Raw genomic sequence first — 57,671 nt, 5'->3', positions numbered from 1 at the left:
CTGGTACGTGCTTATCATCACACCTATGGTCTGCCAGTATTGACGACCAATTGCTCCAATAACTACGGCCCTTATCATTTTCCTGAAAAACTGATTCCGCTGATCATCACCAATGCACGTCAGGGCAAAGACCTTCCAGTGTATGGCGATGGTTTGCAGGTGCGCGACTGGCTGTATGTGACGGATCACTGCACTGCAATCCGCACCGTGCTGGAAAACGGGCGTCCGGGAGAAACGTATAACGTTGGCGGCTGGAACGAACAGACCAATATCAGCGTGGTACATACGCTATGCGATTTGCTGGATGAATTACAACCAAAAGCCAGCGGTAGCTACCGCGATCAGATCAGACATATTACTGACCGCCCGGGACATGATCGGCGCTATGCGATTGACGCCAGAAAAATCGAGCGCGAACTCGGCTGGAAACCGCAGGAAACCTTCTCCTCAGGTTTGCGAAAAACTGTCGCGTGGTATCTGGCTAACGATGCCTGGGTCAGCAATGTGCAGTCAGGCGATTATACAAAATGGATTGACTTGCAATATCAATCAAAAACAACCACATGAACATGGCAATGACAACAACACGCAAGGGTATTATTCTGGCCGGAGGCTCTGGCACACGACTATATCCGGTCACGCAGGCGATTTCCAAGCAATTGCTGCCGGTGTACGACAAACCGATGATTTACTATCCGCTGACATCGCTGATGCTGGCGGGAATACGCGACATCCTGATCATTTCGACGCCACAAGATACCCCGCGCTTTACGGAATTACTCGGCGACGGCTCACAATGGGGCATCCATCTGCGTTACGCCGTGCAACCATCGCCGGACGGTCTGGCGCAGGCCTTCCTGATTGGCCGTGAATTCGTCGGCAACTCCCCCTCTGCGCTGATATTGGGCGACAACATTTATTATGGCAACGATTTCGAAGCGCAATTGCGTCAGGCAGATGCCCGAACCGCAGGCGCCACCGTCTTTGCTTATCATGTGCATGATCCTGAGCGCTATGGTGTCGTTGATTTCAATGAGCACCGCCAGGCAATCAGCATTGAAGAAAAGCCACTGAAGCCAAAATCCAATTACGCCGTCACCGGTCTGTATTTTTATGACCAGCAAGTCTGTGATATCGCTGCCAGCATCCAACCTTCAGCACGCGGTGAGCTGGAAATCACGGATGTCAATAATGCCTACCTGAAGCAAGGTCAGCTGAATGTGGAACTGATGGGGCGCGGTATGGCATGGCTGGATACGGGCACGCATGAATCCTTGCTGGAAGCGGGGCAATTCATCGCCACTATAGAAAAACGACAGGGCCTGAAAGTAGCATGCCCGGAAGAAATCGCCTTCCGTCGTCAGTACATTAATGAAGCGCAGCTTGAGCGTCTGGCGCAACCTCTGAAAAAAAATGAGTATGGTCAATACCTGCTGCAATTACTCAATAGCAAGGCATATTAAATAATGAACGTCATTCCCAGCAGTTTGCCAGAAGTCCTGATTTTAGAACCGAAAGTATTTGGTGATGAGCGCGGCTTTTTCTTTGAAAGTTTTAACGCAAACACCTTTGCCACTCTGACCGGACTGCAAGTCAATTTTGTCCAGGATAATCACTCACTCTCGGCGCAGAATGTCCTGCGCGGCCTGCATTACCAAATCCGGCAGCCACAAGGAAAACTCGTGCGGGTTATCTCAGGTGAGGTGTTTGATGTCGCTGTCGATTTACGCCGTAGTTCACCGCATTTTGGTCAGTGGACAGGCGTTGTCCTGTCTGCAGAAAACAAGCGCCAGCTCTGGATACCACCAGGCTTTGCGCATGGGTTTGTGGTCACGAGTGACAAAGCAGAATTTCTGTACAAAACAACCGATTACTGGGCGCCAGAACATGAGCGTTGCCTGCAATGGAATGATCCGGCAATCGGCATAGAATGGCCATTGACAACGACACCAGCGCTGTCGGCCAAAGATCAGCTCGGAAAATTACTAGCAGACGCTGAGGTTTTTGCATGAAAATTCTGCTCACGGGTGTCACCGGGCAGCTTGGTCATCACTTGCAGCGGCAGCTGGGCCAGCAACACGAGATCATCGCGCCGCAAAGAACAACGCTGGATCTTGCCGACACCGACAACATCAGGGAGTTTGTCCGGGCAACACAACCGCAGCTGATCATTCATCCGGCGGCTTATACTGCCGTCGATAAAGCCGAAACTGACGCAGCACTGGCACATCAGATCAACGCGGTTGCTCCCGGTATCTTGGCAAATGAAGCGAAAAAATTGGGAATTGGCCTGATTCACTACTCCACAGATTATGTGTTTGACGGAACGCTGCGCAATACCGATGGCAGTCTGAGTGCGTATCGTGAATCTGATCGTGTCAACCCATTGAATGTCTATGGCAAGACCAAGCTGGCGGGCGAGCAGGCGATCATAGCCAGTGGCTGTGAGTACCTGATATTCCGTACCAGTTGGGTGTATTCCCTGTTCGGCAAAAATTTTCTGCTGACCATGCTACGACTCGCCAAAGAAAGAGACGCATTACGAGTTGTCAATGATCAATGGGGCGCACCGACATCCGCGGGTTGGCTCAGTGACGCAACCAGTCAGATTGTCAAACAACTGACCAGCAGCACCGATGCCGCGCATTGGTGGAAGCAACATACAGGGATTTATCACATGACAACGGCTGGTCATACCAGTTGGTGTGGTTTTACCGAGGAAATCCTGCGTCTGGCACAGGAACACGGGCTACTGGAACGCATTCCAGGCCTCACGGGCATCCCTTCCAGCGAATATCCGACACCGGCCGCACGTCCGGTCAACTCCCGTCTGGATATAGGTTTGTTGGAGCAACACTTTGGTATATCAACGCCGTCGTGGCAAACAGCCCTCGCGCGCTGCCTCTCTGAACACTGAATGTCACTGAAACATAATACGCTCTGGAACCTGGGGGGCAGCCTATTACCGCTGCTGGCAGCAGCGGCCTTCATTCCTTATTGTCTGCGACAACTGGGGAATGAAGCTTTTGGTGTACTGACACTGATCTGGGGGCTGATTGGCTATTTCAGCCTGTTTGATTTTGGTGTCGGCCGCGCACTGACGTATGGCCTGAGCAAGCTGCGTGCTGAAGGCGATCAGCAAGGTATCGGGCAAATCCTGCAATCTGGCCTGTTACTCACCGCTCTCACTGGTGCGGCTGGCACCGCTCTGATGCTGGGCCTTGCACCATTGCTGGCACATCAATGGCTGAAAATCAGTCTGCCCTGGCAAAACGACGCACAGCTGGCGTTTCAGATTGCTGCGCTGGGTGTGGTTCCCACCGCCATTACCAGCGGCCTGCGTGGAGCAATGGAAGGGCTGGAAAAATTTGCGGCATCGAATCTGAATAAAATTTTTCTCGGATTGTGCATGTTCACGCTGCCTGCCATCTCCATCTACCTGCACGGTAATAGTCTCTGGCATATCGCTCTGTATCTTGCATTGGCGCGCCTGCTGGTGGTATTGATCGGTGCGGCACAATTACGTCAGCATTTGTTCCGCAGCAGTCATACCAGCACCCGATTACTGACACCCATGCGCGGCCTGATGTCGTATGGATTCTGGCTGACAGTGTCCGGCATCATTAGTCCGCTGATGGTCTTCGGCGATCGCTTTTTTATCAGTTCCCTGCTTGGTGCCAGCCAGTTATCTGCCTATACGATTCCACAGGAAGGACTGATGCGGATGCTGATTGTTCCTGCGGCAATCTGCGGTGCATTGATGCCAATGCTGTCCGGCATGCAAGTACAACGCCAGATAGAGCAACTGTATCGTCAGCAATATAAAAAACTGATGCTGATCATGCTGGTTCTGTGTTCGGTAGCGGCCGTGGTTGCCTATCCGGGCCTGCGCTACTGGCTGTCTGCCGATTTTGCGCGGCAGGCATTACCAATTACGCTGATTTTAGTGATCGGCAGCTTTGCCAATGGCGTCGCCCAGTTACCCTACACCATGCTGCAGGCAAGAGGAAAGCCAAAACTGACGGCGCAATTCCATTTGCTGGAACTGGTAGTTTATATCGCAGTACTGATTTTTCTTGCACAGACATTTGGTCTGATCGGCGCTGCGCTGGCGTGGACGTTCCGTGTCACACTCGACTGGCTATTACTGCATATCGCAGCACAGCGCCTGTTACGTCATCCGCTTCAGCCAGAGGTACAGTCTGGCTGATGGATAATTCATAAAAAAGGGCAGACTCCGCTTACAATGATGTCCGGGACGCATTACGCTGCAATCTGATGACTAATGGTTTTCAGTGTTTCGTGATCAAAATACTATTAGCTGAACCAACTTAGTTGAACCACTACAGGAAAAACACGGATGGAGATGTACGCATGATCCATGTAGCCATCGTCAGTCATGGCCATGAAAATCTACTGATATCCAGCCAGCTGGGAGGCTTGCAAGAAAAAGAAGATGATTTTCACATCTGGATCAAAGATAACCAGCCTTCTGCCAGCCTGAAAGCCTATTGCTTGCGGCAAGGGGTGTCCTATACTGATGCGTCTCCGGGTCTGGGGTTTGGTGAAAACAATAATTTCATCTTTGATCTGATCAGCAATAGTGTGGGTTTCCGGAATGGCGATATGTTCATTGTCATGAATCCCGACATTACGATCACGCCGGACACCATTCGCAATATGGTGCGCCAGATGCGTGATGATCGCTGTGCGCTCGCTACCCTCAACCTGTTCCGTGATACTGAATGTCTGCACATCGACGCCAACATCCGTCGTTTTCCTGATGCCTATTCGATGTTACGCATGTTGTTTGAGCGCTCATTGTCGCAACCGTATAACAAAACACAGATGCATGAGCCCTGCTATGTCGACTGGGCATCCGGTGCCTTTCTGGCATTTGACGCCGAGCATTACAAAGCCTTGCAAGGGTTTGACAGTCGCTATTTTATGTATTTTGAAGATGTGGACATTTGCTACCGTTCACGCCAGTTGCTGGGAAAAGGCGTCCGCTATTATCCAGCGCTCAAAGCCACACATACCGCAGCGCATAAAAACCGCAACCTGATCTCGCGCCATGCGCTCTGGTTTTTCCGCAGTTTTGTGAAATTCCTGTCGTTGCGCTACTTTGTGTATGACCGTCGGCGTTCCACTGCCACCTCCAGATAATGGACATGAATCAACGTATTTTATTAACCGGTGCCAGCGGTTTTGTCGGACAGGCATTGGCCAAACACCTATTACAGCAATCGATCAATCTGGTTTGCCCCACTCGCCGACTACTGTCGTGGCAATCAGAGACGATGTTCAATCCAGTGATGGGTGATTTAAATGCGACGACGGATTGGTCAGCCTGGCTGACTGATGTGGATGCGGTGGTTCATTGCGCAGCACGAGTGCATGTCATGCAAGAATCGGCCGCTGATCCACTAAGCCTGTTTCGTCAGATCAATGTCGATGCCAGCCTGCGTCTGGCACAGCAAGCGGCAGCGGCTGGCGTGCGACGATTTATTTTTCTCAGTTCGGTCAAAGTGAATGGCGAAGCGACAGCGCCCGGCCATCCGTTTCGAGAATCCGACATGGCAGCCCCTCAAGACCCGTATGGCATGTCCAAGCTGGAAGCAGAGACTGCCTTGCTGGCGCTGGGACGCAGTACCGGTATGGCAGTCACCATCATCCGGCCACCGCTGATTTACGGTCCGGGTGTAAAGGCGAATTTCCTGAGCATGATGCGATGGGTACAAAAAGGGATTCCTTTGCCGCTGGGCAGCATTCATAATCAACGCAGCTTTGTTTATCTCGATAACCTGCTCAGTCTGATTTCTTGTTGCCTGCAACATCCCGGTGCCGCGCAGGAAGTATTTCTGGTTTCTGATGGACAGGATGTATCGACCACGGAATTGCTGCAACATTGCGCCACCGCATTGCAAGTCCCGTCTCGTTTGTTGCCAGTACCCGCCACACTGCTGAATCTGGCTGCACGCCTGCTGGGACGTCAATCCATTGCCGACCGCTTGTGTGGCTCTTTGCAGGTGGATATCAGCAAGGCTCACAGGCTGCTGGGCTGGACACCACCGTACACTGTTGATCAGGGGCTGCGCGCCACTGCTATTACTCTTTCTTCTTCCTCTCATGTTTAAACGAATTATTGATCTCTGCCTTGCCATCGTTGCAGGTCTGATCCTGTTATTGCCACTCATGATCGTAGCCATTGCCGTCAAGCTGACATCACGTGGCCCTGCTGTGTATTGGTCGGATCGTGTTGGTCGCCAGAATGTCATTTTCAAGATGCCGAAGTTCCGCAGCATGCGTGTGGACACACCGGCAGTGGCTACGCATTTATTAACCAACCCGGATCAATATCTGACACCGATAGGCTCATTTCTCAGAAAATCCAGTCTCGATGAATTGCCACAACTCTGGAGTATTCTGGTGGGTGACATGAGTTTTGTAGGGCCGCGTCCGGCGCTCTATAACCAGCACGATCTGATTGCCCTGCGCACCGAAAAGCAGGTACATACCCTGATGCCTGGGCTGACAGGCTGGGCGCAGATACATGGCCGTGACGAGTTGCCGATTCCTGCCAAGGTGGATCTGGATGCCTACTACCAGCAGCATCAATCCTTGTGGCTGGATATCCGGATTTTGTGGATGACTTTTTTCAAAGTCATCCGCCGTGATGGCATTACCCACTGACAGTGAGCGCAACCATGATGCAATCCCTGCTGACCCTGCCTCGCCTGCATAAACAGGCACTGGCCGCCGTGATGGATGCGGTCTGTTTGCCACTGACATTTATCCTGGCGATATGGCTGCGTTATGACACTTTTAACAGCAGCCTGTTCCAGCACTACTTCTGGCTGATCATCTCGGTGCCGCTGATTTCGGTGCCGGTGTTTATCCGTATCGGACTATACCGGGCGGTTATCCGTTTTATCGATCAGAAAATTATCAGTGTCGTCGCCATCGGCGTGACCAGTTCGGTACTGTTGCTGGCGTTTATCAGCGTCATGCTGCATATCACACCTCTGTCACGCGCTATCTTTGTATTTTTCTGGGCAGGTTCGATTCTGTATGTCGGCGCCAGCCGCTTCCTCGCCAGAGCCTGGCTGTTGCAAGCGGATATGGCGGAAGATGCGACCCGTATCGCCATCTATGGCGCGGGCAAAGCAGGCGCGCAACTGGCAACCGCGCTCCGCTCTGGCGGTGAATCTGTCTGTGTTGCATTTGTCGATGACAATCCACATGTGCAAGGCTCTACCATCGGTGGTATCAAGGTATTTTCTCCCGACCAGTTGGCAGCGCTGACACAGCGGCATGATATTCGTGAAATTTTGCTAGCCATGCCATCGATCAGCAAAACGCGGCAAAAGCAGATACTCGATCAGCTGGAACCCTTCAAGCTGAAAATCAAAGTCACACCATCAATACAAAGTCTGGTGAACGGTGAACTGCGCGTGCAGGACATCCGCGAAGTCGAGATCGAAGATCTGCTGGGACGTGATCAGGTATCTCCTGATGCTCGCCTGCTGTCGGTCTGCATCACGGGCAAACATGTGCTGGTAACGGGTGCAGGTGGCTCCATCGGCTCAGAACTATGCCGCCAGATTCTACGCCAGCGCCCCGCCAAACTGATACTGCTGGAAATGTCGGAATACAATCTGTATGCCATCGAACAAGAGCTATCGGGCCTGCGCGGGCAACTGAATCTGGATATCGAGATTCTGCCATTTCTGGGTTCAGTCCTCGATACCAACAAGCTGAAAAAGATTTTTGCCAGTTGCGCCGTTGATAGTGTTTATCATGCCGCCGCCTATAAACATGTGCCGCTGGTCGAGCATAATCCTATCGAAGGCATCCGTAATAATGTGTTTGGCACCTTGTCCGTGGCCGAAGCCGCCATGGCGGCGCAGGTCAGAAATTTTGTCCTGATCTCTACCGACAAAGCCGTGCGCCCCACCAATGTGATGGGAGCCAGCAAACGGCTGGCAGAACTGATCCTGCAGGCATGCTCGCGGCGTCAGCAACACACGCGTTTTTGCATGGTGCGTTTTGGCAACGTATTAGGCTCTTCCGGTTCGGTGGTTCCTTTGTTTCGCAAGCAGATTATGGCTGGCGGCCCTATCACGCTGACGCACCCTGAAATCACACGCTATTTCATGACCATTCCAGAAGCCGCGCAACTGGTCTTGCAAGCAGGTGCGATGGGCGAAGGGGGCGATGTGTTTGTGCTGGATATGGGCGAACCGGTACGCATCATCGATCTGGCCAAGCGCATGGTGCACCTGAGCGGGCTAGAAATCAAATCCGATGCGACACCGGAGGGAACGATAGAAATTCATCATGTCGGCTTGCGTCCCGGCGAAAAACTCTACGAAGAATTATTGATCGGCGACAACGTGGAAGGCACTACGCACCCGCTGATCATGCGTGCACAGGAGAGCGAACTGCCATGGGAACAATTACAACGCCTGCTACAAGAAATGCAAGCGGCATGCACGGCATTTGATTATGAGCAAATTCGCGCTTTACTCCTGCAAATAGTGGCAGAATACGAGCCACAGTGCGGCATCGAAGATTTAATCTGGCAGGCGCAGGCAAGAGATACCGGCCTTGCTTCTGCGACACGCACGTCCGCCACACCATAGACAACGCATCACCAGCAGAAATGAACTGATCGCCATTCAACAACAGCCTCATAAACCACCGGGCGATACAAGCAATGATGCAGCAACGCTAAAGCAGGCAGGATGGAATGAGGAGAACACCATCAGTACAAAGCACAATATGTGTAAGGCCGGCAATACAGTGATGACAGAAACGATGAAATTAGCGACGAAACAGGCGATGACATAATTACCGATCACAGATTACCGAACCATCATCCATAACCGATTTTTTTATTTACTTCTTTGACTATGTCTCTACTCTCTCCCAGTATTTTTAAAGCTTACGATATCCGCGGCATCATCGGTAAAACGCTGGATGCCGATGTCGCTTACCAGATCGGACAGGCATTCGGCAGCGCCGCGCTGGCCAAGGATGAAAAGACTGTCGTGATTGGCCGTGATGGCAGATTGTCAGGCCCTGAGCTGATCGCCGCGCTGGCGAAAGGTCTGCAATCGACCGGTGTCAATGTGATTGATCTTGGCGTGGTGGTCACACCGATGGTGTATTACGGCACCAACGTACTCGGTGCCGCATCCGGCATCATGGTGACAGGCAGCCATAACCCCCCCGATTACAACGGTTTTAAAATGGTGCTGGCCGGTGAAGCTATCTACGGCGAAGCAATTCAGTCTTTGTATCAACGAATCCTGAATAAAGAATTTCTGACTGGTAACGGCGAGTACCGTACGCACGATATCAAGCAAGACTATTTGCAACGCATTATCGGCGACGTCAAACTGGCTCGTCCGCTGAAAATCGCGGTCGATTGCGGCAATGGTGTGGCGGGGGCATTTGCCGCCGATCTGTACCGCGGTATGGGTTGTGAAGTAACGGAATTATTCTGCGAAGTCGATGGCACTTTCCCTAACCATCACCCCGATCCGGCACATCCGGAAAACCTGCAAGACTTAATTCGTTGCCTGCAAAACGGCGATGCAGAAATCGGTCTGGCATTTGATGGCGATGGTGATCGTCTTGGTGTGGTGACCAAAGATGGTCAGATTATTTATCCCGATCGTCAACTGATGTTATTTGCCGAAGACGTGCTGACACGCAATCCGGGTGCGCAGATTTTGTACGACGTCAAATGCACGCGACATATTTCGGCATGGGTCAAGGCGCGTGGCGGCGTACCGTTGATGTGGAAAACCGGACACTCGCTGGTCAAAGCCAAACTACGCGAAACCGGCTCACCACTCGGTGGCGAAATGAGTGGTCACGTCTTCTTCAAAGACCGCTGGTATGGCTTTGACGATGGCCTGTATGCTGGCGCGCGCTTGCTGGAAATTCTCAGCCGTGTCGCTGATATGACCGCCACACTGAACAATCTGCCGCAATCAGCATCGACACCAGAACTGCAATTGCCACTGGCAGAAGGTGAAAACTTCAAGATCATCGCGGCAATGCAAGCCAATGCCAATTTTCCGGGTGCCGATGAAATCATCACCATCGATGGCCTGCGGGTAGAGTATCCGGATGGCTTCGGACTGGCGCGCTCGTCTAACACCACGCCTGTGATTGTGATGCGCTTTGAGGCAGAAACGCCGGAAGCACTGACACGGATACAGACAGCGCTCGGACAAGCCATTCTGGCAGTCAAACCAGATGCGGTATTACCGTTTTAATAGTGTCGTTTAATAGTGTGTTAATAGTGTGTTAATAGTGTGTTTAATATTGCCGTTTAATATTGTCACTTGAAGCAACGCAGGACTAATGCAACACCGCCTCGGCGGCATGATGGCGACTCGTTATGCAAACCTGACAAGGTTGCCTTCGTCTCCCTGATGTCGTCGGGAATTCAGACAGCATGTTGTCTGCTGACGTAGCGGGTTTTCCTTGCAAGAGAAGTTCCCTGAACACCAGAAGCTATGTTGCTCGCCGGAACAATTTTGCATCAGTCCTGTAATTGCACCATTTAGCACCATTGTTGATGTTTTTTATACTCCCCCTAGTATATTCAGAGCGCCTTATATTCTCTTGATGATAGCGCGATTCATTGAAATTACCGAGGGAGTATGCCCTACAACTGAGTATTGTCCAGCGTGAAAATCCTGCTTGTCCGCGTTTCTTCGATGGGTGATGTGCTGCATAACATGCCCATCGTCAATGATTTATTGCGTCAGTTTCCCGATGCCAGTATCGACTGGGTCGTGGAAGAAGCCTATGTGCATCTGGTGCGCCTGCATCCCGGTGTGCGCCGCATTATCCCGTTCGCCCTGCGGCGTTGGCGCAAAACCCTGCGTACGGCAACGACAAGGCAGGAAATCCGCCATTTTTACCAGCAGTTGCGGCAGGACGAGTACGACCTGATACTTGATACACAAGGCTTGTTAAAAACCGGCATCATCATGGGAATGGCGCGACGTAGCGCGACCGGAAAAAAATGGGGATTAGCCAACGGTACCGAAGGTTCTGGTTACGAAGGAATTTCACGGCTGTTTCATGACGTCAGCCTGCCTGTGGACAAACGTACCCATGCCGTTCTGCGCGGCAGACTGGTTGCAGCAGCAGCGGGGGGCTACAGCATCAACAGCCCCGCCAGCTTTGGCCTGCAAACCCCGACGGGTCAACCAGCGTGGTTACCTTCTCAAGACTATGCCGTGTTTTTTCATGGCACGGCAGGGGCAGCAAAAAAATGGGACCGAGCTCACTGGATTGCAATTGCCAAAACATTAGCAAGCTATGCCTTGCCGATTTTGCTGCCGTGGGGCAATGCAACTGAAAAAGCAGAAGCCGAAGCAATGGCAGCGCAAATTCCAGAGGCGCGGGTCTTGCCTGCCTTGCCCATGCATGAGGCGATTATTCTGGCACAAGCCGCTCGCCTGGCGATTGGCGTGGATACTGGCTTAACGCATATAGCCGCAGCATACGAAACACCAACCATTGAGATTTATTGCGCCTCACCGCGCTGGAAAACAGAAGGTAACTGGTCGGACAACATCATCAATCTCGGCGATAATGGCCAACCGGCCAGTGTGGATGAGGTCAATCAAGCGATCCATACACTGCTTCTTGCAACAAAAAGCCGGCATGCCTGAGGACATCACCATGAATGCTCATGAATACCCATTGATACGGATTGGAACTATATGGCGTGCTGCACACAGTTACCATCATTCCTGATCGTATCAAAAAATGTATCTTGACCCTGTGGCGATGAAGTACAGACCTGACTCACTGACGCCACCATCATCGCCACAACAATTGCACCAACCATCATAACAACCGCATGCCAGCCACGTCCTTTGCTCATTACCCTAAAGTCAGCGTCGTCATCGTCAATTGGAACGGCGGAGACTTACTCACACGTTGCGTTGCCGATTTGTCGTTGCAAACACTGCCACCACACGAAGTCATCATCGTTGATAACGCCAGCAGCGACGGATCTGCTCAGGCAGTTGGCAAACAATTTCCCCATGTCAGAGTGATTGAAGCAGGTAGCAATCTTGGTTTTGCGGCAGGCAATAATCTGGCCGTCAGGATGGCATCACCGGATAGTCGCTGGATCGCCCTGCTGAATCCCGATGCGTTTCCCGAACCGACGTGGCTGCAAGCACTGGTCGAAGCCGCGATACAGCAGCCGGAATTTGCCATCTTTGGCAGTTGTCTGGTCGATGCCAATACCCGCAATCTGCTGGATGGCACCGGTGACGTGTACCACATCAGCGGTCTGGTCTGGCGCGAGGCACATGGCCAGCCGATCACGCCAGAGCATCAGCAACGCAAAGAAATTTTTTCTACCTGTGCCGCCGCCGGACTATACCGGCGCGATGTATTCGATGCGCTGGGCGGCTTCGATGAAGATTATTTTTGCTATGTCGAAGACATTGATCTCGGATTTCGCTATCAGCTGCTCGGACATCGCTGTCTGTATGTGCCGACATCCATCGTTTACCATGTCGGCTCGGCACTGACAGGCAAACGCAGCGATTTCTGCGTCTACTACGGACACCGGAATCTGGTCTGGACGTTTGTCAAAGACATGCCGGGACTGTTGTTCTGGCTGATGCTGCCGCTGCATTTGTTGTTGAATCTGGTGACAATCGCCTATTTCATCAAAGAAGGTCAGGGAAAAGTCATTCTCAAGGCCAAACGAGATGCGCTGCTGGGCTTACCCGGTGCATGGCGTAAACGACAACAGATTCAGTCGCAGCGACGCGCTTCTCTGTCTGATATCTGGCGCCTGCTGAACAAGAATCTTAGCCGCAGCAAGAATTAAGGTATATTCCTGCTTCTTTAAAATTTCACGCCGGCCACCCATGCATAGCAGAAAAAGTCTTGATAGTTTTGCCATTAGCCTGATGATTATTCTCTGCATCTGCTGGGGATTACAGCAGGTGGCAGTCAAGCTGGCGGCTCCGGCCATTCATTCCACCGTGCAGCTAGGGCTGCGTTCCGGATTGGCGGCAATACTGGTTCTGTTATTGATTCTGGTCAGAAAAACCCCGTTCACGCTGCGTGACAAACATTTGCTACCTGGTCTGCTGGCAGGCGTGTTGTTCGCACTGGAATTTTTAGCTATTTCTGCAGCCCTGAATTACACCTCGGCATCGCATGTTTCGGTGTTTCTATATACGGCACCGATTTTCACGGTACTCGGCTTGCACGTACTGATTCCGGCAGAACGCCTGCAACGCAGCCAGTGGACAGGTATTTTATCGGCATTCGTCGGCGTCGCACTGGCATTTTCCGGCGCATTCGCGGCGAATCAACACGACATGGCCGACATGCTGATCGGCGACGCTCTGGCGGTGCTGGCGGCCATATTATGGGCAGCGACGACCATCACCATCCGCAAATCAAACCTTTCCGAAGCAGCCCCTGCCACTACCTTGTTCTACCAGTTGGCGGTTGCCGCCATCATCCTGCTGGCGATTGCTGCCGGGCGCGGTGAGCCATTACTCACTGACTGGACACCTGTGGCCTGGATCAGCATGCTGTTCCAGACTGTCGTTGTCGCATTTGCCAGTTATCTGGCATGGTTCTGGCTTATGCGACGCTATCTGGCATCACGTCTGTCGGTATTTTCGTTTCTGACACCGCTGTTCGGTGTGGCCGCAGGCGTGATTCTGATGCATGATCCTATCAGCCTGCGCTTTGCACTGGGGGCAATGCTGGTGCTGGCGGGTATTGTTCTGGTGAATTTCCGTAAAGCCTAAATTAATGCGTCTTCTTTATTCATTTGTCTGGGGTTTGTCGCTGCCACTGGTACTGCTGCGCTTATGGCTGCGCGGTCGGCAAGAACCCGGTTATCGCCAGCACATTACCGAGCGACTGGGCTTTTATCCCACATACAAGCCCGCACCAACACTGTGGGTACATGCCGTGTCTGCCGGTGAAACCCGTGCCGCAGAACCTTTAATACGCGCCCTGCTGGAATGTTACCCGGATCACCAGCTAGTACTCACTCACATGACAGCCACTGGGCGGGAAACCGGTAGCAAGTTATTTGCCGATATCAGCTCCCGTGTCACACAGGCGTTTCTGCCTTACGACATCAATTGGATGATACGACGCTTCCTGCGCCACTTTTCGCCCAGAATCTGCATTCTGATCGAAACAGAAGTCTGGCCGAATCTGATTGCGCAATGCCAGCAATATGATATTCCTGTCAGTCTCGTGAATGCCCGGCTATCAGAAAAATCCTTAAAAAAAGCACATCAACTCGCAGCGCTGATTTTGCCCGCAGCGCGTGCTATCCGTTGCGTCGCGGCACAATCCACGCCGGATGCCCAGCGCCTGACGCAATTAGGGATCAGCGCACCGGGCATCACCGGCAATATGAAATTTGACGTCACTCCACCACCACTGATGGCCGAACGCGGCGCGGCGCTGCGTCTGGGATTTGGGCAACGTTCCGTCATCTTGTGTGCCAGTACCCGCGATGGCGAAGAAGAGCTGATCCTCAACGCTTGGGAGAAACATGCTCTGCGGCAATCGGAACATGCGCCCTTGCTGGTGATCACACCGCGCCATCCACAGCGCTTTGATCAGGTTGCAGCATTACTGGAAGCCCGCAACATCCGCTATCTGCGCCGATCAAGCTTGCTACAAACGCCAGACCTGGCAACTGATGTACAGGTGTTACTCGGTGACAGTATGGGTGAAATGTACATGTATTATGCGGCAGCGGATGTGGCTTTTGTCGGCGGCAGTCTGGTGCCATTGGGAGGGCACAATCTGATCGAAGCCTGCGCCATGGGGCGTGCTGTTCTGACCGGTACTCATACGTTCAATTTTTCTGAAATCACGGATCAAGCCATTCTGGCGGGTGCAGCACAACGCATAACAGATGCCGATGATCTGATGCAGCAATTCCTGATGCTTCTGAATGACGAAATCCAAAGAAAACGCATGGGGCAACATGCGTATGATTTCTTTCTGCGACATCAGGGGGCAACACTACGCACCATGGCGATGCTGGAGCCACTCCTGAAGTAACTCAGTTGCCAACCAGATACTACTCTTGTAAGAACAACCCTTGCTGTGTCTGCATAGCCAATACACTTCACTTGTCAGTGCGTCATTGTCAGCAGCCCACCATCAGCACAATTCGTCAGCACTGCTCATTCACTGCGCCAGGTAACATGCATGACCGACGTCTCTGATGGACTTCAGTCACAGTCAAAAACAGTAACGCAGCAATAGCGCTACAATCAGTTCCAGGCATGTGCGGGAGTCTTGAGACGGCTCAAGGCAAACTGTCCGCCCATCACTATAATGGCATACCTCCGCAATTTCTCTGCTTGCCCTCTCCTACTTTTACCGAAAAAGCCGATAATGAATGCTCACGACCACCTCCCAGGAATCACCGACATGGCTCCACAGGAAATTTCTCTCGACGTCTTGCTCGAAAAATATGCCAAAGGGGATGAAGCCACCATTCACGATGTTCAGGCGCGTGTCGCCAAGGCCTTGGCCAGCGTAGAAAAAGCGGACAGCCAGGCTTATTACGAAGAAAAATTTTTGTGGGCGCAAAAAAATGGTTTCGTTCCCGCAGGCCGTATCAACTCCGCCGCCGGCATGGATTTGCACGCCACGCTGATTAATTGCTTCGTACAACCAGTAGGAGACTCTGTTTCCAGCGCAACAGATGGCAAACCCGGCATCTATGCAGCGCTGGCAGATGCTGCTGAAACCATGCGTCGCGGTGGTGGTGTCGGCTATGATTTTTCGACGATACGTCCCAAAGATGCGATCGTGCGCGGCACCCGCTCACGCGCCTCTGGTCCGGTATCGTTCATGCAAGTATTCAATGCCTCTTGTTCCACTGTCGAATCTGCCGGTGCCCGGCGCGGCGCGCAGATGGGCGTGTTACGCGGCGATCATCCTGACATTCTGGAATTTATCCGCTCCAAAGATCAGGGCGGGCTCACTAATTTTAATATTTCCATCGGCGTCACCGATGAACTGATGCAGGCAGTGGCAAACGATGGTGATTTTTGCCTGGTGCATAAAGCAGAGCCCAGCGAAGACCGCAAAGCCGCAGGAGCCTATCAGCGCGAAGACGGGCTATGGGTCTACGAGACGATGCGCGCCCGGGATTTGTGGGACGTGGTCATGAAATCGACCTACGACCATGCAGAACCCGGCATTTTATTTCTGTCGCGCATGAATGCAGAAAACAATCTGTATTATTGCGAAAAAATCGAGGCGACGAATCCCTGTGCCGAGCAACCGCTACCCGATTATGGTTGCTGCTGCCTTGGCTCCATCAACCTGACCCGATTTGTCAAAGCGCCTTTCAGTGAACGCTCTAGCTTTGATTTTGAGGCATTTGAAGCTGTTGTGACTGTGGCTACCCGTATGCTGGACAATGTCCTTGACGCAACGGCCTGGCCGCTCGAGCAACAGCAAAAAGAAGCCATGTCAAAACGCCGTGTTGGTCTTGGTTTTCTCGGACTCGGCAGCACCCTCGTCATGCTGGGTATTCGTTACGATTCTGAGGCGGGTCGCACATTTGCGGCCAAAGTGTCAGAGGTCATGCGAGATACGGCCTACCTGGCATCAACCGATCTGGCAAAGGAAAAAGGCGCATTTCCATTATTTGACAGCAAACAATATTTGTCCGGAGTTTTTGCTCAACGTCTGCCTAAACAAGTGCGCAATGCGATCAGCAAGCATGGTCTGCGCAACTCGCATCTGCTGTCGATTGCCCCAACCGGCACTATTACACTGGCATTTGCCGATAATGCATCAAATGGTATCGAACCCGCTTTTTCCTGGGTCTATAACCGTAAAAAACGCATGGCAGCTGGCGATGCCCGCATCTATGAAGTCGCTGATCATGCATGGCGCCTGTATCGCGCCATGGGCAATGATGTATCGGATGACCAGAAGTTGCCCACACAGTTTGTGACAGCGCTGAATATGTCGGCCAACGATCACATGCAAATGCTGGAAGTCGTGCAGCCATTCATTGATTCTGCGATCTCTAAAACCGTGAATGTACCGGCCGACTATCCCTACGAAGATTTCCAGAATCTGTACATGGACGCATGGCGTGCCGGACTCAAGGGGCTTGCTACTTACAGACCTAACAGTATTTTGGGCAGCGTCTTATCGGTAGCAGAAGCTGCACCTGCTGCACCCGCTGCATCTGAGCCACGTCAGATACCAGACGATGATTTACTGCGCAAACAGTTCGATGGCAGACCTTTTGGCGATCTTGAATCCGTCACATCCAAAGTACAGTACATGACCTATGAAGGCAAAAAGACGGTCTATCTGACTGTCAGCTTTATTCATGTACAGGGCATGGTCGGAGGGGAACGCGTCACCATTGAACGTCCATTTGAATTCTTCATGCCCGCAGGCCAGAAAAATGATGGTCAACAATGGATTTCCGCCAGCATGCGTCTGCTGTCGATGGCAGCCCGTTCTGGTGGCTCGATTGCCAAAGCCTTGGCGGATATGCGTGAAGTTGTCTGGGATAAAGGCACGGTACGCTGCGGCATGATTACCAAAGACGACGGGTCGCAGGCACCGCTGTTCCATGAGTCTGAAGTAGCGGCCATCGGTTATTCGTTGCAACGCATACTGATGAAGCGTGGCTATCTCGATGCTTCTGGCAATCAGATTCCGGTACATGTGCTGGCAGAAAAATTTAAATCCCGCATTCAACAGTATGGTCTGGACGATCTGGCCTATGAGCAAGAAACAACGCCGATCAATTACGTTGCGACTGGTAAAAAATGTCCGGATTGCGGAGCCCACGCGCTACAAAAAATAGATGGTTGCAGTCGTTGCGTATCCTGCGGTTATGTCGGTGCCTGCGGTTAAATCAACGTCATGCCATGATTGTGTGATCATTTTTTTGACTGCAAAGGTGCTCACTGAATCGTCTGCGCATGATGTAGCGATTCAGCAATCAAGCACACATTAAGCGAGCACATCATTCATTGATCAGATCAAAAGCGCAGTAGCAATACTGCGCTTTTTTTATGACTGAACTCCTCTTACTACAGGCTTCGTCATACGTGCAATCGACGTTTTATTTATAAAAAATTCGTCGTATCAAATCCTACCAGGCTCAGATTGTTGACGTTCTTCAGTGTGCCAACCAGAGTCACTTCGTCTGCGGTGATGGCGGTGACATCATTCTGGTTGATCACATACCAGATACTCGCATCACCAATAATATCGGCCGTAATCACGACCATCTTGCTGGCGACTGTTGGCGCGGCAAATGGCAACGCTGGGCCAAACAAGGCGGCAATTTTTGTCGCATTCATGGCGTTTCCCTGCACTGTCAACACATCACCATTTGCCCATACTTTGGGAACGATACTGTTGGCATTCACGGCAGCAATTTTTGTTGTTCCGGTTTTATTCAGAAAGGCAGAGAGATTCAGAACATCACCACCTTTACCGATCGTAAAATTATTAATGGTGTCATTGCCATTGTTGTCCGGCGTATTACTGAAGATATAGGTGTCCACACCTGCACCACCAGTCATCGTGTCATTACCTTTTCCGCCTTCAAATACATTCGGATAGGCAGAGCCAGTCAGCACATTGGCAGCATCATCTCCTTTCATACTAGTGGTAATCGTTACCTTGGCGCCACCCGTCGTGGTAGTGGTGGGCAATGGCCCTATGCTGCTGAAATCCACATGATTGACCTGCGACAAACTACCGCTAAGGAGGCTGATACTTTTACCACCAAGCAGGAGTTGATCGGTACTCAGGTCCACTGACATGGCACTGGTCAATGCACCAACACCGCTCAATACCTGATTTAGTTCTTTCATCGGAATATCAAGAAATGCAATTTGCAAATCAGATTTGATCGCATTCGTAACATTGGCGGCTTTGCCGCTGGTGAACACCGTGTTATCCAGCGTCACTGTAAGATTACTGATGTTGTTGATACTCGCGTTTGCAGTCGCCGCGCCAATAAGAGAGAGTGTTGCCGTGGTATCCGACGTTTTGGTCAGCGACGCGGTCAGACCGGTCGGAACATTGGTGATTTTGCCCAGACTGGCGCCCACGATACCTTTGTAGGTGTCACCAGTCAGGGTCAACACCACAGTATTGGCAATACTGCCATCGTTGATCTGACTCTCACTGAACTGGGTCGCTGAATACGCAATATTTGCCACGACCGGAGCCACATCCGCCGCGGCAGCCGCTTTGACAATCAGTTGCTCCATCCCTGTCGGTGCCGCAGCAACTTCCGCTGTCGTGGGCATGCGACCAACCAAGGTGGAATAAATCAGGCTAGCGTTGACTTTGGTCGCCGCTGACACGGTAAATTCCGGTAATTGAGCAAACTGATTAAGAACTTCTCCTCTGGACATACCGTTATTCATTTGTTGCACCCAATAATCTCGACCAGCTGCATCTGGCGTACGGTTCAACACATTTTGATAAACTAAATCCAGATATTGAGCATTGCTGGTACTACTTCCATATTTTTTGACGAATTCATCAGACTGAGAAAATATCTGAGCAATTTGTGTAGTAGAAACACCATTTCTCTGGACACCAAGCCAGAACAAAAAACCATCAATATCGGAAATCCGGTTAAATGCAGCAAAATACAGTCGAAGTATTTGCTCTGCCGATTTATCATACTCAGGCGCCGTCAAAAAAGTGTATTCCATCCCAGCGCGCGTGAGCAAACCCGAATCCAGTCTTGCTGCATAGGTATCAATCGTCGTCTGGTCGGGCTGACGGGACCAAAGCACCTGATATAAGCCCGTGATAAATTCTTTGTTTGTTTTTGCCATGAATTCCCCCTAAGGGAGTCAAACTAAATCGTTATAAAAAAAGATGCAAGGATACACATTCGCTGCGTTCCATTCGCTAAATACATTAACGGCAAGCAAGAATATAAATGAAGTCCCACAGAAATTGAACGATACAATTGAGCGAGACATTTCAGCGGCGCAAGCACGGTATATCAGCATGATCGCATAGCAGTATCGCTGAAAACACACGTGATGTATCGCCACATTAACACTGGAAACACCCGTCAATTTGACGTCTGCCCATGAGCAAGGCATGATGTCAAAAGAACATACTGACGTTCATGCTGGCGACTTCTGCTAATCTGCCTGCCAATGTCTGATCTATCGCCGCAAATGTCAGTCACTTGTATTCCCTGCTGCAAGGAGACGTTGACACCCACTCGAAACGTTTCGTCATTTACTTTTTTAACTTCATACCTGGCCATGACTATCTTTGTTTTATTCCCCACCCAAACCGAAGCCAGCCTGTTTCAGCGTGAAGATGTGCAGACATTGGTATCCGGCGTTGGACTGACTGCAACGGCAGCAGCGACACTCCGCGTTATTTATCAGCATCGGCCTTCTATAATGATTCTGGCGGGAATTGCCGGTGTGTATCCTGATACCCCGTTTTCGATTGGCGATGTCATGATGGTGGAAAGTGAAGTCGAGGGAGACTTGGGATTTTTTACGCCGACCGGATTTATTCACCTGGCCCATCTACCTCTGGAGATGGAGTTTGAACGTCGCCACACGCTGGTCTGCCCACATATTCCGGAGAAGCTACCGCTCGCACGTGGTCGCAGTATGTCGCTCAATGCGGCAATGGCACCTTTTGTCGACACCTCCAGCGTTGATATAGAAAATATGGAAGGTGCGGCGTTTTTCCATGTATGCCAGCAAGAGCAACAGGCATTTCTGGAATTACGCGCTATCTCGAATATCGTCAGACCAGGCAATGATGAATGGGATATGCAAACATCGGTGCAAGCCATGACAGAGGGGCTTCATATATTAATCGACCATCTGCAGGCAACCAGTTCAACATGACATACCTTGGTCATCTGAGCGAAAAATATCCGGCAAAATATTCTGCGAAATATTCTGCATAAGTCATCAGGCCAGACATGCTCACCTACGTCATTCCACCTCTGCCACACCTGTCTGATCTGATTATGCATCTGCTGGTCGTTGATCTTGACGATGGCGTATCGTTACTGCCAGCAAGCCTATGTCCGTCGCTGATGTTATTCGTCCGTGGCTCTGCACAAATTGTCAATGACGATGGCAGCCGGACTGAAAGTCATCGCTTCTTTCTGCGCGGGCCATTTTTATCACCAACCCGAGTGACGTATGAGCCAGGAACGATCTCGCTTTCTGTCTGTCTGAAGCCGGGCATGCTGCAACAGACGCTAGGTATTTCTGCTGCTTCAGTCACTGGCTCCTCTATCCGTATGGACGAACTCATCAGTAATGAAAAAACCGATGCGCTGCTCCACGCGATTGAGGAGGTAAACGCACGATATGATGGCCGTATTTCTGCCACCCATGCGCATGAACTCAGTACATTATTCCAACGTTTTTTACTGAACAATCTTCACCATAAAAAAAATAATCATCTTGGTGCTGCATTTCTGGCAGCACGCCAGAAACTATTTTTCCCTTTGGCAGATTTATCGGATTATTTTGGAATCGGACAACGACAACTGGAGCGACGTGTCAGAGAAACGTTCGGCGTTACCTTGCGAGACGTCAGACGCATAGCACGTTTCGGACTTTGCCTGCCACTGATCGTCGATCAATCCCTTTCCTGGGGAGACCTGACGCGCGTCGCGCATGAGTCAGGCTATTACGATCAGGCACATATGCACAGAGAATTTGTTGAGCTTGTGGGAATACCGCCGATGCAACTGCTGCAAAAAATTGCCAGCAGCGATCCTGCTTACTGGATTTTCCGTTTGAGTAATACAGAATTCCGGCAACTTTTTATTCCTGTCGAATGACGTGTCTGTACAAATTTGACGTATCAATACAATGTTATATCGTGCAGGATCATTACACTCAGTCACATTCCGAATAACAGGAGCTGAGATGAATCACACCACGACCAATAACATGTCCACCGAAAAACAACGACCAGCGCTGACTATCCGCCACCTGAATGTCGATCTGTCGCAAGGTTTCCCGCGTCACTGGATGGGTGAAAACGCATTTGTGTCACATTTATTCAATGCCCAATCGATGAGCTTTCCGATTGGGGAACAATACTTCATCGATAGCGTACGCGCCGCACTGCCTTTGATTACCAATAAAGACTTGCAATCACAGATCAAGGGGTTTATTGGACAGGAAGCAACGCACCGGCAAATTCATCAGCAATATAACGCCGAACTCGAAAAGCAAGGTCTGCACTACTGGATAGAACCTTACGTCGCTTGGCGAATCAAAACAGCAAAAAATCTGGGAGTGAAGAATAATCTGGCCGTCACTATGGCCTATGAACATTTCACTGCCATTTTTTCCGATGGTGTACTCAGTGAGACGCAATGGATCGCGGATGCGGCTGAACCATTGAAAACACTGTGGACATGGCACTCTATTGAAGAGACAGAACATAAATCGGTCGCCTTCGATGCGTATCATGCTATCGGCGGCGGCTATCTGAGACGTATCGCCTGGTTTCTCTATGTCAGTCTGCTATTTTCGATTGACACTTTATTACAAACGACACATTGCCTGTACCGCGACGGAGAACTGTTTAAAACAAAAACCTGGGGACAAGCAATCAAATTCTGCGTTGGTCGTGGTGGCCTGTTGCGCTTTTCTTTCCCGCATTATTTGCGTTATTTCAAACCCCGTTTTCAACCGTGGCAAAGAAATAATTTGTCACTGACTGAGGATTGGCTCAAAAACAGGCAGTCAAGTTATCGCCAGATTTCTGGTAACAATTGACGCTCTTTTCAAAACACGTTAACGGCGTACATCAATGAAATATTTCCTGTAAGTATTTGATTTCTTTGAGGAAATTAATTTCCTCAAATCACTATTCACATTAAAACTCAACAAAAATCTGGTTACTTGTTCATCCCTTTTCATTTCATTTTTTGCGAAATTTATTATTTTTAATGAAATAAAATCGCATTCTGTGTTTGAGAAATGTCAAACAGTATGACAGTAACCTCCATCTCCTCTTCTTTCCTTTTGACAGCGTCACAAGCGGGCTTTTATAGTCGCCGCTTGCTGCGTTGGTTTCTTTTCAATGCCTATAAAAAGTCCGCTTAAAACGTCTGCTTAAAACGTCCGCTTAAAGCATCTGTTTATGCAGGCTCAGAATCTGGTACGGACTTTCGGAGCAACAGTATCTCTGTGCCTTGAATATCGAATCATTTTGTCCCAAACCAAGACAAACATCGTTCTTAAAATACCTCCTCGATCTGAGAAAAATTATGCGCAATAACTTACCGGTGACAAATCAGGAATATGTATTAAACGATACAGAAACCATCGTTTCAAAAACAGATTTAAAAGGCAATATCACTTACGTGAATCAGGACTTCATCCGTATCAGTGGATTTTCAGAACAGGAATTATTGGGCGCACCGCAGAATCTTGTTCGTCATCCAGATATGCCAGCAGAAGCTTTTGCCGATTTATGGGCAACGATAAAAAAAGGAAAACCATGGACAGGGCTGGTAAAAAATCGTTCGAAGAACGGTGATTTTTACTGGGTAGAAGCAAATGCAGCACCGTTGATACGCGATCACCAGATTGTTGGATATACGTCTATCCGCATCAAACCTGCACGAGAAAAAATCATTGCTGCAGATGCCGCTTATCGCGCCATCAAACAAGGTGATACGTCACTGGAAATTGTCGAAGGTGTGGCACGTCAACGCAACACATTCAGCTGGTTTAAGTTGTTGCCTGAGTTGACACTGGCAGCCAGAATGAGCTCCTTTATCATGACTGTCGTCATGTTGTTCGCTTGTATCGCATTGTCTGCATTCCTGATGCCGACGACTCCTGCAAGCGCCTCTTACATGCAGACGATGCTTGGATTTTCGGTGTTTGGCATATTATTTGCCAGTTACTGCGGCTGGCACCTGTATAACAATACGATTCCTCCGCTGAACAACATCATGCACGACATCAGAGAAATGAGCGAAGGCAATCTGGCAGAACATATTCACACCCATGGCAATGATGAGATCGGTCAGACCATGCAGGCACTACGAGTTTTACAAACCAATCTGAAGCTCCTGATCGGACAAATTAAAGAATCCACTGGACAGGTCCATCTGGGCGCAAATGAGATCGCTGCGGGTAATGCAGATTTATCTGAGCGAACAGAATCGCAGGCAAGTTCGCTGGAAGAAACTGCCACCTCCATGGAAGAACTGACTTCTGCAGTCCGTCAGAATTCCGATAACAGTCAGGAAGCCAATCAACTGGTGATGTCCACCAGCCAGTTCGCAGAAAAAGGAGGAGAGGCGGTTGCGAAAGTCGTACACACCATGAACTCGATCAGCGAAAGCTCGCAACGAATTTCTGACATTGTCGGTGTCATCGATGGCATTGCATTCCAAACCAATATTCTGGCGCTGAATGCGGCGGTGGAAGCTGCCCGTGCAGGCGAGCAGGGTCGCGGCTTTGCCGTCGTCGCCAGCGAAGTGCGCAATCTGGCGCAGCGCAGTGCAACGGCAGCCAAAGAAATCAAGCATCTGATCGACAACTCTACCGATATCGTCACTGCCGGTAGCAGTCTGGTAAATGAAGCGGGCCATGTGATTCATGAAGTGGTGGAAGGTATCCGGCAAGCGGCGGCCATCATGCACGATATTACGCAAGCCAGTCTGGAACAAAGCACAGGCATAGAACAAGTCAATCAGGCAATCATACAGATGGATCAGATGACGCAACAAAACTCTGTCATGGTGGAGGAGGCTGCATCATCGTCAGACAGTTTGCGGCATCAGGCAGAAACATTGCGTGGCCTGGTCGAAAGCTTCAAACTGGTCAACGGTGGCAGTCATGCACCAACAAGCATCCAACAGATGCACTTGGTGAAACCGGCAAAACCGGTACGTCAGGCAAATTTGATCGATATTCGTACTCAAAAGCAGAAAGCGACATCAGCCCGTCTGCGCTAAGTAAGAAATATCAACAAGGAATGGCAACAAGCAATAGCAACGACCTCGCCCGCTGGAATGATCACCTGGACGGGTCATCGAAAAAGTTTTAGTACAAAATCCGGCGTGTGCGCATCGCCGGATTCAAACGATGCGACCGTCGACCAATTCTATGGTTCGGTCGCAACGTTTTGCCAGCTCCATATTGTGAGTGACCATCAGGAACGTCGTTCCATGTTCCTGATTGACCTGGCGCATCAGTTCAAAAATAGCATCAGTTGATTTGGTATCCAGATTACCGGTCGGTTCGTCAGCCAGAATCAGCGGCGCATTCAATGCCAACGCTCTCGCAATCGCTACCCGCTGCTGCTGCCCTCCCGACATGTTCCCGACCAGATGATCCTGCCATTGACGCAGATTCACTTTGTCCAGCAGCGCTCTCGCTTTGTCGCGCATGGACTTGTCCGGACGACCTTGCTGCATCAGCATTGGCATCATGACGTTTTCAGTGGCAGTAAAAGCCGTGAGCAAATAATGCGACTGAAATACAAACCCAATCGCCTGACCTCGCAACCGGGTCAGATTATCCTCATCAAGGGTGCTGGTCTCTTGTCCTGTCATAAACAACTTGCCGCTACTGGGGCGGTCAAGCAAACCGATGATATTGAGCAAAGTACTCTTGCCAGAACCTGATGGGCCGATCAGGGCGGCGAACTCTCCCTTCTGTATCGTCAGGTCAATATCAAACAGCACCTGACTTTCGGCAGGCGTACCGATTGCATACGATTTGCATACGCGCTCCAGCTGTAAAACAGTATCAGCCACGGATAGCCACCACAGGGTCAAGACGAGCCGCACGTATTGCAGGTGTAGCTGCAGCCAACAATCCAGCCAGCATTGCCAACAAGGCGCTCCATAAAAAGAAACTCATGTCCATATCAATCACAAACATCGGTGTTCCGTCAGGATTTTTGGCAACCCACTTCCATGCGGATAACAATCCCATCGCCAGTGCAGACCCGACAATGGAACCAAGCAGACCGACAAGTGCGCCCTGAATCAGAAAAATTCTCATGATCTGCCCACGACTTCCCCCCATGGCGCGCAGAATACCCACTTCCTTTTGTCGCTGTACCACCGATACCACCAGCACGCTGGCAATCCCAGCCGCAACTGAGAATCCGACAAAAATACGTATCAGCAGGCTCGAATACGTCTGCGCCCGCATTGCCAGGAAAAACTGACTGTTATTGGCAATCCAGCTCAATGCATTCAGACCGGTAGAATTAGCGATGGACTGTGCAATATCTTCGGCAGCATAAGGGTCTTGCACAGTCAGATCAATGCTGGCGACGCCCCCTACCATGTCCAGCAGGTTTTGTGCAGTAGATAGCAATACATAGACATTGCGCTGGTTCGCGCCACGACTCCCCAAATCAAAAATACCGACGATATTCAGTGTCAGATTGGCACCGGCAGCAGATGCCACGCGCAGCTTATCTCCAACACCCACTCCCATGTCTTCTGCCAGTTGCGTTCCAATCATCATATCGGTGTTTGTCATACGAAAATTTCCGCTCGTCATTTTGTCTGCGAGAGGAATGATTTTATTGTACTGCTCAGGCTCTATGCCGATCAGTGAAATGGATTGCGTTGCACTCCCCCGTACGACCAGTGCAGGACCGGTTGCCGTTGGCGATACCGCGACGATGTCACTGCGTTGCTGCATCTGATCACGCACCTTTTGCCATTGGTCGATGGTATTCATCCGTTGCGATGGTTTTTGTCCGGTAGACGCAATCACTTGTCCCGGCGTAGCACGCATAACCAGCTTCGCCTGCTCTTTGGGACGCTCTAATGTGATGTGGGGCTGAGAACTCAGAACACGGCGAAATAAATTCCCCTGCATACCGACTAACAGTGCAGACATAAACACAATCACCCCCACACCAATAGCAACACCGATGATGATGAACAAGGATTGCAAACGCCCTTCCCGCAGAAAACGGGTGGCAACGATCCATTCAAATGGCAACAGGCTATTCATGCGATTGGGTATCAATGTGAACGCGCTGTCCGTCCGTCAGTGCCAGTCCCGTTGCTGGCAAGACCAGATCGGCTGCGGTGAGGCCTGACAGTATTTCTATATTTTTGTCACCGCGTACGCCAAGCTGTACCTGACGTTTTCTGGCTTTGCCATTGTCCAGCATCATGACCCAGGGTGCGCTTCCCAAAGCGTCATGTATCGCCTCGACGCTGAGCGACAATGCATCCTTGCGCCTCGCCACTTCAATCTCTACAGAGACGGTCATATCCTGTTTCAGAAAGGCAGGTGGTTCAGGTACATTGAGCTTGATGTCTACCGATCCGCGCAGGGCATTCACGCCGGGATTGATGTAGACCAGTTTTGCGGGAAATCGTTGTCCTGGATAAGCGTCGGCCATCGCCTGCGCGGCTTGCCCCAGTTGCAGATAGCGCAGATTTTTTTCATCAATCTGTATCAATAACTGCGTCAGACCGACGGGGGACAACACCATGAGTACTTTACCTGGCTGTACGATATCACCACGCTCGACGTCGCGGGAGATCAGCACACCATCAGCCACGGCAACTATACGTGTGTGATCCAGTTTGGCTTGTGCAGCATGGGCACTGGCGATCGCCTGTTCCAACGCAGCACTGGCAAGCTGATAATCACTGCCAGCGGGCTTACTCGACTGCGCCTGCAAACGCGCGCTATCGTATTGGCTGCGTGCCACATCGAGATTACGCTGTGCATCGTCGAGTTGTGCTTGTCCGACAAATCCTTTCGCCACCAGTTCTTTGCTGCGATCAAATTGTTTCTGGACATTCGACAACGTGACTTCTGCCTGTACCCGCGCCTGCTCTGCCACTGGCTGCGTCAGATCATGAAATTGCCGGAGCTTGACTTCCGCCTGATGAACAGCGGCGTTGGCTTGTTCCAGCGCGGCAATTTCATCGGTCGCATCCAGTTGTATCAGTACATCGCCTGCTTTGACCGTCTGCCCTTCTTTGACAGGCACTGCAGCTACTCTGCCGGTGATCTGCGTTCCGATATCAACCCTTGCTGGCGTTTCTATGCGTCCGCTGGCTACGACCGTCTGAATCAGTTCACCGCGCTGCAAATGAAATACCCGAATCTTGCCTCGCCCCCATTGTGCCCAGGCTGCGTAGGCAAGCACCACGATGCCAAGGGTAATCAATAATCCCGATAGCAGGCGGCGCTGATGCAACAGGGCGATCAATCGCTTCATTTGTGTTCTTTCCTCATAAAATGGCGGTATCTGATCAATATAGTACTGCATTGTTGTAACACATTGATATTACACAACCAGTACCATTATCCGCTCACATCAACCCACATCAGCCCACAAATAAAAAAACCTGCCGCAACTTACGACAGGTTTTCAGATACTGACAAACACTCCAGACTAAAACGAAAAATAAGCGAACGCGTGATCAGCGCTGCAACAGCAAATTAACTTCTTCCAAATCCTGTTCTTTCAACGTGCCCGCCGCAGATTTCAGCTTCAAGCCATTCATGATGGTGTCATAACGTGCTTTCGCCAACGTCTGACGTGTCGTGTACAACTGTTGCTGCGCATTCAGCACATCAATGTTGATGCGAACGCCCACCTGATAACCGAGCTTGTTCGACTCCAGCGCAGATTGGCTGGAAATTTCCGCTGCTTCATACGCCTTCACCTGTGCCAGTCCGCTGGTCACGCCAAAAAAGGCCTGACGTGCTCCCTGGGCAGCAGCGCGGCGTGCCGTTTCAAAATCACTTCTGGCTTTGTCTTCGAGTGCTATGGATTCTTTCACCTTACTATCGACAGCAAAGCCTGAAAAAATCGGTACACTCCATTGCACTCCAATCGTCGTCGGTTTGATGACGCCGCTGCCGCTGGTGGACGCAGCACCGGTGCTGGAATTGCGACCAGTGGTGGCGACCAGATCGACGGTCGGATAATGACCAGCGCGATTTCTTTCAATATCACGTTTGGCAATTTCTACAGCAACCTGTGACGCCACCACACTGAAATTCTGATTTTCAGCGGAAGTGACCCAGCCTTCCATTTTTTCTGGTTGGGGAGGCGTGAGTTTAATGCCGGCTTTCAACGTAGCAAGCTCACCGGCCTGTTTACCTATGATCTGCTGCAAAGCTGCACGTTTAACTTCCAGATCACTCTGACCGGCATATTCCTGCGCAATAATCAGATCGTAACGTGCCTGTGCTTCGTGTGTGTCAGTAATAGTGGCAGTGCCGACTTCGAAATTGCGTTTGGCTGATGCCAATTGCTCAGACGTAGCAATTTTTTGCGCTTGTAATGTGGCCAGAGTATCCTGCGCTGCCAACACATCGAAATAGGCCTGTCCAACGCGAACGATCAGATCCTGCTTCGCTTGCGCAAACTGAGCCTCACTGACCAGCACCGACAACTTACCCTGCTCATACTGCTGCCAGTTCGCCCAACGGAATAATGGCTGCGATAGCGCCAGTGTCCAGGTGTTGCTGTAACCGTTCAGAGTACGTTCACCACTTACGGCATCGAGCTGCGTTTCTGTACGGGATTTTGTATCGCTGCCACTAAGGCTAATGCCTGGCAACAAACCTGCGCGACCCTGAACTGATTTTTCCTGACCAGCAGTCAGTGCAGCACGGGCACTAGCGTACTGTGCATCATTTGCCAGTGCATCTTTGTATATTTGCAGCAAATCAGTGGCATTTGCATTCAGTGAGAAAAAAGCACCGGCAAGCAAAGCTGCCATTACAGGGTTACGCATGAAACGCTCCGAATCGATAAAAATAAGTTAATAGGTTGGCATTTCCGGATCGACTTGCTGTGCCCAGGCATGCACACCACCGGTCAGATTAATTGTCTGGGTAAAACCCTGACGCTCCAGAAAAGACGCCACTTGCATACTGCGACCGCCGTGATGGCAAATGCAGACAATAACCGCATCTGGATCCAGCTCATTAAAACGGGCGGGAACTGTCTGCATAGGCATCAGCTGAACGCCGCTGATATGACAGGTTTCATATTCCCAAGGTTCCCTGACATCAAGTAACAGCGGAGGATTTTTAGTCGTATCCGCCAGCCATTGAGCCAATTCAGTTGCAGTAATATTTTGCATAATCAGATATCGTAGAGAGCGAACCGGTGATGATCAGAAGACAAAGCGGGAAGCGATTTCCGCACCTGGCAATGCAGGCAACACTGTGTCAAACAGAATACGGGTTTCAAATGCGCTCTCTGATGTACGTGTCACCAGCTGCGCCGTCATCATCGGTAACTGTCCGACAATCACGAGCAAACGACCACCAACATTCAGTTGTTTTTTCAGTGTTTCCGGAATGACATCCAGAGCACCCGCCACCACGATCGCATCATACGTGCCTGTGTGTTTGCCGGTCAGGCCGTTACTCTGAATCAGATCCACATTGCGTACGCCATCTTTGTTCAGATTGCCGGCGGCCAGGTCTTTGAGTTCTGCAGACGATTCCAGCACCGTCACATGACGTGCCAAATGCGCCATCAATGCCGCCACGTAACCTGTAGATGCACCAATCAGCAATGCAGAATCCTGTTTTTTCAGACCAAGTTCCTGAACAATACGGGCTTCCAGCTTAGGCGTCATTGCATGGGTATTGCCTGGCAAAGGCAATTCCGTGTCGAAGAACGCCAGACTTTTCTGGGCTTCTGGGAAGTAATTTTCACGCTTAACGACGATCAACATGTCCAGCACTGCCTTGTCCAAGACATTCCAAGGGCGGATTTGTTGTTCTATCATGTTGAAACGGGCTTGTTCGATATTCATCTTTTCACTCGGTTGCGTAATTAATCGGGAAACCGCATTTTATCAAAGCGCTCGCCGTCATTGCGGACTCATTGCGGATTACCTCGCCATTTTCGTGTGAACCACTGCCCCAGATCATCCAGATAGGTATAAATGACGGGTACAACGACCAGCGTCAGCAATGAAGAAGTAATAATCCCGCCAATCACCGCCTGCCCCATCGGCGCGCGCTGCTCTGAACCTTCGGTCAGGGCAAACGCCAGTGGTACCATCCCGAACACCATCGCCAAAGTTGTCATCAGGATAGGGCGCAAACGCACATGCGCAGCCTCCAACAGCGCTTCAACCCGCTCTTTGCCTTCTTTTCTTGCCTGATTGGCAAAATCGACCAGCAAAATGGCATTTTTGGTGACTAATCCCATCAACATAATGAAGCCGATGATAGAAAACATGTTCAGCGTGGAACGGAAGAACATCAGAGCCAGAAACACACCGATCAATGTCATCGGCAGAGCAGACATAATCGCTACCGGTTGCAGGAAACTCGCAAACTGCGACGCCAGGATCATGTAAATGAAAATCACCGCCAGTAACAGCGCCGATAAAGCGTAGCCAAACGACTCATTCATGTTTTTAGTGGCGCCGCCCATTTTGAAGCGGTAACCCGGCTTCCATTGAATACTTTCCAGTGCTTTTTTCACATCAACGCCAGCTTGCCCTGCGGAACGACCTACCACGTTGGCAGAAATCTCGACCTCCCGGTTCAGATCACGACGGTTAATCTGATTCGCGCCGGTAGACATACGGATATCTGCCACCTGACGTAAGGGCACCATTTTGGGGGAGCCATCTGCATTGGTCTGTGAACTCAACAACATCAGACGTGACAAGTCATCAGGATTATTTCTGTCATCCGGTGACAAGCGTACGGATACATCGTAGTTTTCGTCATCCGGGGCGCGCCAGGTGGTCGCTGCTTCACCCGCCAGCAAAGGACGCAAGGCATTCCCTATCTGGGCAACCCCCACACCAAGATCAGCGCCAAGGTCACGTTTAGGTGTGACAGAAATAGTCGGTTTTTCTGCTTTCAGACTGGAATCGATGTCCACGATGCCAGGAATCGCCTTTAATTTATTCTGCACTTCGACGGACAAACGCCCCAGCTCTTTCAAATCCGTTCCCTGTAAACTGAATCGCATTTGCTTGCTGTCGCCTCCTACGCCATCCAACGCACCGATATGCGTGACCGTAATTCCTGCTACTTGCGCTAAACGATTACGCAAAGGGATCGACATCTGCGATGTCGTACGGCTGCGATCCTTGCGTGGCACCAGCCGGATAAACGTAGTCACATAGTTTTTGCCTTGTGCCGAACCAGTATTGACGGTGCTGTAGGTGTCTACGACTTCCGGAAACTCTTTCAGCACGGCTTCCACCTGATGCACTTTGGTTTCTGTCAATTCAATCGAAGAACCCACGGGAGTATAAAAAGTGATGCCGGTTTCAGAATAATCTGCCTGCGGCACAAACTCACTACCGATCAATCCTGTTCCAGGAATCGCAAGGCCGACAAAGAACGTCATCGACGCGATCAGCAGTGTCTTGACCCGGTGCTTCAGCGACCAGCGCAACATTTGCTGATACAGCGCAGAAAACCATTGCACACCACGTTCAAACTGTTCCAGTACGCGTCCTATGGTGTTGGCATAAATACCCTTGCGTTTTCCCCGATGTTCATGCCCATGCACATCGGGGTCAGGCCAGATCGATGACAACATCGGATCCAGCGTGAACGACACGAACATAGAAATCAGCACTGCCGCCGTGACAGTAATACCAAACTGATGGAAGAAGCGCCCAATAATGCCCCCCATGAAACCGACTGGCAAAAAAACAGCAACAATCGAGAACGTCGTCGCCAGCACAGCCAGACCAATCTCTGCCGTACCTTCCAGCGCTGCCGTATGGTGATCCTTGAACTTGCCATTCACCTTCATACCGGCATGACGGACGATATTTTCACGCACCACAATCGCATCGTCGATCAGCAATCCCACGCACAGGGACAGCGCCATCAGCGTAATCATGTTGATGGTAAAACCAAACATATCCATGAACAGGAAAGTACCGATCAAAGCAACAGGCAATGTCAGTCCGGTAATGACGGTGGAACGCCAGGAATTCAGGAAAAGAAACACGATCATGATCGTCAGCACAGCGCCTTCGATCAGTGTACGGCGGACATTTTCTACGCCAACACGTATCTGACGTGAACCATCTTTAATGACCTGCACCTTCACACCAGGATATAAAGTCTTCAGCTCAGGCTCCATGGTTTTTAATGCTTCGAGCAAGCCGTTTGCCACCTCAATTGTGTTTTGTCCCTGCGCTTTCAGAATATCGAGTGCGACAGTGCGCTGACCATTAAACAGCGCCAGTGTTTCCTGCTCTTCCTGACCATCAATAATACTGGCGACCTGCGACAGGAAAACAGATTGTCCACCACGCCGTGCAACAATGATTTTGCTGAAGTCCTGCGGGTTCTTCAGTCGCCCCTGAATCTGTACTACTTTCTCATTGTCCAGAGAACGGATGGCGCCGGTAGGAAGTTCCTGATTTTCATTGCGGATTGCGGTAATAACCTGATCAACACCCAGCCCCAGCGCTTCGAGTTCATTGGGTTTCAGGTAAATTTTGATTTCACGCTTGACACCACCCACCAGAGTGACAGAGCCGACACCACGAACGTTTTCCAGACGTTTTTTAACCAGCTGATCACCGATCGTTGACAGCTCTCTGAAATCACGTTTTTTAATTTTGTCATCATTCGTCACCGATACCGAAAAGATAGGCCGGTCAGCCGGATCATATCGGGTCACACGAGGTTCTTTGACTTCTTTACGGAAAGCAGATTTGACCAGCGCCACTTTTTCGCGCACGTCTTGCGCAGCCTGAGCAGGATCGATCGTCAGGTCAAATTCCATGATAACGACCGACGATCCCTCATACGACCGTGATGTCAGCGCGCTGATGCCATTAATGGTATTGACCGCTTCTTCCACTTTTCGGGTGATATCCGATTCCACTGTTTCCGGCGCTGCACCCGGATAATCCGTTTGTATCACCACCACAGGAAACGTAATATCGGGGAACTGATCGACCCGCATACGTTGATAAGAAAACAGACCCAGTACCACAAAGGCCAGCATCATCATGGTGGCAAGAACCGGATTACCGATACTGATACGTGTGAACCACATGGCTTACACCTTACCCGTAACAGGCGCAACTCTGGCAGGCAAACCGCTGCGCAGACTGCCCAGATTGGTTTTGATCACTTTGCTGTCTTTGGCCAGACCAGATAACACCTCGACAACCGGAACACCATTGCTGTCGCCCTTCAACCCCAGTTGCACCGTCTTTTGCTGGATCAGATTATTTTCAATGACGTACACACTGGATTGCGTCGTATCTTGCTGTATTGCCGTCTGCGGGATCAGCAGGACGCCGCTCTTTTTATCAACGACCAATTGCATCTCGCCGAACATACCCGCACGCAATATGCCTTCAGGATTAGCGATCTGAATATATGCCATGATAGATCGCGAACCAGCTGCGGTTGCCGGATTAATCCGCGTCACTTTTCCATTGACTTTATCGGCGACACCTTCGATCACCAGTTGCACCTGCTGACCGATTTTAATGTTGGCAATATCTTGCGTCGGCACCGGCGCTTCCATTTCCATGGTGCGCAGATCAACGACATCCAGCAAGCGAATATCGACTGCGACTTTTTCACCCGGCTGCACCGTGCGACTGCTGATCAGTCCGGTGATCGGCGCATGTATGGAGGTATCCGCCAACGCTTTTTGCGCAACGGACACCGCACCTTTTGCACTATCAACATTGGCGAGCGCAATCTCGTACTGATTGTTACCGTTGTCAAAAGCGTTTTTTGAAATGAAATTTTTATCCAGCAAAGCCTTGTTGTTATCGCGTGCCAGACGGGCAATTTCCAACTGTCCCTGAGCAGCTGCCAACGCACCTCGTGCCTGCGCCAGACGGGCTTCAAAATCGCCGGTATCCATCCGGACCACAACCTGCCCTTGCTGAACTGCTTCGCCTTCACGCACCAGCACCTCACGCACATCGCCAGCGACTTTTGCTTTGACGGTAGCCTGATTAAATGCCCGCAATGCACCAGATAAAGAAAGCAGTTTGCTGACATCGCCTTGTTGAGCAACAGCGATGTCACTCGGCAAAAATTCTAGCATTTGAGGCGCTGTGGTGACTGGCACTTTAGCCGCTGTCTGGGCAGTGTCAGACGATTTTTTCTTACCGAGTATCACGCCACCAGCAATCACCAACACCAGCACAACTATCCATATTCCACGACGCTTAAGCATGTTCGTTTGTCTCCAAGATTTTTTATTTGAATTGGGGCGTTGATACTAGCATCCGCGCTCACATCAGCGCAGAGAAAACATAGAATATTGCTGCTAAACAGACAGACGCGCTGAAGACAATGCAGATCATGATGCTGATTACAATTACAAATGTACTGATGCGACATCAGTACAGCGGGTTCAGCGGACTCAGCAGCTTCGGCACTCAGATCACAATGCTGCGCAAGGCCATCTGTATGTAATTTTCCAGATACATACCCAGCTCTTGTGGCTGAATCTGACATGCGCCGGGTGAATGCTTCCAGATCATCATCATGACGACAGGCGAAGTCAGCAAACGTGCATTCACTTCCAGATCGATCCCCGACATTGCCCGGAATTCACCACGGGCAATGCCTCGTCGTAAAATTTCCATCATCAGTGCATCTGCCCGATTTAATACTTCATCCTGATAAAATTTCGCCAGATCAGGAAAATTGCAAGCTTCGGCCATCATCAACTTCGGCAGGCCGGATAATTTCGTCAGCCCCATTTTTTCCCACCAGTTGCTGACCATGAGGCGGAATAAATCGCCGCTATTGCCATCAAACTGGCTCAGAGTATCTTCTGCCTCACCAATAATAGGGACAATGCTTTCCCTGACCACGGCCTTAAATAATTCTTCCTTGCTGCAAAAATACAGGTATAACGTACCCTTGGAGACACCGGCAGCGCGCGCGACATCATCCAGACGAGTGGCAGCAAAACCCCGCTCTACAAACAAATCCAGCGCCGCAGCTAATAATTCTTGCGGACGCGCATCTTTGCGACGCTCCCAGCGGGGCTTAAATGGGCATGAAATCATAACAACTCAATTAACTTACTTTTGAGTCAGTAATATAATCCTCCCGCAAAATAGCGTCAAGCAAACATTCCTGATTGCCTGTAAAGGTAAAATGGCACCTGCTACCAATTCCGCCGCCGACTTGCACGACTACTTGCACGACTATCGAGCCACATCACATCGTCTGCTCGTCTGCAGCCCATATGTAGTATGTACACAGCACGCGTGTTCAAGGGCTTGTCAGTCAGTGGAAAGCATCTTGAGGTAACAGAATGACAAACGCCAGTCGGATGCGACGAGCTGTCAGATTCGGGGAATAAACCTGCCAAACCATGTCGCCAAATGTCAGAATCAACGGATGCCAGTACAATGCGCCGCCTGCTGCATCATTGTGTTCATTACGTTCATTGCCGGACAGCAGCCCGAGCATCGACGTGTTGAATACCATACCAACTAAAAAGTAATCGCCCTATGAACTGTAGACCTGACTGTGGAGCCTGTTGCATTGCTCCCTCCATATCCAGCTCCATTCCTGGCATGAGTGCCGGGAAACCTGCGGGTAAGCCGTGCATACAACTATCGGGCGATTTTCGTTGCAATATTTTTGGGCAAGCTGAGAGGCCTGCTTGTTGCTCCGGCCTGCAACCCTCTGCGGAGATGTGTGGCGAAACCAGAGAACATGCCTTGATCTGGCTGGCGAACCTGGAAACATTAACAGCCGTCCGCTAGTGGCAAGGCAGTAGAACAGTTGTAATGAGCGCCAACGCTGTTTGACGATATATCACCACGATTCTGCCCTCATTCCACCTTCATTTCAGTTTTATCGCGCCCGCAATAGCACGCAAATGCGCCTACCCCTGATGTGCACAGCGCGATAACTGCACATGGAGCGCCATTGCCCTCTGTTATTGCCTGGCTGGCTGTTTTGCCTGCGCTTCGACGATGGTTGGCAGGTTATGTTCAATCCAGTCAGTCAGCGCTTCCACATGGCGACCGATGCCGTCGCCCAAAGGAGTCAGCGAATACTCTACATGCGGAGGCACTACCGGATACGACACGCGCAGGATGAATCCGTCCTGCTCCAGTTGTTGCAGCGTCTGGGCCAGCATTTTTTCACTTACACCGCCTATTTTGCGACGTAGTTCGCTGAAACGATGCGTTCCCTCCATGAGCGCCATCAGCACCAGTATTCCCCACTGGCTAGTCACATGCATGAGGATTTTGCGCGAAGGACATTGCGCAGCAAGTACATCTCCGCGACGCATAACCCCTGCCAGTTTGCCGGTTTCTATTTCAGCCATATCACTTACCTTTTGGTGCGTACTTACGAATAGTAAGTATAACTGATATTCTTCATTCACCGTACCTCAATAAGTTATCACCACGACATCACCATGAAAGAAAAGGCAGACACCATGATCGCTATCACAGGCGCCACCGGCCAACTAGGCCGTCTCGTTATCACCTCATTAATCAAGAAAATTCCTGCCACCAACATTATCGCTATTGTGCGCAATACAGAAAAAGCGAAGGATATTGCCGCACTCGGTGTCAGCGTTCGTCAGGCGGACTACAACCAACCAGCCAGTTGGGATGCAGCACTGCAAGGCGTCGACAAAGTCTTGCTCATTTCATCCAGCGACATCGGACAGCGCACCCAGCAGCACCGTAACGTGATCAATGCAGCACAACGCGTGGGCGTACAACTGCTCGCGTATACCAGCGTCTTGCACGCCGACACATCCATACTTGGGCTGGCCGGGGAACACCGGGAAACAGAGGCTGCGATCACAGCGTCCGGAGTGCCATTCACCCTGCTGCGTAACGGCTGGTATACCGAAAATTATGCGATGGGCATTGGTGCGGCGCTGTCACTGGGTGCGCTATATGGCTGCGCCAGCGAAGGGCGAATCTCGTCCGCCAGCCGCGTAGATTACGCTGAAGCTGCTGCCGTTGTACTGACCAGCCATCATCAGGCAGGAAAGGTGTATGAACTCGCAGGCGATAGCTCCTACGCCCTCAGTGAGTTTGCGGCGGAGATATCCGGGCAAAGTGGCAAGTCTATTCCCTATATCAACCTGGCCGAAGCAGATTATAAAAAAGCACTCATCGGCGCTGGCTTGCCTGAAACGCTTGCCGAACTTCTGGCGGATTCTGATACCGGTGCATCCAAGGGTGCGTTATTTGACGATGAACAACAACTCAGCAAGCTCATCGGCAAACCGACTTCCGCATGGCAAGCAGTCATCGCAGAATCCTTGCAGAGTCACTAAAGAGGCGCAAAAGAAGCACTAACGCTCATACCGGCAAGACTGATGTTCATGCCGGGAATGAAATAGTGCAGCATTGAAAGCGCAGCGATTCTCCGATGAACGATTACCGTTGCAGCATTGTCGACTTGCCTGCGCAACCGGCATGCTGCTCCGGCGTGCAAACATCTGCCCATGCGGGCAATGATTGCATTGAGGCACGTCTCTGGCTGCGACGCCCGCAAAGGCCACGGCATCAGCCCGCCATCGCCAGACCCTGCACCATAGCCATACGCGGACACCACACAAGTGGCGAAAGGCAGCCGCCAGCCCCAACAGGCAATAAATATACTCAGAGGGAGTATCTATAGCACACCTTTAAATATATGGACGAGCGAATGATTTTGATAAAAATGAGGGGGAGTATGCCGACGGGAGGCCATATTGAGCGGCATTTCTACTGACAAAAACCGATTTTGAGCGAAATAATTTTCCGGCAGACAGACCAGCTGCCATGTTAAGCTTCGTGCCGATCAAAACTCCCTTTTTTTCAGCACATTATGGACTTATTGCTTGCCGCCAAAATCCTCATCATGGGTATTGTTGAGGGTCTGACAGAATTTTTGCCTATTTCCTCCACTGGCCACCTGATCCTGACAGGCAGCCTGCTCAACTTTACGGGCGAAACGGTGAAGGTGTTCGAAATCGTCATTCAGGCTGGTGCGATTTTTGCCGTCTGCTGGGAATATCGCAAAAAAATCGCCAGCGTCTTATCGGGACTGACGAACGATGCGAAAGCCCGTAAATTTGCGCTGAACCTGATGGTCGCCTTCCTGCCGGCGGCGGTTCTGGGTGTCCTGTTTTCCAAAAAAATCAAAGCCGTACTGTTTTCACCTGTTCCGGTTGCGCTGGCATTCATCATCGGTGGTCTGATTATTTTATGGATGGAGCGCAAACAATCCGAAGCTGCCAGCAAACATATTCCGGCGCGGATTAACGAAGTCGATGATATGAGCATCATGGATGCCTTAAAAATCGGACTGGCGCAGTCTCTGGCGCTCATCCCGGGCACCAGCCGCTCCGGCGCCACAATCATCGGTGCCATGTTTTTTGGTTTATCACGCAAAGCAGCGACTGAATTTTCTTTCTTTCTGGCGATTCCGACATTGCTGGGCGCAACCGTGTATTCGCTCTACAAAGCACGTGAAGACCTGTCGATGGCCGATCTGCCGATGTTCAGTCTCGGCACCGTGGCAGCATTTATTTCTGCCTTCTTTTGCGTGCGCTGGCTGCTGCGTTACATCAGCTCGCACAACTTCAATGTCTTTGCCTGGTACCGGATTGCCTTCGGCATCATGATTCTGATTACCGCCTACACAGGTACGATTGTCTGGGCTGATTAAGTAGTGAATAACAGCAGCGACAACAATTACAGCAGTAACAGCAGTTCTACCAGCGAACAGGCATTACACCTGCTGCAAACGATCTTCGGCTACCCAGCCTTTCGTTCGCAGCAAGGGCAGATTGTCGAGCATGTGGTACACGGCGGCGATGCGCTGGTACTGATGCCGACCGGGGGCGGCAAATCCCTGTGCTATCAGATACCAGCACTCATCCGCAATGGCGTGGGAATCGTGGTGTCGCCATTGATTGCATTGATGCAGGATCAAGTCGATGCCTTGGCCGAAGTGGGCGTCAGAGCAGCATTTTTAAATTCGACCCAGACCTTTGATGAGATTCTGGCAGTCGAAAAAAAAATGCGGGAAGGCGATCTTGATCTCGTCTATATCGCGCCAGAACGTCTGCTGACCCAACGTTGTCTGGAATTGCTGGAAATCGTTAACATCGCCCTGTTTGCGATTGATGAGGCCCATTGCGTATCGCAATGGGGGCATGATTTCCGCCCTGAATATATCCGCCTTTCCACTCTGCATGAACGTTTCCCGCATGTGCCGAGAATTGCGCTGACCGCGACTGCCGATCAGCAAACCCGCGACGAAATCATTCACCGTCTGCAACTCGAAAACGCGCTGCAGTTTGTTGCCTCATTTGACCGTCCGAATATCCGCTACCAGATCGTAGAAAAAGCGAATGGCCGCAAGCAGTTACTCGACTTCATTCAGGCACAACACAATGGCGATGCAGGTATCGTGTATTGCCTGTCACGAAAAAAAGTCGAAGAAACCGCAGAATTTTTATGCGAACACGGCATTACTGCCCTGCCCTATCACGCAGGTATGGAGATGAGCGAACGCAGTAAAAATCAGGCGCGCTTTCTGCGGGAAGACAGCATTGTTATGTGCGCCACGATCGCATTTGGCATGGGAATCGACAAACCCGATGTACGCTTTGTCGCGCATCTGGATTTGCCCAAAAGCATAGAAGGCTATTATCAGGAAACCGGGCGCGCCGGACGCGATGGCGGCAGTGCCAATGCGTGGATGGCCTATGGCTTGCAGGACGTGGTGCAACAACGACGCATGATCGATGAGTCCGAGGCCAACGAAACCTATAAGCGTGTGCAAAGCGTCAAGCTCGAAGCCATGCTGTCACTATGCGAAACCCTGAATTGCCGTCGTGTTCATATTCTCGATTATTTCGGTCAGGCATCAGAACCCTGCGGCAACTGTGATACCTGCCTGAGTCCGCCCACCTCGTTTGACGGAACGATTGCTGCACAAAAAATTCTCTCTACCGTCTACCGTGTCGATCAGCGATTTGCTGCCGGTCATGTGATTGATATTTTGCGTGGCATTGATACCGAACGGGTACAGCAATGGCGACATGAGCAACTCTCCACCTTTGGTATCGGATCAGATAAAAGTGAAGCAGAATGGCGTGCTTTGCTACGACAATTAATTGCACTCGGTCTGGTTGCCGTGGATTACGATAATTACAGCGCACTGAAACTGACCGAAGAATCCAGAGCTGTCTTGCGTGGCGAAGTCCGTATCGCTTTACGTCAGTATAAAAAAGCAGAAAAAGCGGTGAAGCATAAACGGCAATCGGCGAAGGATTATGAAGAAACACAACTCAGCACCGAGGAACAAACGCTGTTTGATCAGTTGCGCTGGTGGCGGGTAGAAACCGCGCGCACGCATAATGTTCCGGCGTATGTGATTTTCCCGGATGCCACCCTGCGTGAAATCGCGCGCGTTGCGCCGCACACACTGACAGCATTGCGCGCCATTTCCGGTGTGGGCGACAAAAAACTGGACAGTTACGGCAAAGATATTCTGACCCTGATCGAAGGAACGGCTGCGCACTAATAGCGCAATGGTGCGCATTTAAAGCACATCAACAACCACAACAGTCGCACAACACAATGGCTGCAAACAACGATTGAACCCAGAGCGGGAAACACTCCCGACATCGGAAGGAGACGCTGATGACAAGGACAGAACGCCTGCTGCAACTGATGCAAATTCTTCGTCGTCACCGCTACCCCCTCACTGGTGCAGAGCTGGCACGCGAACTAGGTATCAGCCTGCGCAGCATCTACCGGGATATCGCTACCTTGCAACAACAGGGCGCGCGCATTGAGGGCGAAGCGGGACTGGGCTATGTTTTACAACCGGGTTTTACACTACCGCCATTGATGTTTTCTGTGGAAGAAATAGAAGCGATCACGCTGGGTTCGCGTTGGGTAGCAGAACGTGCTGATCATCAACTGGCAATGGCGGCGCGGGATGCGCTGGCAAAAATTGCAGCGGTTCTTCCGGCAGCAAGCAGACATGAGTTAGACAGCAGCGGTCTCATGATTGGCCCGACTACACAGCAACTCAGCGATAACGGACAATTGAAACAGATACGACAGGCAATACGTCAACAACAAAAGATCCACATTGAATATCACGATGAGCGAGGGCAAATCAGCCAACGTTTAATCTGGCCTTGCGCTCTGGCTTTTTTTGATCATGTACGGGTCATTGTTGCGTGGTGTGAGCTGCGCGAAGATTTCCGGCATTTCCGTACCGATCGCATTCAGGCGATACAGATGACGAACCAGAGCTATCCTGAATCACGGCTGGGTCTATTGAAACAATGGCGACAGCAAGAAGGCATTCCTGCTCCTTGACGACTTGCGTTTGAAATCATAGCTCGCCGTGACGGCTGCGATGAATCTGCTGACGCAAACAACGGGAACGGTCGCGGATTTTGGTGGCAATAACAAATACGCTTCTGCATGCAGCGCAAACAACCGACAAAGCCATAGGTGGCAAGTCAGGTGAAGCAAAGCAAGAGCAGCGGCACATTCCAGGACAGCGCAAGACAACGGAACCCAAGTACAATCCGTGATTTTTACCGTTTAATTTTTACCGTTTAATTTTTACCGTTTAATTCTTATCGTTTAATTTCAGGATGCGATATGAGCAATTCCAAGACAATTCTTTCCTGTGAAGCGATACAGGAGGCAGCACGCATACTCAGCTTACGCCGCCTTCAGGACACGCAAGGTCCACGTTTACCAGAGAGCTGTCGACCTGGCGATCTTGCTTCGGCACTGGCGATACAACAACAGATTTCTTCTGCTCCCGGAATCAGCATAGCTGGCTGGAAATGCGGACTACCTTCCGCCGATCGCATCGTCATCGCCGCGCTGCATGGCAACACCTTATATCGACAATCCGACAGCACCCATTGCATCGTGCACACCAGACAGCAATCAGTACGTATAGAACCGGAAATCGCCTTTGTTGTCGGACAGGATCTGCCATCGCGAGCACAACCCTACAGCATGGCAGAAATTCGTCAGGCGATCAGCAGCGCGCATCTAGCACTGGAACTGATCGCCACACGGTATGAGCATGCGGATACCGTCAGTTTTACGGAACACCTGGCTGATAGCCTGTTTAATGCTGGCGTCTATCTTGGGCCGCGCATCCCGCTGGATGCCGCATTCGCCGCGCAGGAGCTCGACATACAAATCCATGCAGGACAAGACATCCTGCTGCATCAACATGGCAAACATCCTGCTGGCGACCCGCTGGCACCACTAATATGGTTACAGGAGTTTCTACGAGGTCGCGGCCAGGGACTCGCCGCAGGTCAAGTTATCATCACCGGTTCCTACGCTGGTAGCCCGGATGTACCTTTCAATACGCCGATGAATATGGCGTTTGGCACGCTCGGTCATTTGCAGGTGTGTTTTGAACGCCAATGAATTGCAGGGACATTTTCGTCCCCGCATGAGCTTACAGACCCTGCATCGTGGCGATGGTTTGCTGGGCATGCGCCCCAGCGGCGATTTTGGTCCACGCGGCGGTCAGGTCACAGTCGTACAGATAGACTGGCTTTATCAGGCTGGTGAGCAGTTACACTGGGAAGTACCGGCACCGACAACATTACTGAACCGGCGTCCACACGCCACTCACACGCTATTCGATGCGCAACATCAGCCTTACACCATCTTGCGTGATCTCGATGCTGAAGCCGATGCACTCGACCTGGTCTGGGAGGCAGGCCTGCATCCGCTCCCTGCCGATACATTGCAATGGCGTTCAGAGCAGATGCCTGACAGCATCGCGCATGGCCCACTGTGGAGTTTATTACAGGAAGATTTTTTTTCTGATTTCTGGGCAGATCAGTGCCCACGATTGCAGGAACAAGGCTGGCTGATACAGGTACGTCCCGGCTTTGCGCATGAGAGTGTCACTGTCGATGCCTGGCATCTGATTCTTGATCCCGTGAGTGGCGACATTGCCGGAAAAACCGTTGCGGCAACCATGCGCTCCCGCTCACCGGGCATCACGGCACTGGGTTTACCAGCGCGTGAAGGGTCATGGATGCTCAGTCTGGGAGTTGAGATTGAAGGCGAAACACTGGATCTCGTTCCCATGCTGGCACATTTACTCAAACATGATCGCCGCTGGCTGGATGCCAAAAAGCTGATGCAGATTGATGATGCAGCCACGATACGGCTACGGGCGCCCGGTGGCCGCCGTATCGACGCACCTGCGGCACCGCTGAAAGCGATTGTCTCGCATTTACTCGATATGCTCACCGATAGTCGCCAACCAACGGGACCGCTGCCACTCGCTGGCTGGGATCAGGAAAGACTGGAATCTCTGCGCATGAGCCTGTCGCAGTCAGAATCAGAGTCGCAGGCTAGCCGAGCCGGTGCGCATGGTGCATGGCAATTACAAGGGCAAGCCGGTCTACAGGCATTATCCACGCGTCTGCAACAGAGTGGCGGCGTGCAAGCTATTCCCTCACCGGAAGGTCTGGGCATCACGCTCAGACCATATCAATTGCACGGTGTGGCATGGCTGCAATATCTACGCGAGCAACATCTGGCTGGCATTCTGGCTGACGACATGGGTCTGGGGAAAACCGCGCAGGTGCTGGCACACATCCTGACCGAAAAACTGGCAGGACGACTGCAACAGCCCGCTCTCATTATCGTGCCAAGTTCACTGCTGTTTAACTGGCAGGCAGAAGCACAGCGCATGACGCCGCAATTGCGCGTGCTGAGTCTGCAAGGCCCGGAACGCTCCACCTTATTTGCAACGATTCCTCATGTCGATATAGTGATGACCAGCTATCCGCTGCTCTGGCGTGATCTGGATATATTACGTCGCCAGTCATTTCATTTGCTGGTGCTGGACGAAGCGCAGACAGTCAAAAATGCCACCAGCCGCAGTGCCGGAGCAGTACGCCGGATACAGGCCAGACACCGGCTTTGTGTGACCGGCACACCACTAGAAAATAATCTGGCGGAACTCTGGACGCAGTTTGATTTTCTGATGCCCGGCTTCCTCGGCGACTCACGCAGCTTTCAACGACAATGGCGCAAACCCATCGAAGTCAATGGTGAAACATCGCGTGCAGACTTGCTGGCAAAGCGGGTACGCCCCTTTATTTTGAGACGACGCAAGGACGAAGTGGCGAGCGAATTACCACTGAAAACCGTCGCCATTAAAAAAATAACGCTACAAGGAAAACAGCGCGATCTGTATGAAAGCGTCAGGGTCGCAGCTGATGAACAAATCAGACGCCTGATCCGCCAAAAAGGTTTTGCCGGATCACACATCAGCATTCTTGATGCCTTGCTGAAATTACGGCAAGTATGTTGCGATCCGCGTTTGCTTCACAGCATTAACAATGGCAAGGTCAATGACATCGAATGTGCAAAAATGGAATTGCTTATCGGGATGCTCCCTTCACTGATCGCAGAAGGTCGGAGGATTCTGATTTTCTCCCAATTCACCACGATGCTGGAACTGATTGCCAGCGAACTTGAAACTCTCGATTTGCCTTATCTGACGCTGACTGGCAACACGCCCGTGCATCAACGTTCAGAAGTAGTGGAACGGTTTCAGAATAAAGAAAAAGCGATCATGCTGATCAGCCTCAAAGCAGGCGGTGTCGGTTTGAATTTAACTGCAGCAGACACCGTGATCCATATGGATCCGTGGTGGAATCCAGCGGTCGAAGAACAGGCGAATGCACGCGCGCATCGCATAGGACAGTTAAAGCCGGTTTTTATTTACCACCTGATTGTTCAGGGCAGCATAGAAGAAAAAATCCTCGAACTACAATCGCGCAAAGCCCGCCTGGCGGAAGGTATTCTTGGCAGCGACACGGCATTCGCTGAAAAATTCAACCAGCAAGACCTGCAAGACTTGCTTTCGCCATTACAAACAAATACCGGTAGCGAGATCGGCTCATCTGAATAGATCTGGACTAACGTCAACCGCCTCAACAGCGTGGTAGCGATTCTTTGTGAAACCGGTATCCGCCTGAAACTACACAAGCGCAGTCGAAGCGAAGTTCAAGCGTTGTACCGTGATTATTTTTTACGGAAAACCAAATCCCATACACCGTGTCCTAAACGCAATCCACGATTCTCGAATTTGGTAACAGGGCGATAATCAGGGCGAGGTGCATACCCTTCTGCCGTATTTTCCAGAGCAGGTTCAGCGGATAACACCTCCAACATCTGTACTGCGTATTCTTCCCAATCAGTCGCACAATGCAGATAACCGCCAGACGCCAGCTTTGAAGCCAGCAAAGTCACCAGCGGCCCCTGTATCAGGCGGCGCTTATTGTGACGCGCCTTGTGCCACGGATCAGGAAAAAACACGTGCACACCATGCAAAGACTCAGGCGCAATCATGTTCGTCAGCACTTCAAAGGCGTCATGCTGAATAATGCGTTGATTTTGCAAGCCCATTTCATCGCTTAACTTGAGCAAGCTACCCACACCCGGCGTATGCACTTCTACACCGATAAAGTTTTTTTCCGGCATACCTGCCGAAATTTTCGCACTGGTTTCTCCCATGCCAAAGCCGATTTCAAATACCGTCGGGGCATGGCGACCAAAAGCCGCATCGATATCCAGCAATGCCTTCTGATATGGGATGCAGTAGCGCGGCCCCAAGGTTTCGATGGCTCTTGCCTGCGCGTCAGACAAGCGTCCGGCACGAGTGACAAAGCTACGTATACGGCGCTCAGTTGGGTCATAAAACAGCGGCTTGACGCTGTCAGCAGGTTTGGAATCAGACATACAGGAGTTCAATCTTGAGGAAGTTCTGGAGCGGCAGGAGCCTGATATTGTTCAGGTGATGTTGCATATTCAATACATAACGAAGCCAGCCGTAAACGTCACATTTTACGCGCTATCCATCCTCCTTGGCAAACTCACAGAGTGAGCCGATGACGACAGATGATGAAAACACATCGGTCATATCCAACAAATAATGATGCTCACGGTACAATACTGGCTGCAATTATCAGGATGAAAGCAAGACCATGGCAAGAATGCAGCTCCGTTTCCCAGAAGACCAATACTATTACTCCACTCAACTGACCGTTCGCGTGACGGATATCAATGGTGCAAATCATCTTGGTAATGATTCCATGATATCGATGATTTCTGAAGCAAGAGCACGTTTTTTATATGAGTTTGGCATACGGGAAACTGCCGGAAACGGCACGGGTATTATCGTGACTGATCTGGCAACGACCTACAAAGCAGAGGCCCACGCACGCGACCAGTTACTATTTGAAGTCGGTGTGATGGATTTTAATAAATACGGCGGTGACATTACTTTCCGCATCACTCGTCCGGCAGACAACGCCATGGTGGCAATGGCAAAATCTGGTTTTGTTTTTTTTGATTATCGTCAGGGAAAGGTCGTTTCTATGCCCGATGATTTTCGCGCCAAGTTCACGCGGGTCAACTGGCTGGATTGATTTCCCTTCTACCCTGTGTCAACACGTGCAGTCCCATCTCAGCACAATCAACAACGACTTTACCTACTTTTGAAAGTATATCCATGTCAATGATCGCCAGCCTGTTAGTCGCACTGATTGCTGTATTGCATGTCTATTTTTTGATACTGGAAATGTTTTTATGGGACAAACCAGCAGGCATGAAAGCCTTTCGCCAGACCAAAGAATCTGCTGCCGCAACCAAAGTGCTGGCGGCGAATCAAGGGCTATACAATGGTTTCCTTGCAGCAGGTCTGTTCTGGGCATTAAGTATGGGAACACAGGGGCGAGACGTGCAGGTTTTTTTTCTGCTTTGCGTACTGATTGCCGGTATCTTTGGTGCGGTTACCGCCAGTCGTAAAATTCTGTTCATTCAAGCCTTGCCTGCCGCGCTGGCATTAGTATTCACCTTCCTGTCCTGAGTCTCTCTGAGCTCACTGAATTTCATTTCGATGTTTGACCACAGGATCACTACCACATTGTTGTTGCTGACAACATTACTACCTGCGCTACAGGCACAGGCTGAAGTCACAGAAACACTGACCATGACCAACTATCGTGTTGGTACGGTCAGCCGTGGTGAGTTACGCTCAGCAATGAATGCAGCATCGCCGATACGCGAAAATGGCGAAATTTTTCATGGCTACACCAAATGGCATATCAACTGGAGTTTCCGCTGGAAAACCAGCCCCGGCGGTGCATGTCGTATCAGTTCAGTCAGAACTGACCTCAGCGGCAATATCACCTTACCCAGTCTCAGCAATGCCGATACGGCAACGATGACGCAATTTAATCAATATCTGACCGCATTAAGCAGCCATGAAATGGGGCACTTTGCGAACGGAAAAGAAACTGCCAGGGCGATCGACAATGCCATTGCCTCCCTACCTGAAATGCCCAACTGTCAGGTATTGGAGGCCAGCGCAAATGACCTTGCCCAGCAATTAATCCGCACGGGGAATATGCAGGACAAACAATACGATGCCACGACCCAGCATGGAAAAACACAGGGCGCGTGGCTGGCAAAATGATCAAACTCCGTTTGCCAGCTTAGTTGCCTGAAGTTACCTAAAAGTACCTGAGGTTACCTGAACCAACGACTGCGTTCAGTTACAAATAAAGCATACGCTGACGTTCTTCTTCCGATGGCTCAATTTCACGGGCTTCGTAAAACGCAAAAATTGCATCCACAATATTCGCAGGCTCATCAATCAACTGCACCAGATTCAGATCACTCTCTGCGATCATGCCATTGCCTGCCATCTGCACTTTAATCCATTCCAGCAGACCACTCCAGAAACTGGTGCCCACCAGAATCACTGGAATATGTCTGGTTTTCCCAGTCTGTATCAGCGTTAATACCTCACTGACCTCATCCATCGTTCCAAACCCGCCCGGGAACACCACATACGCATCAGCATATTTAACGAATGCGACTTTGCGGGCAAAGAAATGGCGAAAACTGAGGCTGATGTTCTGCCACGGATTACTACGCTGTTCGTGCGGCAACTCAATATTCAATCCCACGGACGGCGACATTCCATCATATGCCCCCTTATTCGCTGCCTCCATAATGCCGGGACCACCGCCGGAAATAACGGCAAATCCCTCATCCGATAATCGCCGCGACAAATCGACACAACGCTGATAATAAGGGTCTTCGGGGCGCGTTCTGGCAGAACCGAAGATAGTCACTGCTGGACGTATCGTCGAAAGCCTCTCGGTGGACTCGATAAACTCTGCCATAATCGTGAACATATGCCACGATTCGCGTGCTTTTAAGGCGGTCGCCTTATCTCTGTCGATAATCTGGCGCAACCTGGTTACATTTTTTCTGTTCTCGCTCATATGCAAAATACCCTGTTGTTAGTTGATGGCTCCAGCTATCTGTACCGCGCTTTCCATGCCATGCCTGATCTGCGGAATCCTCAAGGCGAACCAACTGGCGCCATCTACGGCATGATCAATATGTTACGCCGTTTGCGCAACGATTATCCGGCAGCATACATGGCCTGTGTATTCGACGCAAAAGGCAAAACCTTCCGTGATGATCTGTATCCCGACTACAAAGCTCAACGTGCCCCAATGCCAGACGATCTGCGCTTGCAGATAGAACCGATTCATCAGGCCGTCGCCGCGATGGGCTGGCCAATTCTGATGGTGGAAGGTGTGGAAGCCGATGACGTGATCGGTACGCTCGCTGTCGAGGCAACAGCACGCGGCCTGAACACCATCGTCTCCACTGGCGATAAAGATCTGGCACAACTGGTCAATTCACACGTTTCGCTGATCAACACCATGACCAACGAAAAACTGGATGAACCGGGCGTGCTCGATAAATTTGGCGTCCCGCCAAACCGTATCATCGATTACCTGACACTGATTGGCGATACTGTCGACAACGTTCCCGGCGTCACGAAGTGCGGTCCTAAAACGGCACTCAAATGGCTGGGCGAATACGATAGTCTCGATGGCGTGATCGCCAATGCAGACAAAATCAAAGGTGTGGTCGGCGATAATCTGCGTGCTGCTTTAGAGTGGCTGCCGCAGGGTCGCGTGCTGATCACCGTTAAAACAGATTGCGATTTATCTGCACATCATATTTCTATTGATGAATCACTGGTTGCGAAAGAAGAAAGCAAAGAAGCAATGCTGGAATTCTTTAAACGCTATGGTTTTAAAACCTGGCTGCGGGAGTTATCCGGCGATGCGACAGCAGGTGCTACGCCATTAAGTTCAACAGCAAAAAATTCTGCCACCCCTACTGCTTCAGGCAATACACCAGCACAGGCTGGCTTATTCAATGATGACGATGCTGCACATGCTGATGTTACTGCCACTGTCGTCAGCAACTACGAAACCGTGTTAACCGAAGCCCAGCTTGATGCCTGGATCGCGCGCATCAACGCTGCCAGTCTGACCGCTGTTGATACCGAAACCACCTCGCTTGAACCGATGACAGCGCAACTGGTCGGGATTTCTCTGTGCTGCGAAGCAGGTCATGCCTGCTACATTCCTGTTGCACATCAATATGCCGATGCACCGGCACAATTGTCACGTGCATCGGTACTGGAAAAACTCAGGCCGTGGCTGGAAGATGACAGCAAAGCCAAGGTCGGACAAAACCTGAAATACGATACACACATTTTTGCAAATCATGGCGTGGCGCTTCGTGGCATCGTCCATGACACCCTGCTCGAATCTTACGTCTTTGAGTCGCATAAATCGCATAACATGGACAGCCTTGCGCTACGCCATCTCGGCAAAAAAACCATCAGCTTTGAAGATGTCTGTGGCAAAGGTGCGGCGCAAATCTGTTTCGATCAGGTGGAGCTGCAACGGGCAACAGACTATGCCGCAGAAGATGCTGATATCACGCTGCAATTGCATCTGGCGATGTGGCCAGAAATAGAAACAGACGCCAGCTTGCAACGCGTTTATCACGACATAGAATTACCCACTTCGGTCGTCCTGCAAAAGATAGAACGCAACGGCGTGCTGATCAATAAAGACTTACTCGCCACCCAGTCAAATGAAATCGGCAAGCGCTTGCTGGAGTTAGAACAAAATGCCTACGAACTCGCGGAGCAACCGTTCAACCTGAATTCGCCCAAACAGCTTGGTGAGATTTTCTTTGGCAAACTCGGTTTACCTGTCGTCAAAAAAACACCGTCCGGCGCACCATCGACAGATGAAGAAGTTTTACAAAAACTTGCGGAAGATTACCCGCTGCCCAAAGTATTGCTCGAATACCGTGGACTGGCAAAACTCAAATCCACTTACACCGACAAGCTGCCGAAAATGGTGAATGCGCAGACGGGTCGCGTGCATACCAACTATGCGCAGGCCGTTGCGGTGACCGGGCGACTCGCCTCGAACGATCCGAATCTGCAAAACATTCCGGTACGCACGGCAGAAGGCCGACGTATCCGCGAAGCCTTTATCGCGGCACCCGGCAATGTGATTATTTCCGCCGACTATTCGCAAATCGAATTACGCATCATGGCGCATATTTCCGGTGACGCCAGCTTGCTGAAAGCCTTTGCCGATGGCGAAGACGTGCATAAAGCCACTGCCGCTGAAATTTTTGGTGTTGCCCTGGATGATGTCACGAGTGAGCAACGACGCTACGCAAAAGTCATTAATTTCGGTCTGATCTACGGCATGAGTGCGTTTGGCCTCGCCGGCAATCTCGGCATAGAACGTGCGGCGGCACAAAGCTATATCGACAAATATTTTCAGCGCTACCCTGGCGTTGCCCAGTACATGGCCGATACCCGCACCAAAGCCAAGGCTCATGGCTATGTCGAAACAGTGTTCGGACGGCGACTGTGGCTGGCAGAAATCAACAGCCCGAATGGCCCGCGCCGTCAGGGCGCTGAACGTGCAGCGATTAATGCGCCTATGCAGGGCACTGCTGCCGACTTGATCAAACTGGCGATGATCGCGGTACAAAACTGGCTTGAGACAGATCAGTTGGCATCGAAAATGATCATGCAAGTACACGATGAACTGGTGCTGGAAGTACCGGAATCTGAACTCGAACTGGTACGCAAAAAATTGCCAGAACTGATGGCGAATGTGGCGCAGCTGCACGTGCCTTTGCTGGCGGAAGTCGGTATAGGGAAAAACTGGGAAGAGGCGCATTAATAGAAATTAACTGACATCAATACATCAAATACAATGCCATGTGCATCAGTGTGATCCTTAGTTAAAAACACCGTGGTATCAAACTTAATATACATGGCATTGAGATGTGTCACCCCGCTCAGGCAATCAAACAATCACCGAGTTATCCAGTGATTGCCCACATCAATACGCATAAAATAAATTGTATTGAAGATTTTATCGTGCCATGACATACCGCTTTGCACGCTCCCGGTTTCTTCGTTTTACAACACCCTTCCTGCTTATTCTACGTTTTACGATCACGGTGATTGCCAGTGTTCTGATTTCGCTTTACTCTTAGATAATAAAAATAAAACGATCGTTCTAATTTTAAAATCTATATATCCAGCCAACGGAGAGACTATGAATTTTGCTACCCGCTTTACTAAATCTATCTTTTTTTCCCTACTCAGCGCACTGTTAATCGCAACACACAGCAATGCGGCAGAAATAGGCGGTGTCAAGATCGATGACACTGCACAAGTAGCAAATCAAACCTTAAAATTAAACGGTGCAGGTATCCGCTATAAAGTGTTTTTTAAGGTATATGTTGCTGCACTGTATCTGGCTGAACAAAAAAACAGCGCGCCGGAAATATTAGCCTTACCCGGTGCAAAACGAGTCAGCCTGGTGATATTGAGAGATTTGCGTAGTGAAGAATTAGGCCAGCGTTTTATGGATGGCATCAAAAAAAATGCTGATCTCAACGAACGCACCAAACTGGTCGATTCCATGTTGGCCTTTGGTCAGAATTTTGCATTATTGCCTGACATGAAGAAAGGCGACATCATCAATATGGACTGGATACCAGGCTCTGGCGCAACCGCTTTTTATAATGGCAAAAAGTTTGGCTCACCAATACAAGACCCTTTGTTTTACAGTGCCCTGTTAAAAATCTGGATAGGTCACAGCCCAGTGGACGACAAACTGAAACAAGCCTGGCTCAGCGGCAAAATTGACGAAGGTACGCATTAATTCCCCTATCTCGTCCAGATGCAAAAACAGCCGATCTGTCTATAGCAACAACGGGTACAAGAGAGAGACGGCTGAGGTGTTTTCATTGAACAGAATTGGTGTAATCCAATAAAATATCAGCAACGTTATTTTGAAGAAAACTCAACTGAACAGGACTTCCGCAGAATTACCAAAGCAAGGCGTGGCAACGAAATTCTGTATCTGTTCTGGACTTTTTTGAACGCTTACCCGACCTGTTTCGAGTTTGTAACGTGCTTGTACGAAGGGGCCATCACGCCGCTGGCGCGGCGCGGCGTTGCGTTGCGTTGCGTCAATCCTGCTGAACAACATGTTTCTGATCTGTTGAGAGTACTGCTACTACTCTGAAAAATTGAGTTCAATACCGTTTCCTGCCGGGTCGCGAAAAAACACCTGATATTGTCTGGAGAAACCTTGGCCAGCAGGCACTTCTGCTTGCCGGTATGGGATGCCGTCCTGCTTTAATCTGGTCAGCATCGCTGGTATATCGGTGCAGGTGAAGGCAACGTGATCGAAGCTGGTTTGAAGTGCAGATTGCCGGACTTCTCCGGTGCGGGTTTCTGAAAGATGCAAGACAGCCTGATCGCGGGCATAGAGCCAGTAACCAAAACTACCTAATGAGGGACGTGGGCCAATTGCCAGTCCCAGATAATCGCAATAAAAATTGCACAAGACCTGCATCATCTCGCGACTGGAGCGCAGGTTGTAATGATTCAATCCCAGCGCCGCCATGTTATTTCAACCACCCACGATGACGGAAATACCAGAAAGGTGTAATGGCGGAGGCGACCATCAGCAATAAGGCGAATGGGTAGCCGAGTTCCCACTCCAGCTCCGGAAACCAGCCTTTGAAATTCATTCCATAAATACTGGCAATCAAGGTTGGCGGCAGAAAAGCGACGCTGGCAACTGAGAAAATTTTAATAATTTTATTTTGATTGATGTTGATGAAACCCACGGTGGCATCCATCAAGAAGTTAATTTTATCGAACAGGAATGACGTGTGACCATCAAGCGATTCAATATCACGCAGAATCTGGCGCGCTTCTTCAAACTGATCCGCATTCAATAAACGACCGCGCATCAGAAAGCTGACTGCGCGGCGGGTATCCATCATATTGCGGCGGATACGTCCGTTCAAATCTTCTTCTTGCGCAATCGAATTCAGAGCGGCGGCGGCATCCTGATCGCTGAAATTTTTCTGCAATACGGAACGGCTGACATCTTCCAGATTCTGATAAATGCCCTCCAGAGCATCCGCAGAATATTCTGCATCTGTCGCGTACAAATCCAGCAAAACATCTTTGTAATCGGCGATAGAACCGGGCCTGGAACGGGCGCGCATACGTACTAAACGGAACACGGGCAAATCAATAGTATGGACCGAAAACAAAATGTCACGCGCCAGAATAAATGCCACTGTCACTGTTTGCGCCGGTTGTTCATCGCCATCTTCATCAATCAGAAAATCGGTGCGTAAATGAAGATCGCCATTATCTGCTTCGTAATAACGGGCAGAGGCTTCGATATCCTTTACTTCATCTTCACCAGGCAAGGTAACGCCGTAAATGCTCTTGACCCACTCGCGTTCTTCTTCATTGGGATCGGTCAGATCGACCCAGATCGGCAAGGTATTTTCAAGATCCGCACGGTTTTCTACATTAATCTGGCTCAAGCGACCATTGTGCAAAACAAAAACATTAATCATGGAACGACTCCGGAAAAAGCGTGGCAAACAAGTTGGCTGGATTGTAAACCTGTTTGTTGACGGAGAAACATTCAAGCAACTATTAATCAATCACTTGATCAGCAACTTGAACAGACTCAAATAATAAGACTTACGCAACATTGTCCCAGCAAGGCATGGCGACGAGGGCATGATGTGCTTATACGATAAGTGCTTGTACAACAAGGAACAATAACGCCGCCGGGGCAGTTTTGCGTAAGTTCTAAAAGAATTATCTGGCAGACTGATTGATTGCCTTGTCCAGCATTTTAAGGCGCATCTCCTGCTCAGAAGTACTGTCGCTACCAGCTTGTTCCTGTGCCGGCTTTGTCTGCACAAAACCCTGAGTGTCGTGCAGCTTCAATTCGCGTGTCGTCGGATTATGGTCGGTACATTCGATATCCGAGTAAACCGTTTTACCGTTAATCGTGCAACGTTTTACACCGGAACTGACGGTTGCAGCATTGCGCATACCTGATCCGGATGCATTGGCGTTGGCATTATTAGCGTTGGTATTATTTCCGGCATTGTTGTCGGTGATGCCACTGACATTTTTCAATTCTTTGCCGATCACATCTGCAGATTTCCCCCATTTATTCAAGGTATCCTGCATCGGCAAATGGCCATAGCGCATCGTATATAACGCCCCCATAGAGATAAGTCCGATCAGCATGAAAATAACCGATACTGCGATCAGGCTGATGCCACGTTGAGAGTGTAGTGTCATGGCAACTCCGCGCTATTCATCCGTTTTAAAATCAGCTCAGTACGTCTTTGTAAATACGACGAACCTGTATGTTTGTCAAAAAATCGTGGCTTGGGCAACATCACCGCCAGTCTGGCTGCCTGCGCCGGGCCAAGCGCCGCAGCGCTGATACCATAGTAATGCTGGGATGCAGCCTCAGCGCCGAAAACGCCAACGCCCCATTCAACGACATTCAGGTAAATTTCCAGTATCCGCTCTTTGTCCATGCACCACTCCAGCATATACGTGATGATCAGCTCCTGACCTTTACGCAGATAACTTCTTTCTCCGGACAAGAACAGATTTTTTGCCAGTTGCTGGGTGATTGTCGAACCACCGGAGACTACTTTGCCTTTCTTCTGATTTTTTTCATACGCTTTTTGCATGGCTTCCCAGTCGACCCCTTCGTGATCGACAAAGCTGTCATCTTCAGAAGCAATTACCGCACGTTTCAGATGAGTGGATATACGGTTATAGGGAACCCATTTATGCTGCAATCTGGCATCCGGATTTTTTTCCTGCAAGACATCCAGCTGGTGACGCATAAAACTCGTCGATGAAGGATTGTGATCTGTCCACCAGACTATCTGCACCAGAAAATAGGTTTGCAATAACAAAAACAATAGCAGCGGCAATACGACAATCCAGAACAGAATACGACGCAAGAATTTCATCAGGCCACCGCACTGGCTTGCAGTTCGGCACGCAAAGTCATCAGCACTTGCGCGGTTTCCGGACGCACGCCGCGCCACAGGGAAAAAGCTTCGGCCGCCTGTTCGACCAGCATCCCCAAACCATCGCGACACTGTGCTGCATGTTCAGCGGCAAAGCGCAAAAACGCGGTAGGCTGGGCGCCGTACATCATGTCGTAAGCCAGTGTCGCTGAAGAGAACAAGGTCGCAGATAAAGGCGGCAACTCATCATTCAAGCTGGCAGAAGTTGCATTAATGATGACATCAAAATGTCCATCCAGATCATGAAAGCTACTCGCGTGTACAACCGCTTCCGGCAGATACTGAGTAGCCATCGCAGCCAGCTCCTGTGCCTTGGCAACAGTACGATTGGCAATAACCAGCTCAGCAGGCTGTTGCTCCAGCAACGGCAATAATGCTCCCCGGCTGGCGCCACCAGCGCCTAATAGCAATACCCGTTTGGAACGCAAGGCAAACCCAGCATTGCGTACGATGTCCATGACGATACCAATTCCATCGGTGTTTTCACCGAGTATTTTTTCGCCATCGAATTTCAGGGTATTGACCGCTCCGGCTGCCTGCGCGCGCGGCGTGAGTTCGGTTGCCAACGCAAATGCTTCGAGCTTGAAAGGTACGGTCACATTCGCACCTTTGCCGCCAGCAGCAATAAAAGTATGGACGGTCGCAGCAAACTGATCGAGTGGTGCGAGCAAGCGTTGATAGTCCATCTGCTGCGCTGTCTGCGCTGCAAAGTGAGCATGAATGGCGGGAGATTTACTATGTGCAATCGGGTTGCCAATCACAACGTAGGCATCTGTACTGGCTGGGGTGGGAGAACTCATTCTTTTTTTCCACGTAATTCAGTTTCTAATTGTTGGTCACGAGTAAATTTAAAACGCGTGATCACAACCCATAAATCGTCTTTGTCATTCGAGCGCATATTCTGTGGAAACTGCCCAAACGGCGCAGCTTTGCGGATGATGCGTAAAGCCGCATTGTCCAGCGCCTTGCTGCCTGAGGATTTTTCAATTCTTGGCCCGCCGTCTTTTTCATAAATACTGCCATCCTGAAAAATCGGAATATAAACAATCAGCTCGCCATACAGCTTTTTTCCTTCTTTTTGCGGGAAATTCAGGGTACCGAAATCTTCGATTTTCTTTTGCAGGGCTTTGTAGTAAATCGCATAGCCTACTTTTTGTGTGCTCGGTGTGATGAAGGTTTTACGTGGGCGTTTATTCTGGTCTTCGATCGTCTGTGCAATCTCAGCCGCCATGCGTGCCAGGGCCTGTGCTGTGTCCTGGTC

Annotated in this window: 53 protein-coding genes (2 of these 53 cut by a window edge); 32 read left to right on the top strand and 21 right to left on the bottom strand. The window is 50.6% G+C overall.

Annotation, left to right across the window (positions count from 1 at the left end; all coding sequences use genetic code 11):
• The 16 genes from rfbB to ACO0LB_RS00665 all read left to right on the top strand — a co-directional run.
• Nucleotides 1-567, top strand: the 3' portion of a protein-coding gene (gene rfbB, locus ACO0LB_RS00740; RefSeq protein WP_423045509.1) for a dTDP-glucose 4,6-dehydratase. The gene continues 501 nt to the left of window position 1, outside the view; the window shows 567 of its 1,068 coding nt (coding positions 502-1,068); its start codon lies off the left edge, out of view; the stop codon is at nt 565-567.
• Between the two features lie 8 nt (nt 568-575).
• Nucleotides 576-1,463: a glucose-1-phosphate thymidylyltransferase RfbA gene (gene rfbA, locus ACO0LB_RS00735; protein WP_423045507.1), complete on the top strand. Its 888-nt coding sequence runs from the start codon at nt 576-578 to the stop codon at nt 1,461-1,463.
• A gap of 3 nt (nt 1,464-1,466) precedes the next feature.
• Nucleotides 1,467-2,012 (top strand): dTDP-4-dehydrorhamnose 3,5-epimerase, encoded by a 546-nt coding sequence (gene rfbC / locus ACO0LB_RS00730; RefSeq protein ID WP_423045505.1) that lies wholly within the window; start codon nt 1,467-1,469, stop codon nt 2,010-2,012.
• The gene (gene rfbD, locus ACO0LB_RS00725) at nt 2,009-2,917 is read left to right on the top strand and encodes a dTDP-4-dehydrorhamnose reductase (protein ID WP_423045503.1); all 909 of its coding nucleotides are present in this window, start codon (nt 2,009-2,011) and stop codon (nt 2,915-2,917) included. Before rfbC ends, rfbD begins: the two co-directional genes overlap by 4 nt.
• Nucleotides 2,918-4,210, top strand: coding sequence for a flippase (locus ACO0LB_RS00720; RefSeq protein ID WP_423045501.1), 1,293 nt, complete (start codon nt 2,918-2,920; stop codon nt 4,208-4,210).
• 164 nt (nt 4,211-4,374) lie between these two features.
• Entirely contained in the window at nt 4,375-5,166 is a 792-nt protein-coding gene (locus ACO0LB_RS00715; protein WP_423045499.1) for a hypothetical protein, read from the top strand.
• A 5-nt stretch (nt 5,167-5,171) separates the two neighbouring features.
• Nucleotides 5,172-6,137, top strand: coding sequence for a UDP-glucose 4-epimerase family protein (locus tag ACO0LB_RS00710; RefSeq protein ID WP_423045497.1), 966 nt, complete (start codon nt 5,172-5,174; stop codon nt 6,135-6,137).
• Nucleotides 6,130-6,693 (top strand): sugar transferase, encoded by a 564-nt coding sequence (locus ACO0LB_RS00705; protein WP_423045495.1) that lies wholly within the window; start codon nt 6,130-6,132, stop codon nt 6,691-6,693. The genes ACO0LB_RS00710 and ACO0LB_RS00705 overlap by 8 nt, the downstream gene beginning before the upstream one ends.
• A 14-nt stretch (nt 6,694-6,707) precedes the next feature.
• Nucleotides 6,708-8,645: a polysaccharide biosynthesis protein gene (locus ACO0LB_RS00700; RefSeq protein ID WP_423045493.1), complete on the top strand. Its 1,938-nt coding sequence runs from the start codon at nt 6,708-6,710 to the stop codon at nt 8,643-8,645.
• Nucleotides 8,611-8,853 (top strand): hypothetical protein, encoded by a 243-nt coding sequence (locus ACO0LB_RS00695; protein ID WP_423045491.1) that lies wholly within the window; start codon nt 8,611-8,613, stop codon nt 8,851-8,853. Before ACO0LB_RS00700 ends, ACO0LB_RS00695 begins: the two co-directional genes overlap by 35 nt.
• 62 nt (nt 8,854-8,915) lie before the next feature.
• Nucleotides 8,916-10,292: a phosphomannomutase/phosphoglucomutase gene (locus ACO0LB_RS00690; protein WP_423045490.1), complete on the top strand. Its 1,377-nt coding sequence runs from the start codon at nt 8,916-8,918 to the stop codon at nt 10,290-10,292.
• A gap of 417 nt (nt 10,293-10,709) precedes the next feature.
• Nucleotides 10,710-11,705: a lipopolysaccharide heptosyltransferase I gene (gene waaC, locus ACO0LB_RS00685; protein ID WP_423045488.1), complete on the top strand. Its 996-nt coding sequence runs from the start codon at nt 10,710-10,712 to the stop codon at nt 11,703-11,705.
• Nucleotides 11,706-11,896: 191 nt separating this feature from the next.
• Nucleotides 11,897-12,886, top strand: a complete 990-nt coding sequence (locus ACO0LB_RS00680; RefSeq protein WP_423045486.1) for a glycosyltransferase family 2 protein — start codon at nt 11,897-11,899, stop codon at nt 12,884-12,886.
• A gap of 40 nt (nt 12,887-12,926) precedes the next feature.
• Nucleotides 12,927-13,826 carry a DMT family transporter gene (locus tag ACO0LB_RS00675; RefSeq protein ID WP_423045484.1) on the top strand — a complete coding sequence of 300 codons (900 nt, stop codon included), beginning with the start codon at nt 12,927-12,929 and terminating at the stop codon, nt 13,824-13,826.
• Nucleotides 13,827-13,830: 4 nt separating this feature from the next.
• Entirely contained in the window at nt 13,831-15,108 is a 1,278-nt protein-coding gene (waaA, locus tag ACO0LB_RS00670; RefSeq protein WP_423045483.1) for a lipid IV(A) 3-deoxy-D-manno-octulosonic acid transferase, read from the top strand.
• Nucleotides 15,109-15,447: 339 nt separating this feature from the next.
• Nucleotides 15,448-17,949: an adenosylcobalamin-dependent ribonucleoside-diphosphate reductase gene (locus ACO0LB_RS00665; protein WP_423045481.1), complete on the top strand. Its 2,502-nt coding sequence runs from the start codon at nt 15,448-15,450 to the stop codon at nt 17,947-17,949.
• Between the two features lie 215 nt (nt 17,950-18,164).
• Here ACO0LB_RS00665 and ACO0LB_RS00660 read toward each other — a convergent pair whose 3' ends face one another.
• Nucleotides 18,165-19,901 (bottom strand): DUF4214 domain-containing protein, encoded by a 1,737-nt coding sequence (locus ACO0LB_RS00660; protein WP_423045479.1) that lies wholly within the window; start codon nt 19,899-19,901, stop codon nt 18,165-18,167.
• A gap of 444 nt (nt 19,902-20,345) precedes the next feature.
• Between ACO0LB_RS00660 and ACO0LB_RS00655 the strand changes: the two genes are divergently transcribed.
• The 4 genes from ACO0LB_RS00655 to ACO0LB_RS00640 all read left to right on the top strand — a co-directional run bounded on the left by ACO0LB_RS00655 (nt 20,346) and on the right by ACO0LB_RS00640 (nt 25,051).
• Nucleotides 20,346-20,951: a hypothetical protein gene (locus ACO0LB_RS00655; RefSeq protein WP_423045477.1), complete on the top strand. Its 606-nt coding sequence runs from the start codon at nt 20,346-20,348 to the stop codon at nt 20,949-20,951.
• A 77-nt stretch (nt 20,952-21,028) separates the two neighbouring features.
• Nucleotides 21,029-21,904, top strand: coding sequence for a helix-turn-helix domain-containing protein (locus ACO0LB_RS00650; protein ID WP_423045475.1), 876 nt, complete (start codon nt 21,029-21,031; stop codon nt 21,902-21,904).
• 88 nt (nt 21,905-21,992) lie between these two features.
• Nucleotides 21,993-22,853 (top strand): metal-dependent hydrolase, encoded by an 861-nt coding sequence (locus tag ACO0LB_RS00645; protein WP_423045473.1) that lies wholly within the window; start codon nt 21,993-21,995, stop codon nt 22,851-22,853.
• Nucleotides 22,854-23,347: 494 nt separating this feature from the next.
• Entirely contained in the window at nt 23,348-25,051 is a 1,704-nt protein-coding gene (locus ACO0LB_RS00640; RefSeq protein ID WP_423045471.1) for a methyl-accepting chemotaxis protein, read from the top strand.
• Nucleotides 25,052-25,174: 123 nt separating this feature from the next.
• Here the strand turns inward: ACO0LB_RS00640 and ACO0LB_RS00635 are convergent, their stop codons facing one another.
• From ACO0LB_RS00635 to ACO0LB_RS00590, 10 genes are all read right to left on the bottom strand, one after another.
• Nucleotides 25,175-25,855 carry an ABC transporter ATP-binding protein gene (locus ACO0LB_RS00635; protein ID WP_423045469.1) on the bottom strand — a complete coding sequence of 227 codons (681 nt, stop codon included), beginning with the start codon at nt 25,853-25,855 and terminating at the stop codon, nt 25,175-25,177.
• Entirely contained in the window at nt 25,848-27,077 is a 1,230-nt protein-coding gene (locus ACO0LB_RS00630; protein ID WP_423045467.1) for an FtsX-like permease family protein, read from the bottom strand. Before ACO0LB_RS00630 ends, ACO0LB_RS00635 begins: the two co-directional genes overlap by 8 nt.
• Nucleotides 27,070-28,305 carry an efflux RND transporter periplasmic adaptor subunit gene (locus tag ACO0LB_RS00625; RefSeq protein ID WP_423045465.1) on the bottom strand — a complete coding sequence of 412 codons (1,236 nt, stop codon included), beginning with the start codon at nt 28,303-28,305 and terminating at the stop codon, nt 27,070-27,072. The genes ACO0LB_RS00630 and ACO0LB_RS00625 overlap by 8 nt, the downstream gene beginning before the upstream one ends.
• Nucleotides 28,306-28,510: 205 nt before the next feature.
• A complete protein-coding gene (locus ACO0LB_RS00620) occupies nt 28,511-29,836 on the bottom strand; it encodes a TolC family outer membrane protein (protein WP_423045463.1) in 1,326 nt (441 codons plus the stop codon).
• A gap of 27 nt (nt 29,837-29,863) precedes the next feature.
• Nucleotides 29,864-30,187 (bottom strand): rhodanese-like domain-containing protein, encoded by a 324-nt coding sequence (locus tag ACO0LB_RS00615; RefSeq protein ID WP_423045461.1) that lies wholly within the window; start codon nt 30,185-30,187, stop codon nt 29,864-29,866.
• A 33-nt stretch (nt 30,188-30,220) separates the two neighbouring features.
• Nucleotides 30,221-30,871 (bottom strand): protein-L-isoaspartate O-methyltransferase family protein, encoded by a 651-nt coding sequence (locus ACO0LB_RS00610; RefSeq protein ID WP_423045459.1) that lies wholly within the window; start codon nt 30,869-30,871, stop codon nt 30,221-30,223.
• Between the two features lie 68 nt (nt 30,872-30,939).
• Nucleotides 30,940-34,110: an efflux RND transporter permease subunit gene (locus tag ACO0LB_RS00605; RefSeq protein WP_423045457.1), complete on the bottom strand. Its 3,171-nt coding sequence runs from the start codon at nt 34,108-34,110 to the stop codon at nt 30,940-30,942.
• A gap of 3 nt (nt 34,111-34,113) precedes the next feature.
• Entirely contained in the window at nt 34,114-35,256 is a 1,143-nt protein-coding gene (locus tag ACO0LB_RS00600) for an efflux RND transporter periplasmic adaptor subunit (protein ID WP_423045455.1), read from the bottom strand.
• Nucleotides 35,257-35,461: 205 nt separating this feature from the next.
• Nucleotides 35,462-36,100, bottom strand: a complete 639-nt coding sequence (locus tag ACO0LB_RS00595) for a TetR/AcrR family transcriptional regulator (protein WP_423045453.1) — start codon at nt 36,098-36,100, stop codon at nt 35,462-35,464.
• 223 nt (nt 36,101-36,323) lie between these two features.
• The gene (locus tag ACO0LB_RS00590; RefSeq protein WP_423045451.1) at nt 36,324-36,527 is read right to left on the bottom strand and encodes a hypothetical protein; all 204 of its coding nucleotides are present in this window, start codon (nt 36,525-36,527) and stop codon (nt 36,324-36,326) included.
• Between the two features lie 23 nt (nt 36,528-36,550).
• Here ACO0LB_RS00590 and ACO0LB_RS00585 point away from each other — a divergent pair, with 23 nt between their 5' ends.
• Nucleotides 36,551-36,808 (top strand): YkgJ family cysteine cluster protein, encoded by a 258-nt coding sequence (locus ACO0LB_RS00585; RefSeq protein ID WP_423045449.1) that lies wholly within the window; start codon nt 36,551-36,553, stop codon nt 36,806-36,808.
• 176 nt (nt 36,809-36,984) lie between these two features.
• On the opposite strand, the gene ACO0LB_RS00580 is transcribed toward ACO0LB_RS00585, so the two are convergent.
• On the bottom strand, nt 36,985-37,380 hold the full coding sequence (locus ACO0LB_RS00580; RefSeq protein ID WP_423045447.1) for a winged helix-turn-helix transcriptional regulator: 396 nt from the start codon (nt 37,378-37,380) through the stop codon (nt 36,985-36,987).
• Between the two features lie 114 nt (nt 37,381-37,494).
• Between ACO0LB_RS00580 and ACO0LB_RS00575 the strand changes: the two genes are divergently transcribed.
• The 6 genes from ACO0LB_RS00575 to ACO0LB_RS00550 all read left to right on the top strand — a co-directional run bounded on the left by ACO0LB_RS00575 (nt 37,495) and on the right by ACO0LB_RS00550 (nt 46,007).
• Nucleotides 37,495-38,352, top strand: coding sequence for an SDR family oxidoreductase (locus tag ACO0LB_RS00575; RefSeq protein WP_423046110.1), 858 nt, complete (start codon nt 37,495-37,497; stop codon nt 38,350-38,352).
• A gap of 536 nt (nt 38,353-38,888) precedes the next feature.
• The gene (locus ACO0LB_RS00570; RefSeq protein ID WP_423045445.1) at nt 38,889-39,731 is read left to right on the top strand and encodes an undecaprenyl-diphosphate phosphatase; all 843 of its coding nucleotides are present in this window, start codon (nt 38,889-38,891) and stop codon (nt 39,729-39,731) included.
• A gap of 3 nt (nt 39,732-39,734) precedes the next feature.
• A complete protein-coding gene (gene recQ, locus ACO0LB_RS00565; protein ID WP_423045443.1) occupies nt 39,735-41,597 on the top strand; it encodes a DNA helicase RecQ in 1,863 nt (620 codons plus the stop codon).
• Nucleotides 41,598-41,716: 119 nt separating this feature from the next.
• Entirely contained in the window at nt 41,717-42,406 is a 690-nt protein-coding gene (locus ACO0LB_RS00560) for a helix-turn-helix transcriptional regulator (protein WP_423045441.1), read from the top strand.
• Between the two features lie 291 nt (nt 42,407-42,697).
• Nucleotides 42,698-43,492 carry a fumarylacetoacetate hydrolase family protein gene (locus ACO0LB_RS00555; RefSeq protein WP_423045439.1) on the top strand — a complete coding sequence of 265 codons (795 nt, stop codon included), beginning with the start codon at nt 42,698-42,700 and terminating at the stop codon, nt 43,490-43,492.
• Nucleotides 43,493-43,517: 25 nt separating this feature from the next.
• Complete coding sequence (locus ACO0LB_RS00550; RefSeq protein ID WP_423045437.1) at nt 43,518-46,007, top strand: DEAD/DEAH box helicase; 2,490 nt, start codon at nt 43,518-43,520, stop codon at nt 46,005-46,007.
• 113 nt (nt 46,008-46,120) lie between these two features.
• On the opposite strand, the gene trmB is transcribed toward ACO0LB_RS00550, so the two are convergent.
• Nucleotides 46,121-46,837, bottom strand: coding sequence for a tRNA (guanosine(46)-N7)-methyltransferase TrmB (gene trmB, locus ACO0LB_RS00545; protein WP_423045435.1), 717 nt, complete (start codon nt 46,835-46,837; stop codon nt 46,121-46,123).
• Nucleotides 46,838-47,082: 245 nt separating this feature from the next.
• Here trmB and ACO0LB_RS00540 point away from each other — a divergent pair, with 245 nt between their 5' ends.
• The 3 genes from ACO0LB_RS00540 (at nt 47,083) to ACO0LB_RS00530 (ending at nt 48,575) form a co-directional block, all read left to right on the top strand.
• The gene (locus ACO0LB_RS00540; RefSeq protein WP_423045433.1) at nt 47,083-47,526 is read left to right on the top strand and encodes a thioesterase family protein; all 444 of its coding nucleotides are present in this window, start codon (nt 47,083-47,085) and stop codon (nt 47,524-47,526) included.
• Nucleotides 47,527-47,609: 83 nt separating this feature from the next.
• Nucleotides 47,610-47,966, top strand: coding sequence for a DUF1304 domain-containing protein (locus ACO0LB_RS00535; RefSeq protein WP_423045431.1), 357 nt, complete (start codon nt 47,610-47,612; stop codon nt 47,964-47,966).
• Between the two features lie 30 nt (nt 47,967-47,996).
• The gene (locus tag ACO0LB_RS00530; RefSeq protein ID WP_423045430.1) at nt 47,997-48,575 is read left to right on the top strand and encodes a DUF922 domain-containing Zn-dependent protease; all 579 of its coding nucleotides are present in this window, start codon (nt 47,997-47,999) and stop codon (nt 48,573-48,575) included.
• Nucleotides 48,576-48,654: 79 nt separating this feature from the next.
• Here ACO0LB_RS00530 and ACO0LB_RS00525 read toward each other — a convergent pair whose 3' ends face one another.
• Nucleotides 48,655-49,392, bottom strand: a complete 738-nt coding sequence (locus ACO0LB_RS00525; protein ID WP_423045428.1) for a TIGR00730 family Rossman fold protein — start codon at nt 49,390-49,392, stop codon at nt 48,655-48,657.
• On the opposite strand from ACO0LB_RS00525, the gene polA reads away from it, so the two are divergent.
• Both polA and ACO0LB_RS00515 read left to right on the top strand, forming a co-directional pair.
• The gene (gene polA / locus ACO0LB_RS00520) at nt 49,393-52,194 is read left to right on the top strand and encodes a DNA polymerase I (protein ID WP_423045426.1); all 2,802 of its coding nucleotides are present in this window, start codon (nt 49,393-49,395) and stop codon (nt 52,192-52,194) included.
• A 381-nt stretch (nt 52,195-52,575) separates the two neighbouring features.
• Nucleotides 52,576-53,187, top strand: a complete 612-nt coding sequence (locus ACO0LB_RS00515; RefSeq protein WP_423045424.1) for a chalcone isomerase family protein — start codon at nt 52,576-52,578, stop codon at nt 53,185-53,187.
• Between the two features lie 141 nt (nt 53,188-53,328).
• On the opposite strand, the gene ACO0LB_RS00510 is transcribed toward ACO0LB_RS00515, so the two are convergent.
• From ACO0LB_RS00510 to ACO0LB_RS00480, 7 genes are all read right to left on the bottom strand, one after another.
• Complete coding sequence (locus ACO0LB_RS00510; protein WP_423045422.1) at nt 53,329-53,517, bottom strand: hypothetical protein; 189 nt, start codon at nt 53,515-53,517, stop codon at nt 53,329-53,331.
• Between the two features lie 27 nt (nt 53,518-53,544).
• Nucleotides 53,545-53,937 carry a VOC family protein gene (locus ACO0LB_RS00505; protein ID WP_423045421.1) on the bottom strand — a complete coding sequence of 131 codons (393 nt, stop codon included), beginning with the start codon at nt 53,935-53,937 and terminating at the stop codon, nt 53,545-53,547.
• Between the two features lies 1 nt (nt 53,938).
• On the bottom strand, nt 53,939-54,913 hold the full coding sequence (gene corA / locus ACO0LB_RS00500; RefSeq protein ID WP_423045419.1) for a magnesium/cobalt transporter CorA: 975 nt from the start codon (nt 54,911-54,913) through the stop codon (nt 53,939-53,941).
• Nucleotides 54,914-55,163: 250 nt separating this feature from the next.
• Nucleotides 55,164-55,658 carry a hypothetical protein gene (locus ACO0LB_RS00495; protein ID WP_423045417.1) on the bottom strand — a complete coding sequence of 165 codons (495 nt, stop codon included), beginning with the start codon at nt 55,656-55,658 and terminating at the stop codon, nt 55,164-55,166.
• Nucleotides 55,655-56,350, bottom strand: coding sequence for a monofunctional biosynthetic peptidoglycan transglycosylase (gene mtgA / locus ACO0LB_RS00490; protein ID WP_423045415.1), 696 nt, complete (start codon nt 56,348-56,350; stop codon nt 55,655-55,657). Before mtgA ends, ACO0LB_RS00495 begins: the two co-directional genes overlap by 4 nt.
• Entirely contained in the window at nt 56,350-57,210 is an 861-nt protein-coding gene (gene aroE / locus ACO0LB_RS00485; RefSeq protein WP_423045413.1) for a shikimate dehydrogenase, read from the bottom strand. The genes mtgA and aroE overlap by 1 nt, the downstream gene beginning before the upstream one ends.
• Nucleotides 57,207-57,671, bottom strand: partial view of a TonB family protein gene (locus ACO0LB_RS00480; RefSeq protein WP_423046108.1) — the 3' portion only. Its footprint extends 429 nt past the window's final position; the window shows 465 of its 894 coding nt (coding positions 430-894); its start codon lies off the right edge, out of view — the gene reads right to left on this strand; the stop codon is at nt 57,207-57,209. Before ACO0LB_RS00480 ends, aroE begins: the two co-directional genes overlap by 4 nt.

Origin of the sequence: Undibacterium sp. SXout7W (assembly GCF_049339385.1) — a bacterium.
Lineage (GTDB): Bacteria > Pseudomonadota > Gammaproteobacteria > Burkholderiales > Burkholderiaceae_D > Undibacterium.
This window is presented reverse-complemented; position numbering and strand designations above follow the sequence as displayed.

Coding starts and splice junctions, on each gene's coding strand:
- ACO0LB_RS00645 (WP_423045473.1), top strand. CDS start 21,993: ATGAATCACACCACGACCAATAACATGTCCACCGAAAAACAACGACCA.
- corA (WP_423045419.1), bottom strand. CDS start 54,913: ATGATTAATGTTTTTGTTTTGCACAATGGTCGCTTGAGCCAGATTAAT.
- ACO0LB_RS00675 (WP_423045484.1), top strand. CDS start 12,927: ATGCATAGCAGAAAAAGTCTTGATAGTTTTGCCATTAGCCTGATGATT.
- ACO0LB_RS00640 (WP_423045471.1), top strand. CDS start 23,348: ATGCGCAATAACTTACCGGTGACAAATCAGGAATATGTATTAAACGAT.
- rfbC (WP_423045505.1), top strand. CDS start 1,467: ATGAACGTCATTCCCAGCAGTTTGCCAGAAGTCCTGATTTTAGAACCG.
- ACO0LB_RS00690 (WP_423045490.1), top strand. CDS start 8,916: ATGTCTCTACTCTCTCCCAGTATTTTTAAAGCTTACGATATCCGCGGC.
- ACO0LB_RS00620 (WP_423045463.1), bottom strand. CDS start 29,836: ATGCGTAACCCTGTAATGGCAGCTTTGCTTGCCGGTGCTTTTTTCTCA.
- rfbA (WP_423045507.1), top strand. CDS start 576: ATGACAACAACACGCAAGGGTATTATTCTGGCCGGAGGCTCTGGCACA.
- ACO0LB_RS00625 (WP_423045465.1), bottom strand. CDS start 28,305: ATGAAGCGATTGATCGCCCTGTTGCATCAGCGCCGCCTGCTATCGGGA.
- ACO0LB_RS00510 (WP_423045422.1), bottom strand. CDS start 53,517: ATGTTGTTCAGCAGGATTGACGCAACGCAACGCAACGCCGCGCCGCGC.
- ACO0LB_RS00600 (WP_423045455.1), bottom strand. CDS start 35,256: ATGCTTAAGCGTCGTGGAATATGGATAGTTGTGCTGGTGTTGGTGATT.
- rfbD (WP_423045503.1), top strand. CDS start 2,009: ATGAAAATTCTGCTCACGGGTGTCACCGGGCAGCTTGGTCATCACTTG.
- ACO0LB_RS00570 (WP_423045445.1), top strand. CDS start 38,889: ATGGACTTATTGCTTGCCGCCAAAATCCTCATCATGGGTATTGTTGAG.
- ACO0LB_RS00720 (WP_423045501.1), top strand. CDS start 2,918: ATGTCACTGAAACATAATACGCTCTGGAACCTGGGGGGCAGCCTATTA.
- trmB (WP_423045435.1), bottom strand. CDS start 46,837: ATGTCTGATTCCAAACCTGCTGACAGCGTCAAGCCGCTGTTTTATGAC.
- ACO0LB_RS00655 (WP_423045477.1), top strand. CDS start 20,346: ATGACTATCTTTGTTTTATTCCCCACCCAAACCGAAGCCAGCCTGTTT.
- ACO0LB_RS00530 (WP_423045430.1), top strand. CDS start 47,997: ATGTTTGACCACAGGATCACTACCACATTGTTGTTGCTGACAACATTA.
- ACO0LB_RS00535 (WP_423045431.1), top strand. CDS start 47,610: ATGTCAATGATCGCCAGCCTGTTAGTCGCACTGATTGCTGTATTGCAT.
- ACO0LB_RS00715 (WP_423045499.1), top strand. CDS start 4,375: ATGATCCATGTAGCCATCGTCAGTCATGGCCATGAAAATCTACTGATA.
- ACO0LB_RS00595 (WP_423045453.1), bottom strand. CDS start 36,100: ATGATTTCATGCCCATTTAAGCCCCGCTGGGAGCGTCGCAAAGATGCG.
- ACO0LB_RS00710 (WP_423045497.1), top strand. CDS start 5,172: ATGAATCAACGTATTTTATTAACCGGTGCCAGCGGTTTTGTCGGACAG.
- ACO0LB_RS00630 (WP_423045467.1), bottom strand. CDS start 27,077: ATGAATAGCCTGTTGCCATTTGAATGGATCGTTGCCACCCGTTTTCTG.
- ACO0LB_RS00705 (WP_423045495.1), top strand. CDS start 6,130: ATGTTTAAACGAATTATTGATCTCTGCCTTGCCATCGTTGCAGGTCTG.
- ACO0LB_RS00615 (WP_423045461.1), bottom strand. CDS start 30,187: ATGCAAAATATTACTGCAACTGAATTGGCTCAATGGCTGGCGGATACG.
- ACO0LB_RS00700 (WP_423045493.1), top strand. CDS start 6,708: ATGATGCAATCCCTGCTGACCCTGCCTCGCCTGCATAAACAGGCACTG.
- ACO0LB_RS00660 (WP_423045479.1), bottom strand. CDS start 19,901: ATGGCAAAAACAAACAAAGAATTTATCACGGGCTTATATCAGGTGCTT.
- ACO0LB_RS00580 (WP_423045447.1), bottom strand. CDS start 37,380: ATGGCTGAAATAGAAACCGGCAAACTGGCAGGGGTTATGCGTCGCGGA.
- ACO0LB_RS00590 (WP_423045451.1), bottom strand. CDS start 36,527: ATGGTATTCAACACGTCGATGCTCGGGCTGCTGTCCGGCAATGAACGT.
- ACO0LB_RS00650 (WP_423045475.1), top strand. CDS start 21,029: ATGCTCACCTACGTCATTCCACCTCTGCCACACCTGTCTGATCTGATT.
- ACO0LB_RS00560 (WP_423045441.1), top strand. CDS start 41,717: ATGACAAGGACAGAACGCCTGCTGCAACTGATGCAAATTCTTCGTCGT.
- ACO0LB_RS00495 (WP_423045417.1), bottom strand. CDS start 55,658: ATGACACTACACTCTCAACGTGGCATCAGCCTGATCGCAGTATCGGTT.
- ACO0LB_RS00585 (WP_423045449.1), top strand. CDS start 36,551: ATGAACTGTAGACCTGACTGTGGAGCCTGTTGCATTGCTCCCTCCATA.
- ACO0LB_RS00525 (WP_423045428.1), bottom strand. CDS start 49,392: ATGAGCGAGAACAGAAAAAATGTAACCAGGTTGCGCCAGATTATCGAC.
- ACO0LB_RS00665 (WP_423045481.1), top strand. CDS start 15,448: ATGAATGCTCACGACCACCTCCCAGGAATCACCGACATGGCTCCACAG.
- ACO0LB_RS00610 (WP_423045459.1), bottom strand. CDS start 30,871: ATGAATATCGAACAAGCCCGTTTCAACATGATAGAACAACAAATCCGC.
- ACO0LB_RS00680 (WP_423045486.1), top strand. CDS start 11,897: ATGCCAGCCACGTCCTTTGCTCATTACCCTAAAGTCAGCGTCGTCATC.
- ACO0LB_RS00575 (WP_423046110.1), top strand. CDS start 37,495: ATGATCGCTATCACAGGCGCCACCGGCCAACTAGGCCGTCTCGTTATC.
- waaA (WP_423045483.1), top strand. CDS start 13,831: ATGCGTCTTCTTTATTCATTTGTCTGGGGTTTGTCGCTGCCACTGGTA.
- ACO0LB_RS00555 (WP_423045439.1), top strand. CDS start 42,698: ATGAGCAATTCCAAGACAATTCTTTCCTGTGAAGCGATACAGGAGGCA.
- ACO0LB_RS00505 (WP_423045421.1), bottom strand. CDS start 53,937: ATGGCGGCGCTGGGATTGAATCATTACAACCTGCGCTCCAGTCGCGAG.
- ACO0LB_RS00515 (WP_423045424.1), top strand. CDS start 52,576: ATGAATTTTGCTACCCGCTTTACTAAATCTATCTTTTTTTCCCTACTC.
- ACO0LB_RS00550 (WP_423045437.1), top strand. CDS start 43,518: ATGAGCTTACAGACCCTGCATCGTGGCGATGGTTTGCTGGGCATGCGC.
- ACO0LB_RS00540 (WP_423045433.1), top strand. CDS start 47,083: ATGGCAAGAATGCAGCTCCGTTTCCCAGAAGACCAATACTATTACTCC.
- aroE (WP_423045413.1), bottom strand. CDS start 57,210: ATGAGTTCTCCCACCCCAGCCAGTACAGATGCCTACGTTGTGATTGGC.
- polA (WP_423045426.1), top strand. CDS start 49,393: ATGCAAAATACCCTGTTGTTAGTTGATGGCTCCAGCTATCTGTACCGC.
- ACO0LB_RS00605 (WP_423045457.1), bottom strand. CDS start 34,110: ATGTGGTTCACACGTATCAGTATCGGTAATCCGGTTCTTGCCACCATG.
- mtgA (WP_423045415.1), bottom strand. CDS start 56,350: ATGAAATTCTTGCGTCGTATTCTGTTCTGGATTGTCGTATTGCCGCTG.